The sequence below is a fragment of the Pseudanabaena sp. lw0831 genome (assembly GCF_016584665.1).
Lineage (GTDB): Bacteria > Cyanobacteriota > Cyanobacteriia > Pseudanabaenales > Pseudanabaenaceae > Pseudanabaena.
Map to the genome: position 1 here is coordinate 1 of NZ_BBJB01000056.1, position 57671 is coordinate 57671.

Consider the following 57671-nt stretch of genomic DNA (forward strand, 5'->3'; position numbering starts at 1 on the left):
CCCCCTTTTTACTTTCTAAGCATTTTATAGACGACTGTAGCAGTCGCAGTTGGTATTTCTGATTGTTTAAGATTACTGTTGATCTTGCCTAAGCCATCCTCAGTGCCAACCCAGATCTGTTGATTGTGAACAAGTAAATTGATGACTGAACTACTGGGCAAATTATAGATTGATGATGTAATTGCGCCATTGTAGGTATTAGCCAGTACTAAACCATCTCTCATCCCGATCCACAACTCGCCATTTTTATCACTCGCCAGAGCCACAATATCGCGCCCAGTCACAGAATTAATCCGCGCGATCGCTTTATTGGTATTCGGATTAATTTCAATTACATTACGGGGCGTGCCTGCCCAAATCTTGCCCGATGGCTCCACCGCGATCGCTTGGACAATTTGACCTGATACATAGGGAATCCTTGCGGTGATTTTGGCTGTCCCCGGATTAATCTTAAACAAGCCATTTAATGTACCAACCCAAATATTGCCAGCATTATCAATCTGCATCACATTCGCGGCTGTGCCAGGAATATCTGGAAGTCTGGCATATGTCTCAGCATTGTAGGGACTAATTCGAGTAATACCTTGATCAGTGCCTACCCAAATAAAGCCAGCCCGATCCATAGCTAAACTCAGAATCCGACTTGAAGATAATTGGATTGCGATATTTTCAATTTTGCCTGAGTCAGGATCGATTTGGTACAATCCCGAAGTTGTGCCAACCCAAAAATAACCGCGACGATCTTCTAATAAGGCGGTGACAGTAGAATTTGGTAAAGATATGGAGGCGATCGCTTTTCCAGACCTTTGATCGATTTGCATTAAACCTTGCCAAGTTCCGATCCATAGCCGGCCCTGTTCATCTACGAGGGTTGAGCTAATTCGACTATCTAGGCTTGATGATGGATTACGGGCAAGACGAATATTTTTTGGTGTGACAAGGTTGTGGCTGTCAGGACTAATCGCAGATGCGTTATTAATGACTCCATAGTTCACGGCGCATAGACTAGCTAAGTTAACTGTTATTGCTAATAGTGCTTTTGGGAAAATTTTAGAGAAAGCTTTAGAGAAATTTTTCGAGATCGCCTCAGATATATTTTGCGTTGTCAACATCTTAATGTCCTCTTTTAAGGGTCAGATGTTAACACAAGAGATTGCGATCGCCACATCAATTTTAGACTTATACCAAAACACAAAATGGTGTAGCCATTTTGTGTTTTTAAAACCCTTACTGGATTTGATTTTCAATCCCCAAAAGTAGCGACACTTTCGAGGATTGGTATTACAGCTCTTTGCGCTGCATATAGCAATACAGATTTGTCTAGACTATAAAACCCAAAATAGAAAGACGGCGCTTCACGCCGTCTTTCTATTTTGGGTTTTATAAGCGGCGCAACGCGCCGCCCTTAGTTTATGGTTTTGGTGATGGAGCTACGGGGACAGGGGCAGGTATTTCAGGTTGAACTGGCTGCGGTGGTGGCTCTAGAGGAATAGGCTGTGATGGAGGAGGCTCTATCGGTGTTGCCACGGTATTGGTGGTTACAGGAGTAGGAGTAGGCTCATTTGTCCTGACTGGCTCTGTCGGATTGTTAGTAGGAGATGTAGTGGTTGGTTTTACTTCTGGAGTGGCTGGAGGCTCATTCTTAGCGGCTGTTTGGTCTCTTTGCTTATTATCAGGCGGATCATCTCGTCGATCATTGCGATCGCTATTTGCTGTGCCTGAAGTATAAGTAACTTTATTCCGATTATTGTTTTCAGCAGTCTTTGGCAAGTCAGAACGGCGAAACTCGATTGTCTTCGCTTCTTTAAACGATCCTGTTACCCCAAATTCAGAGTTGATTTGAGGCAAGCTTGCTAACTGAGAGCTAAATCCAAAAATTAGTGTGTTATTGGCAATTCGCTTATCAATACTTTCTTTGTCAAGGCGTTTTGGCGCAGAAGCTTTGCCATCAGCTTTGATTCTAATTTCTTCCCCTTTGCCAATGGTGACGATCTCTGATGTGCTTTTTAGCAAAACCGTAACTGTGCCATCGAGAGCAATCACTCGACGCTCTTCGGAAGCCTTTTCGGGAATTTCTAGATATACAGTGCCATCATTACTCGAAATTTCGCCAAAGGGTGTTTTGACTTGGGCTGGAGATTTGAGATCTTTAGCAGCCCAAGCTACTAAGCGTCCAGAAGTAAATTCAACTTGGTTTTGCGGCTTAAGGGTTAAGGTTGATTTTCCACCAATTCTGATAATCGCACCACTGCGTAATGTCACTTGAGCAGTTGAGGAGTCCTCGGTGCTAACACTTTCATTGACTTTAAGTGGTACACCAATGGTCGCAGGTCTGGCGGATGTGGCATTGATATACTTAACACGCACAGGATAGCTGCGGATTTCACTAATTTCGGCGATCGCTTCTGTTGGTAAAGCCTCAGAACTAAACGGTTTAGGAGGCTGATTACCTGTACAACTAGGCAGCCCTATGGCTGCTAGAGATAGGAACAGAAGTGGCAAAATTTGCCCAGAGATTTTAGATAACTGCCAACGCTGCATCGTAAATTTTTTGTAGAGTCTACAAAGCCAGTTTTTTCGCTATACTAGAAAGTCTGGTTAAAACCGTAAATTCTAATGTATCTATATTAGTTCTAACTTCGTTGTTTGACCATAGCTATCAGTAATTCTAATTAATATCTACGTAAACTGTTCTGTAAGCGCAGTTTACGTAGATCTATCTTTAAAACGAGTAAGAGTCAAAAGCACATGGCAAAGAGTAATTTGCAGGTCATGCTGACCAAAAATGTTACAAAATTAGGTAAACTCGGCGACTTAGTATCTGTAGCGCCTGGTTATGCCCAAAATTTCCTCATACCTCAAGGTATGGCTATTCGGGCCACCACAGGTGTTGTTAGAGAAGTTGAAAGACGCAAAGAAGTTGAGCGTCAACGTTTGATTGCGATTCGCCAAGAAGCAGAAAGCCGTAAGACTGCACTCTCGACCATTGGCGGCTTTATTATCAAGAAAAAAGTTGGCGAAGGTAATGCAATTTTCGGTACTGTGACCGATCGCGAAGTTGCTCAGTTGATTACAGCGAAGTCGATGTTAGAAATCGATCACCGCGACATCACGATTCCTGAAATTAATCAAACAGGTACTTTTGATGTTTCGATCAAGCTTCATGCTGAAGTCACCGCAACCATCAAAATCCAAGTTGTTGCTGAATAATCACAAAAAAATAGGCGGCGCAATGCGCTGCCTATTTTTTTGATCGTACGTAATGGCAATTCATGAATTGCCATTACGTATTTTTGTCAGTTCAACTGCTAAGGCGATCGCCTCAATCATGCTGGCAGGATCGGCAATACCCTTTCCTGCAATATCAAAGGCAGTACCGTGATCGGGCGATGTCCTCACGAATGGCAATCCAATCGTCGTATTCACAGCACGATCAAAAGCTAAAAGCTTGACGGGAATTAAACCTTGATCGTGATACATGGCAAGATAAGCATCATGTCCAAGCTGAACCCGATCGCGATCGCTCCAAGCTCTTGCAGGATTGATCCACATGGTGTCAGGTGGAATCGGATTCGTGAGTTTCACGTTGGGATGCTGCTGACGATAACGCTCAATTAAAGGCTGTAACCAGTCACGCTCTTCACGCCCCAATTGCCCCTGTTCGCCACTATGGGGATTGATTCCCGATATGGCAATACGCGGATTTATAATTCCAAAATCTTGTAACAGTGATCGGCATAACAACTCTAATTTTTGCTCGATCAACTCTGGTGTAAGTTGCGTTGTCACTTCGCTCAAAGGAATATGCACCGTCGCTAGCAAAGTCCGTAAGACCCAGTCTGTATGAGGCGATTTGCCCACAAATAACATGCCAAAATCATCAACTTGGCTACGCTCGGCAAGTAACTCAGTTTGTCCTGCGTAGTCATGTCCCGCTTGTTTCCATGCTGACTTTGCGATCGGGGCGGTGACGATCGCATCAAATTCTCCTGATAGAGTTGCGGCGATCGCGGCTTCTAGATAAGCGAAACTAGCTGCCCCACTAGCCCGATTGCCGATCCCCAATGAAATCTCATCATCGGTGCGGATATCAACAATCTCTAGGCGATCGGGATCGGTAATCAGTAGGTTGCCATGATTTCTTAACAAATCATAGGTGTCTCTGAGATAGCGATGATCTCCAAACACGGTAACCTCAGCATCTAGAGCTAGTAAGGTGCGATCGGCAAGAGATTTTAAAATAATTTCTGTACCAATTCCTGCTGGATCGCCTATAGTGAGAGCTATTCGCGCTCTAGAGTTTGACTGAGATTTTGAGTTAGAGCTTGTGTGGGGATGCCGCAGAATATTCATTAAGTTAGTTGAGTAGATGTACATAATTAATTGCAAACCCAAAATCATAAATTCGCGCCCCCGCAGGGGCGCAAATTTATGATTTTGGGTTTGTCAAGTTGCGCTCCTGCTGGGCGCAACTTGATGGGTTGGGGTAATTTATTTTGCACAAGTACTTAAGTAATTCTCCAAAATTTTAATACACGCGATAAGATCGTGATTCGCTGTTAGCCCTCTTGACTAAAACCAACGATGTCTGTTGATATTTCCTTAGAAACTCTCTGGAATCAAGTTCTCGAACTGCTTGAAAGCCAACTTAGCCGTCCAACCTATGAAGGATGGATTAAAACAGTTGTGGCTGATGAGCTTACGGCTGATCGCTTGACTATTCGCACGCCCTCAATTTTTGCAAAAAATTGGCTGCATAAATATTATGTTCAAAATATTACAGATGCTGTAACGGAGATCCTCGGTTATCCCGTGGAAATTCATATTGAGGCGGCTCCAAGTAGTGAACCTCCCACTGGTCAACCTGAACTAAATCTAAATCTCGACGGTGTTGAGATTAGTCAAGATGGGATGCTAGAAACAGCGATCGCGGCAGAAGCAGTACATGCCATGGCAGCAGCCATTCCCACCACGCTCAACAATGCTCCCAGCAATCCCCAGTCCGAAACCCATAGCAATGCGCCCCGTCCTAGTAATCTCAATTCTAAGTACAATTTCAATCGTTTTGTAGTTGGCTCTACCAATCGCATGGCTCATGCGGCGGCGCTGGCGGTGTCCGAGTCGCCTGGACGCGAGTTTAACCCTTTGTTTTTATGCGGTGGTGTGGGCTTAGGCAAAACTCATCTGATGCAAGCGATCGCCCATTACCGTCTAGAAATCGAACCGAAAGCTAGAATTGCCTATGTATCGACAGAGCAGTTCACCAACGATCTGATCACGGCAATTCGTAAAGATAGTATGCAGAGATTTCGGGAGCTATATCGCGAGATCGATATGCTGATTGTCGATGATATTCAATTTATCGAGGGGAAGGAATACACTCAAGAAGAATTTTTCCATACCTTTAATACGCTCTACGAAACTGGTAAACAAATCGTAATTGCAAGCGATCGCCCACCTGCTCAGATTCCTCGTTTACAAGAGCGGCTTTGTTCGAGGTTCTCCATGGGATTGATTGCGGATATCCAAGTTCCCGATCTAGAGACGCGCATGGCAATCTTGCAAAAGAAAGCGGAATACGACAATCTCAAAATCCCCCCCGATGTCCTCCATTACATCGCTGCGAGTTACACTTCTAACATTCGCGAATTGGAAGGAGCGTTAGTACGAACTGTTGCCTATATTTCCATTTCAGGACTACCGATGACGGTAGAAAATGTTGCACCCGTTCTCAATCCTCCTAAAGAACCTGTGGAAGTATCCGCTGAGATGGTTTTGAGCGTAGTTACGGAAATGCTAAATATCGATCTAGCAGATCTATTAGGAAATTCGCGGCGGCGAGAAATCAGCCAAGCCCGTCAGTATGTGATGTATCTTATGCGTCAACATACAAATCTCAGCTTGCCTAAAATCGGTGAAGCCGTTGGCGGTAAAGACCATACAACCGTGATGTATAGCTGTGAGAAAGTGGCGCAACTACAATCAACTGATGGTGATATCGCGCAGTTATTGAGGCAGCTAAGCGATCGCATCTATCTCGTCGCTCAAACTAAAAACTAACAAAATAGGTAAGGGTGGGCGGCGCACCGCCCACCCTTACCACATCTAAAAAACTATGCATATGATTGATTTTGCTGTTAATGGGACTTTAATGCGAGGGCTAGAGTTAAATGACAACTTGCAGAAAGTTGGGGCAATCTTTGTGAGAGAAGATGTAACTGCGCCAATTTATCGGCTTTGGACGATCAGCGATCGCCATCCTGCAATGTTACGAGTTAGCGAAAATGGACAAGCGATCGCCCTAGAAATTTGGTCAGTTACTTTTGATGCTCTAGGGAAAATTTTATTGTCTGAGCCTGCTGGTCTATGTATTGGCAAAATTGTTTTGTCCGATGGACAAGAAGTTTTAGGCGTTCTAGGTGAACTATTTTTATGTGAAGGTCAAAAAGAAATTACATCCTATGGTGGCTGGCGAGCATACACCGCAAAGCGCTAAAAAACCCAAAAAATGTAGGAGCAATTCATGAATTGCTCCTACATTTTTATTTGATTGGTAATTGTAAATGGGAAGGATACTCAGCACCATAAAAAATTTGTTGTGTGGCTTCCACCAAATCACTGACCGTAGCCTCTGATGGAGATTTCTGCGTATTAGAATGTCGATCGATCGCAGGAAAAGCTGAACTAGCGATCGCTACACCAATCCGATGACCTTGGGCAAAATTTTGACAGGTTGGACGTAATTTAATGCGATATTCATTCACCACATCAGATTCAATCCATTCAGGCTCGGTCCATGATTTACGGAACTTAGCTCGTAAAACACCCATCGACACCAGCATTTGCTTACCATCAGGATAAATATCTAAGAGCTTAATTACCCAATCAGTATCAGGAGCCGTGGTAGCAGCATAGAGAATAAATTCGGGAATACCTGCGATCGCAAGATCTTCATCCAGTTTGGCACTCTCATAAATCAATACATCCCAACGATGATGCACATTACACTGGTCGTAGAATCCGTAGGGTGTAGCAGAGTTAGGATTACGGGGATCGTAGACGTAGATATCGGGTAATTGGTGATTGATGATTGGTGATTGGTCGCTTAGTTGTTTTTGAGTAGAGAGATAGAGTTTTTTTGTATGAGTATCTTTTGGGAATTCTGGCAAATATAGCCAGTGATTTTTGCCCATCAAGAACATCTGCACAGGAGCGCGATCGCAGATTCCGTTCTCAATTCCTTTTAACCAAAAATCAAACCAATCAACTTGCAATTGATCGATATGAGAAACAGCAGCTTCGCCAAAATCAATCTCGCCTACTTTCGGTAGCCAAGGCAGATGCTGCCATGGGGCAACCACTAAATGCTGTGGCTTCTGCGTTGCGGCTTTGGCTTGATGATAAGTGTTAATCGTCGCCTCAATAAAAATATCTGCCCATCCAGCAATATGCAATGCAGGTAAATCATAGCGATCGAAATAACTCAGAGGATTTAGCTTTTGCCAATATTCATCATCAGCTTGCTGATTCCCAATCCAATCAAAAAAGAATTCACCAAAATCACCAAAAGATTCATTCTTAAATATTTCTATTTCACTTAGTGGCGTAGTAGCTAACCATTTAGACATCTGCTTTTGGGCATCAAAAAGGTTCGTGGCTTGAGGCTCTTGTTTTAAATACCATGCTCGGTTTTGCGCCAATTGCAAAGCCCAACCCAAGTCAAAATCCAGACAAAGTGCACCACCAAAATAAAACCAACCGTGATATAAATCCGCCGTTGCCATACTTGGACAGATTGTAACTAGCCCTTGAGGCTGTTGCACAGCAGCTTGGAATTGGGTCACCCCTTGATAGGAAAATCCATACATTCCCACATTGCCGCTACTGCTTTCTAGTTCTTTTGCACACCATTCCACTGTGTCGAAGCCATCATCATATTCATTGCGAAATGGATAGAAATCACCTTCAGAAGTACCACAACCGCGTACATCTTGGATCACCACAATATAGCCTTGGCTGGCATACCAACTCGGATGAGCGTAGGTACAGGTAGATGAGATCGCCCTACCATAGGGTAAGCGCATCAATAGTACTGGCAAGGGCGTAGCAACATTTTTGGGTCGATAAATATCAGCGGTCAAATTAATGCGATCGCGCATGGGGATTTTGACTTGGCGCTGGACATTAACTTGAGAATGGAATGCAGTTATTTTAGGAGGCATCAAGATATTCTAGGAGTAATTTAGTAGCGCGGCTTCGCCGCGCTACTAAATATTATTAATTCTGCTGCCAATCAGGGAAGATTTTTCTGATTTCAATCAGCAGATCGTCAAGTTCTTCTAGGGCTTGGATTACATCTATGCTCAAGCTCCCCAAATTATCTTTGAGAGACAATTGCACCAATAATTCACGCTTGCTAGCGATCGCCACAAATCTTTCTTTTAGAGCTTCAGGAGTAGACATATCTCAGGTTTTGTAAGTTATTTATGTATAGCTATAGCAAATCAAGTCAGGTCATCAAACCCAAAAGAGAGTTGCGGCGCGGAGCGCCGCAACTCTCTTTTGGGTTTTGGCTTGGGATCAAGAGACACAAAGTGTTGCTTTTTCTAAATAGCTATTTTAACTCAAAAGCTATGAATTACTGATTCAGAGAGTTTAATTCCATCAATTCAAATTATGAAACCAATCTTGGGTTTTCACCACCTGTGGTGGTGAAAACCCAAGATTGATTTTGATGAAAGTCAGCCTTTGGCGGACTTTCATCAAAATCAATTTATTTACATAATGAGAATTCACGATAAACTTTACCTAAAAGAAATTTTAAAAGGCTTATGCACGGCAAATTCACATTGCATCCCCCTATACGCTTTGGGACTGACGGTTGGAGAGGCATCATTGCCGATGACTTTACATTTGATCGCTTAGCAGCAGTTGCACCGATCGCAGCACATATACTTCGCGAAACCTTTGGTGAATCAGGCAGCAACACAATTATTGTTGGATACGATCGCCGTTTCATGTCCGAGGCTTTCGCCAAACGCACCGCAGAAGCCGTAGCCGCGATCGGATTTGATGTCTTACTTGCTGAAGACTTTGCGCCAACACCCGCTTTTAGCTGGGCAGCCTACGATCGCAAAGCTTTGGGCGCATTGGTAATTACCGCTAGCCATAACCCTGCGAACTATTCGGGATTAAAAATTAAGGGTGCATTTGGTGGCTCTGTATCTCCAGATGTGACTGCAAAAGTTGAAGAAATTTTAGAACGTGGTGATTTTGTCTACGAAAGCCTCAAAAAAGGCAAAATCGAAACTTTTGATGCATGGACAAGTTATTGCCAAGCTTTGCGCGGCAAAGTGAATATTGAGGCGATCAAAGAGGCGATCGCGCAGGGAAAGTTAACTATTTTTGCAGACGTGATGCATGGAACCGCAGCAGGAGGTTTGGCGAAAGTTTTAGAATTGCCATCCACAACCCAAGCCAGTCTTATTGAAATCAATAGCGATACCGATCCTCTCTTTGGAGGAGGTGCACCTGAGCCACTACCTCGCTATATCGCCGAGCTATTCCGTCAAGTCAAAACTTATCGTCATGACCATCCTGAAAAAACTCTAGTAGGATTTGTGTTTGATGGTGATGCCGATCGCATTGCATCTGTGGATAGCGAAGGTAATTTCCTGAGTTCCCAAATCCTGATTCCAATCTTGCTAGAACATCTCGCTAAGCATCGCGGATTTAAAGGAGAACTGATTAAAACGATCAGTGGATCTGACTTAATGCCCAAAGTCGCCGCCCTTTTCGATCTTCCTGTTTACGAAACTCCTGTTGGCTACAAGTACATTGCCGAGAGAATGCTCTCTGGGATTCCTTGCCTATTGGGGGGCGAAGAGTCGGGCGGGATCGGCTATGGCAACCATATCCCTGAGCGTGATGCTTTGCTGTCGGCTTTGTATGTACTAGAGGCGATCGCGCAATCAAATAAAGATTTGAGCGTTCTGTACAGCGATTTACAAAAGCAAACTAATTTTGTCTCCCATTACGATCGCATTGATAAAAAGCTATCTGGCATGGCTGCGCGGGAGAAACTAGTCTCTACGCTTCAGCAATTCTCACTGACGGAAATTGCTGGACGGAAAGTAATTGACGCTAAATCTCCTGATGGATTTAAGTTCCGTTTAGCAGATGGAAGTTGGCTCTTAATTCGCTTTAGTGGCACTGAGCCATTGCTACGTCTCTATTGCGAAGCATCAACGCCTGAACTTGTACATAAAACTCTCAACTGGATTTCCAATTGGGCTGAGCAATTCAATTAAAAAGAAGGGGCAATTCATGAATTGCCCCTTCTTTTTTTGTTACACTCAACTGAAAATTGTCATAGCATGGTGAAGTAGAGGCAAATTAAAACCCATACTTTACTTTTGCTATTTTTTGTACTCTACTTAACAATGGATTACTACATTTCTCTACCCGAGGGTTCATTATGCAGATCCAGACTAAGTCACAAGTTATCGTAAAAGCACGGATTGAAACCGTTTTTGATGTGTCAACAGATAGCCAGAATCTGCCAAAGTTCTTCACTGGTTATCAAGGAATTCCTTCAATTGTGAGTGCAAAAAATATAGATGGACTACCCCTTCACGAAGGAAGCATCCGCATTGTTGACAATAGCGATGGCTCATCTATTGAAGAAGTTATTGTCTCGCTAAAACGACCTAAAATGCAGCAATATGAGTTAGTCAAAGGGTTTAAGCCACCATTTTCTTGGTTAGTACGTACTGCTTCTGGACAATGGCTGTATGAAACGATAGATACTGAAACAAAAGTTACTTGGAGTTTTGATTTTGAGATCCCCAATATTTTTGCTTACATGATTTTTCGATTGGCGGTGCGACGTTCATTTCAACAAGCTCAAGATATTTGTCTTAGAAATTTAAAGGAGTATATTGAAAATCGCAGGGAATAACCGTCAATCAAGCGGCAGTGATGATAGTAGTTACAGAATAAAATATTTAACAAGCTTCAGCTTCTAATACACAACGTAAAGTTGATAAGCCTTTTTTGAGTTGGCGAGAAATTGTGACTGCACTTACTCCTAACATTTTGGCGACTTCTCTTTGAGGGAGATCTTCAATAAATACAAACTCAACAATCTCTCTAGTGCGTTGCTCTAAAACTGCTAAAGCCTGTTGCAACCGGAACTTCTCATCCTGCTGTAACTGCATATTGCTTTTAGGGTCAGCAACTAGATCGCCAATGGACGCAGCATCTTCCTCTTCAGCACGAATAGGTGCATCAAGACTTAAAGGAGCGCGATTTTGACAGGCGAGTTTTACTTCTTGCCATTCGATCAGGGTGACTCCTAGAGCATTCGCAACTTCTTGCGCCGAAGGTTCTCTTTGCAAAGTATTGCGTAACTTTTGCATCACCCGCACTGATTGCTGCTGCAAATCCATCCAACGGCGAGGAATGCGGACTGAAGAACTTTTATCGCGTAAATAATGCTGGATTTCACCACGAATATAGCGGACAGCAAAAGAACTAAATGCATAACCACGATTTAGTTCAAAGCGATCGACAGCTCCGATTAAACCAAGCGCCCCCACCTGTAATAAATCGTCATATAGCTCAGAGTGGCGATCAGCCCAAAAATGCACTTCTTTTTTGACGAGTCCGATATTTAAACGAACAAGGCGATCGCGTAGATATGTTGATGGTGCTTTGCGATATTGCTTGAGTAGTTCGAGGGAGGTAGTTTTATCTTCAGCCGAAAACTCACGTACTTTGTGAGTATAGGTGTTGCCAGAGTGCTCAGAAATATTGGAGTTGACGGCGAATGTTGCGATAGTCATAGTTTTGCCCTGAACTAATCAAGCCCATTGATCAAGTCATTTAAGAAAGCTACTTGTTTGATGTACTTAGATTAGTTGTTACAGGGGCGATCAGTCACCTTGCAGACTGTTAGGGATTATTAAGGGCAAAAAATAGCTAACACCTAACAGGTTGTTAGGTGTTACAAATAAAGAGGCTGTCCAGTGCCGATCTGACTGGTTACAATCTTTATTTTCACGATTTAAGCTTCATGGCATCCATAATACGCCCGTACAATATCCTTAATTTTTTGCAAATAAAACCTAATCATATTTAGCTTGCCGTTCAGCCAATCTCCATAGGTTTATAAATATGTTGTTAGAGAGCAGAAAGGCTAGAAAGTGAGATAATAGGAGCGTTGAGATTAAAGTTCAAAATTAACTTTGAGTCTCAATGAACTAATAATGCAAGGTGAATTTGTATGAAGCCCCAGCCATTAGATTTATCGATTAAGCTAGGTGAGTACAGTTATCAAATCATTCAACAAAACTTTCAGAGGATTGTCGAACAAGAAAAAGCCATCTTTGAAGATAAAGATCCTGAACCTTTGCATCAGATGCGAGTTGGGATGCGCCGTTTGAGAACAGCTATTCAAGTATTTGGCTCTGCGATCGCCTTACCAAAAGCAGTGAGCAATCCATCCATCGGAAAAATCGCTAAAAGTTTAGGAGAAACCCGCGATTTAGATGTACTTCAACAAGAACTGATCAGCCGCTACCAGCCTTTGTTGGACAATACAGAACTACTGAAGTTTGAGAAAGTTTTGAAGCGTTTGCAAAAAAAACGCGATCGCAGCTTTCTCGATTTACAGAAGACTCTGAATGGCGATCGCTATTACGACTTAAAGCAGGGTATCCAATCTTGGCTAGATCGACCCAGATATACAATGATCGGCGATTTGTCAGTTCGAGAAGTTTTGCCCGACTTGCTACTTCCATTAATCTGTCAACTTTTTCTCCACCAAGGGTGGCTGGGAGGAACAACTATTCAGTCAGAAAAAGTCACAGTGATTTCCATTGAAAATTCTGAGGAGTTGCATCAACACCTAGAGAAATTCGTCAATGATCTCCATGACCTACGGAAACAAATGAAAGGTATTCGCTACCAAGCAGAGTTCTTTTCAGGCTTTTATGAGGATTCATACCTTGAGAGAATTGAGGAGTTTAAGACGATCCAAGAAATTTTGGGGCAACTTCACGATCGCGAAGTCTTGCGTCAGTTTTTAGAATCGACATTGAATGCAGATTTGGCAAAGGTGCTACCCACTGTAAACCAGACAATGCAGCAGGAACAAATCACATTTTGGCAAAGTTGGCAGCCGATCCAGCAGCATTACCTCTCCTTAAAATTTCGCCAATCATTGCGATCGCTACTCTCAACACCGATAGATATTGCACATGCATAACTAGCGCATCAGAGACATTAAATCATTCGGAACTATCCTGCGAATATATAGATTTAGGAACCTTTGATATATGATTAGCCAAACTTCACCAGTTAGTATCGATCCGCAGTTTTTATCAAGTCCCCATGTCCTGTTATCGACTCTTCAAGCACTACGCCAGAAAGTTGAAAGCGAAGGAGCCATTACCTTTAACAAATGGCAATCGGGCATTCATCGGGCTGAATTTCTTCCAAGTGCCTTGAATCTAGCTCAATACCTTGCATTACGTCAGTATGACCTCCGCGAACTCCAATCCGCATTAATGCCTTGGGGATTGTCTTCGTTAGGAAGGATTGAAGCAAGGGTATTACCCAATCTTGATGCTGTGATTGCGGCGCTAGAAGTAATGTGTGGCAACTACTCTACGGAGAATTTTCACCGCCAACCACTAGAATCCTTTTTTGAAGGCAATCGTTTGCTTCTCCAGCATACCAAGGAATTATTTGGGATAGCCAGTCCCCATCGGCGGGTCAGAATTATGGTTACATTGCCCACGGAAGCTGCTACTGACTATGAGTTAGTACGCGAAATTATCCGACGGGGTGCAAACTCTGTGCGAATTAACTGCGCCCATGACAATCCAGAAATATGGGAATGCATGATCGCTCATGTTCGTCGAGCAGAGCGAGAGAATGGAACCTCTTGTAAAGTGATGATGGATTTAGCTGGTCCCAAGATCCGCACGGGAGAAGTCCTTAAGCCATCCGATAGAAAGCGGGTATTTCGAGGCGATCGCATCTTGCTCTCGCGGTGTGTACCTAAATCTGACAGTAAATTAGAAACAGGCGAGGCGATCGCATCACCTGTGGACAATTTCCAAATTTGCTGTACGGTTCCCGAAATCCTCGATTTATTAGTAGTTGATGCACCCGTATATATTGATGATGGCAAAATTCGTACTCGTGTGGTTGACACTCAATATCGATTGCCAGATGGGCAATTAGGGCTATTGCTTCAAGTAACCCATGCTAGCCCCAAAGGAGTCAAACTTCGTCCCGAAAAAGGATTGAACTTTCCCAAAACCATTTTATCGCTCAGCCCTCTTACGGCAAAAGATTTAAGCGATTTAGACTTTGTCGCCAGTCACGCAGATATTATCGGTTACTCTTTTGTGCAGCAACCTGCTGACATTGATTTACTTCAACAAGAGTTAAGTCTTCGTTTAAATGGAAGATCTAGCCCCGCGATCGTCGCAAAGATTGAAACGGCGATCGCGGTTTCCAATCTTCCAGAATTAATCATCCATGCAGCAAGTAAACAATCATTTGGTGTGATGATCGCTAGAGGCGACTTAGCTGTTGAAATTGGATATCAAAGATTGACGGAGATTCAAGAAGAAATTCTCTGGATTTGTGAAGCAGCTCATGTACCCGTGATCTGGGCTACGCAAGTGTTAGAAAGTTTGGTCAAAGATGGAGCGCCTTCACGCGGAGAGATGACCGACGCGGCTATGGCTGAACGCGCTGAGTGTGTGATGTTAAATAAAGGTCCCTTTATTGCCGAAGCAATCACTATTCTCGATGATGTCCTAACTCGGATGGAAGCCCACCAGTCGAAAAAAACGCCCCAGTTACGAGCATTACATTCTTGGTAAATGACCAGCAATTGCATCGATTTTCTTTAATCCACCTAGCTTTTGAGTAATTTCTTATGACTACAAAATTAATCAATGTCGAAGTCGATCTTCAAAATCACTACACAGTATCATCCCTAAATCAAGCGATTCAGAATGAATTGATTAAGTATGGAAAGCCGCTTAATTGGATTGTGGTTGATGCAGACAAAGAACATCAAAAAGTTCATGTTAAGGCGATTTATCCCACCCATTCGGATAAATAAATCCTAGTAATTGGCTATGGCTATTACAAATGGGGTCTCAAGTTTAAATTGAGACGTAAAATTTTTATGAGATGTTGAGATATAAAAATTTTTATAGGATAATGAAGGAACATGAGTCGGCAATAATGAAATAAACATGAATCTTCTGGCGGCTGATCAACTCTTGCAGTCTAATATAACCCTGTTGATAGTCGATAATTCAAAAAGCGATCGCGCCACTTATTCTCGTTATCTGCAATCAGACTCAGAAAATACCTATCGCATTATCGAATCAGAAACGTTAGAAGAAGGGCTAGAATTGTGGCGATCTCAGCAGCCTGACATTGTGTTGATCGATCTGAATTTGCCCGATTGCTGTCGGTAGCGGCGATACATGGCAAGGAGAAGCGACAATTTCCCAACGACTTAGAGACATGAATTCGCCGATGATCGTATTTCTAGTAGTAGATACTGGCATTGGCATTGCTCTCAATGATTTACAACGACTCTTTCAGCCCTTTGTACAAGTAGATAGCGCACTCAACCGTCAGTACGAAGGCACTGGCTTAGGACTTGCTCTGGTCAAGCAGATTAGATTGTCGAATTGCATGGCGGTCAAGTTACGGCTGAGAGTGAAATTGGCAAAGGCAGCCGCTTCACAGTTACGCTACCCTACGATCTGTCTCAGTCTAGCGCTTCAGAATCTGAACCAACCGTCACAAATTCACTGCAACTAGCTGTAAATCCTGAAAATGCGATCGCGCCACTTATGTTACTCGCCGAAGATAACGAAGCAAATATTCAAACCTTCACCTCCTATCTGATCGCCGTCAATTACCGTATCATCGTCGCCAAAAATGGAGAAGACGCTGTTGCCATGGCGAAAGCAAATTCCCCAGATATCATCCTCATGGATATTCAAATGCCAGGCATGGATGGTATCGAGGCAACTAAGCAAATTCGCCTCGATCTTAACTTGATTAATACTCCCATCATTGCCCTAACTGCTCTAGCGATGGAAGGCGATCGTGAAAGATGTCTAGCGGCAGGAGCCAATTCATATGTGGCTAAACCTGTCAAGCTTCGACAACTTAACCTGTTAATTCAGCAATTTTTAGGTTCCGTAAATTGAATTATCTCGCTGCAAGCGGATGGGAAACTCCAACCTAATGAGTCGGTAATTATCGATAATGCTACCTTTCATCATGGTGGAAGAATTCGTGAATTAATTGAATCGGCTGGATGTAAATTAGTCTATCTCCCTGCTTATTCCCCTGAACTCAAGCGCATTGAAAAATGTTGGGCTTGGTTAAAGTCTCGAATTCGCAAACTTTTACACATTTCTGATAATTTACGTGATGCGATGGAGTCTGTTCTTTCGGCTTCTGCGTCCTAATACACTTGGCGGCAGCTATAAGCAACGTAACATATTTATTTTATTTTAAAAAATTGATATCTGCCTTTTAGGTGTATGCTCATATTTTAATCACAGATTTATCTATTAAAATTTAGAAAAATCAGCTATACTATATAAATGTTTTTACTCAATATTTGGGGGAAGATATGGAAAAGCAGTTAATTAGCCAGATTTTAGATACATACTGTACCCAAAGTCATCAAGGTCTATTTTTGCTCAGTATGCCTACGGGGTTTGGCAAAACCCATAGTGTTTTAGACTTTATCTATAAGAATTACCGTGATTTTGCTAGACAAGGCAGAAAAATTTTCTTTGTTACTAATCTCAAGAAAAACTTGCCTTGGAGAGATTTGCAAAAGCGTTTTGATGGGGATAATCTTCAAGAAGAGTTTAAAAAGCATGTTTTATTCATCGATAGTAACGTTAACACTATTAAAGCAAATCTATTATCAATAGAGGATGACATCCCAAAGAGGTATACACAAACACCTCAGTATAAAGAGCTAGTTAAATGTTTGAAGCTAGCAAAAAATATGGACAAAGAGGTTGTGGATTATGCAAATCTCAAAATAGAGAGCGAGCTAGAACCAGAATTTCGTAGATTGATTGAACAAGAACTAAGAGATAAAAAAAATTTCAAAGATAAACCATCGCGTTTACGAGCTATCAAAGAAGATCGAGAATATCAGTGGATTGGAAAGCTTTATCCAGCCATATTTACTGATGAAAAAACAGTGATATTTCTTAGCATCAACAAATTTATTGTTAAAAATTCGACTTTAATCGAAGCATCTTATTCATTTAAAGAACATCTCAAAAAAGGATCTTTAATCTTTATTGATGAGTTCGATAGCACTAAAGAAACTATTCTACAAAACATTATCGAATCAGGGATTAAGAATCGTATCGATCTTATTGATTTTTTTGTTGATATTCATAACCACTTAACCCAGATACAAGACCCTAAAAATATCACTAAAAAATCTGATTGGTGGATTAAAGAATCCTCTGGTAAAAAATGGATACCACCTGATGAATTACTTCAAACATTGAGAACAAAATCTCAAAATATTTTTAAAAAATATGACCTGCAACACAAATGTAAATCTGATGGAGAAGAGTTCAACAGAAAAAGGAACTTTTTATTTTATGACTATAAATTTTATAGCATCTTAGATGCAAAGAAGAAAATTGTTGTTGTTACAGATACTCAGGGGAATATAAATTGGATTCGTACTTGTGATAATGACATTACGAATTCTGCTGATAATACCTTCATCGATATACGCTCCTTACTTATTGAGCTTAGTAGCTTTTTAACCTATTTTCAAAAAGGGATTAGCTATTTGTCTCAAAATTATAAACATTTAAAAGATGAGGGCAAACTAGATAAAGAGCTTTTTGCATTCGAGTTTGCCGTTAAATCCTTACTTCATCATTTCAATGTTGATGACAAAGACATAGATTTATTGGCTAATAAAATTGTTACTGGAGAGGTCGTATATAAATCACCTCAAAAAGATCTTAAGAAACTATCTCCATTTTATGAGAGTGGATTTTCTTATTTCAGCATTATTGATAAAGAAGATCATGATACTTTATCAAAGATTCAAATGATCGAATTCGATCAAACTCCTGAATCATTTTTAGTTGATATTTGCAAAAAAGCTATGGTTGTAGGTATTTCGGCAACAGCTAATATAAATTCAAATATTGGCAATTATGATATTGAATATTTAAAAAGCTCGTTGAATGAATTATTTTTTGAATTGCAGAATAATGAGATTGCAAGCCTTCAAAAAGCTTATGAAGAAAGTACGAATGGATATAATCGTCTAACTATTAAAGCTGGTTTTATTGGTGGCAAATCCCTTGAAGAATCTAAAGTAAATTTGGAACGAGTTTTTGATGACCAAGCAATAGTTAATGATATATATGGAAAATTAAAATTTGAGATAGGAAATAAGGAAGATGGAGATAATTCCATTGAGTTTGTCTTTGGTCGTTATGCCAAAATTTTGACGGCATGGAAATATTTTTTAGATAATCATGACTGTCATGGATTTTTGTGCTTATTAAATAAATTACCTAAAAGAAAAGATCCACAACTTGATTTGGATAAAATCATCGAATATGCTGAGGATTTACTGGATGATGATGAATCTACAGATATAGTTGATGATATCTCGAACGTAATTGTTATACTCTCAAGTGAGAATTTTGATAGGGAAAAAGAAAAATTATTAAATGACTTAGCTAATGGTAAGCGTCGATTTATTATTTCTACTTATCAAACAGTGGGGTCGGGGCAGAACTTGCAATTTAAAATCCCGCAAAATATTCAACCAATACATACCAATAATCGAGATAAAGATGAGTATATGGATATTAATGCCATATATTTAGATAAGCCCACTCACCTAATGGTTGCTTTAAATTATGGTAGTGTTTCAGAATCTGATCTCATAAAATATATATTTCAATTAGAATTCTTACGAGAAGCAGGAGACATTTCTCCTAAAGAGTTCAAAAGTGAACTTACAAGAGCTTTTAGAATATTTTTAAAAGAACCATCAAATAATTACTCTAAAAGATATTTGTATAAGACCAATGCCTACTCTAGTTTGCTAAATAAATTTATTATTCAGGCGATTGGTAGAATTTGTCGAACCAATATGAAGGCGGATAAAATTCACATTTTGGCTGATATTACGATTAAAGAACATCTTAATAATGTATCTTTGCCAAAAAACATGATCTTAATACATGAATATAATGCTCTTGTCAGCGCAGCATCTTTAAACAGTGATATTCCCGATTCACATAATAACTGGATAGATTTGGAAAACAAAGCTTCGCATGTAAGTTGTAAAACTGCTAGTTACATAAATCAAAGGCTTTTATATGGTTCTTGGTCTGAAGATAGTAAAGAAGAATGGCTAGAAATACGTCAACAAGTTTTAAGGCAGCCAACAGTTATTGATGATTCTCAATTGATTGATCGTTGGAAACCTCTTTATTTACAACTTCCTATACCAAATAATTTCTATTACTTTAATAGACCGAGTGATAGTAATGTGGAAATCTCTTTCTCTAATACAGATTTTACTCTGCTGGATGAGACTACTGTTCGTCTGTCGGAATTAATGAAAATAGATTCCTTCTATAAATTGTTTATTAAGAATGGATGGGCAACATCATTTTTGCCTTCTAAGTATATGCTTACGCCTCCAATGTTCAATGATATTTATAAAGGAGCATTAGGAGAAGTTTGTGGCAAACATGTCTTTGATGAGTTAAATATACCTTTAATTGAGCTAGATGTTAATGAGTTTGAAGTCTTTGACTTTAAAACCGAAAAAAATGTATATATAGATTTTAAGTTTTGGAGTGGGGCATTTATACGAGATGCTGAAGATGAAATAAGTAAGATTCGCAATAAAATGGAGAAGATTAAAGCGAATAAAATTATGATTATTAATATTCTTGCTCCAAAGGATCAACCATTTAAAGTGAAAATCCAAAAGGATATATCAATCATTGAGATCCCGTATTTGTATAGAGATAATAGCATCGACAAAGAAGCAATTAACTTCATTTTAGGAGAAATAAATTAATGATTACTATTACCAACCGTTTGCAAATTCTATTTAACATTGAAGCTATCGAACGCGATTTTATCTTCATCAGACTCAGTAGAAAAACAAAAGAGAATAAGTGGGTAGGAGCTTCACAACTTGACTCTCTTTTTGGAAAAGAATTCATGGCTGTAGCAACTCTATTTATAGATAACAAATATGCCTATGCAATGTTCAAAAAAATTACAAATAAAAAGCCCGTAGATATTTATACATTAATATCAAAGGCTAGAGACTCCAAACTATTTGATGATGATACTGCTATAACAAAAGTAATACCTGTAGACAATAAAGAGCGCACTGATGGTTATATTCGAGGTGCTTGGTTAGTACAGATTTTATTTAACTATCTTGCATCATCTAAATCTCGATACGAAAAGTATCAATTTTGTAATCTTACAGGTTCACTTTTTGTAGTGTTTCAAAGTCCACATAGAAAAGGACATTTAGATATAGCAAAAATAAAAATAGATGCGAAAGATGAAGATTGGTTTCTAAATGTTAGTATTGTGCGATATCGCTTGTTATCAGATATAAAGATTGAGTTGGCAAAGATAAAAGATCCCAAACGAAAAGATCAATTAGAGAAAGCTCTAAAAAAGCCTTATTATAGATTAGAAGGAACTACTTCTACTTCCACTTTCAGAAGACATCTTCCAAGTGATGGCGAACTTGATATTAATTCGACTTATGTTGAGTGTGGCAAAACTAATGAAAAGGCATCATTGCCATTTCTCGAATTTGGTAGTGTCGAGGCTTTTAATAAAAGTCGAGCGGGTATCTTCCATAATATTTTTAATCTAGCCCAAAAAGATTTGTCCGAATATATTTCTATTGACTTGTTAGGACGAGATGCTGTTGATTACTGTGAGCTTAAAAATTCGCTAATCAAAGATCCTACACAGATGAACCTTATATTAGCTGATCAGAAGATTCACATTGTAGACAAGGTTGGTAGTGAGGAATCTAGGGCTATAATTGATAATTCAAAAGAAATTATCATGAAAGAGTATCGTTTACCATCTGAGATAATTACCATTGGGAATGAAGATAAGCCTAACAAACTGAATATAAGAATAATCCATGAAAAGTCTTACTACACAAAGAATAATATGGAAGAAGAGTATAAATACTCAGATCTAGATCTAAGTATTTATAGGCAGAACATTACTATTGAATCTTTAAAACTTCAAAATAAAAATATTAAGAATATTTTAGAAACAAGTGTTAAAGAACTGTTAATTAAAAAAGATATCAGTGACCTTAAATTTAGTTTGTTTAAATGGTCTAATTTAGGTTTATCTGGTACTTGGACTTTTGCGGCTTGGGATGAAGATGAAGAGAATGTTATCTTTATGGAAATTCTTCACGATGGTCAGTTTAGTTTTTCTAGGCGTTCTCAGGATTGCGATCTCTTCAATATTTCTCAATTTGATGCATATTTAGAGTATATGTCTTACAAGAAATCCGATACAAAAGAATCGGCTACTTATGATGAAGATGATGTGAACCAAAAAAGGAAAAAGAAACCTAACTTAGAAGGTTTGGTTATTTCTAACGAAGGGGATATAAACCAAATCTTTTCAACGCAGGAAATTACTTTGCCTGATTTAAAAAAAATACATACTCTTCTTTCAGAGAAAGAGGTGTTATTCCCAGAAGAAATTTCTACAGGATATGTTCTTTCGGAGATAGTTCAACAATTTTTAAAAACATATTCTGTTTCCTCACAGCAAGGTTTTAATAGCTTACTAGATGAACTTAAAGAATTTGGCAGTAATACAGTAGACAAAAATGAGTTTTATAAATTGATTGGTAAACACCTCAGTAAATCTGGAAAAGCAGCAAAGGGTAAAGATCCTGAAAAACTCAGAGATTATTTCTGGGAAATGTATGGAGTTAGATTTATTTTTCCTAAAGACAATCGAAGTAAAGAAGAAATATTTGACGCTACAGTTGATATTAAGTACTTTGGCGAGACTGATAATGAAGCTTATTACTTTGTTGGCTGTAGTAAAGCAAGCATACAATCTTCTCTAAAAGATTCTTGTCACTTACGTAAAATTGTTTCAGTCAATAAAGACTCGAAACTAGTGTTTCAACAGCTACTTCCCACAATGGATGTTGATTTTGTAAGAACTGGTCAAAGTACAGTTATTCCTTTTCCGTTTAAGTACATTAGAGAATATATGGCAATGAACAAACAAAAGAAATAAGTGTTCAGTTTAGTATTTAGGCAAGGGGCTTAAGCCCCTTGCCTGATTGCCTGAATATTACACTTTTGGTAATTGGTACTGGGCGATGATTCGCTTGGCGAATTCGGGAACGTGAGCTTCTAACTTTTTAGGATAGTTGCGGCGCACATATAGAAAATTACGAACAAAATGGGAATCGATGGAAAATCTGCCATATTCCAAACCTTTGGGACCGACTTTATTAACGACAAAACTAATGATCCATGCTAGCCAAATTGGAATTGTCATCGCATTGTCGTAAGCAGAAATACCTTGCTGCACAGCCGCACGGCGATCGCCACTAGAGATAACAGGCTGAGTCTGCAATTGATCCTTGATTAGTTCCAGCATCTCTTTGCCCGTCTCGTTACGCACTACGATCCATTGCCAGCCAAAGGTTGCGCCCATGTAGCCCACCACGATATCAGCGAGAGCATTAGTGTAGTCAAAGCAGGTCATGCAAGAAGGTGCAAACACATCCTTGAGTTCTTTAGTATTTAACCCAAAGAACGGGACTTGCTCGGTAGATCCATCGGAATGCCTAAAATGCACATTAAAGTCCTGCATGAATTCGTAATGCACGACGGTTTCAGGCGATCGGCTAGTGGTGTCGAGAAATTTCTGTAAGCCCGATCGCGTCACATTATCCGTACAAGGTGTACCCAATACATAGAGCTTCTCTAGACCAAGTTCTTTCTCGACCGTGCGTAACGCTTGAATCTGGCAACCCACCCCGATCGCTAATAATCTCTTGATGCCCGACTGCTCGATTTGCTCCAATACGGAAAGGTTCGGCGAAAGAGTGGGTTTATTGACCCGCGCAGCCAAGATTTCCTCGCGAGTACGAGCAATTATCGGCTGGGGCTTGAAGCGATCGTCTTTACTCGATTGCACACAGACTACACCTTCAACTAAGCCACGCTCTAGCATCTCGATCGCTAGCGTTGACACAATCCCTGTCCATTGTGCACCCTCGATCGGTTCAGTTTTACGGGCGGCGATCATTTCTTGATGTACGCCGAAATATAATTCTTGTTCATTATCAAGATCGCGCGATCGACCGTGGGACTGAGTTTCGAGTTCGTCAATATGCTGCGTGATAAATGCACAAGCCTCTTTGACATAATGAATGTAATAGGTATCACAGAGACCGCATTCACTGCACAGTTCTTTGGCAGGGCGACGCTGGACATCTCCAAGAGCTTTTGCCTTGCGATGGGATGGGACAACCGACATTTTGCTATTTCTGACTAGATGGATCTAGCTAGATCATATCTTTTTTGGGCTATTGGCGAACTTAGGAATGCAATGCACAAAGCCCTAAAAACTGTACCGCCCGCGAAGGGGGCGGTACAGTTTCTGGTTCTGTTTTTTAATTGTGCCGACGCATGTAGAGGCAATTCATGAATTGCCTCTACATGCATCGCTTTATTTTAAAGTGGAATTGAAATACAAAGATTTGTACCAATATTTTCTTGGCTTTGAATGTCTATATTGCCGCCATAAAATTCAACTAAAATCTTCGCTAGAGTTAAGCCTAGTCCCATACCCTGTTGTTCATAAAATTGGCGCTCAAATTGCATAAATGCACCGATATCAACGATTTGGGAATCAGTCATGCCGCGCCCGCTATCCTTGATATTAAATATCCATGCACTGTCAGTAACCTGACTACTGAGAACGACCTTACTACCCTTTTGGGAATATTTGAAGGCATTATCAATTAGCTCTCCAGTAATTTTAGTTAAGTCTTCTGACGAAATTGTGAGATCGAATTCCGCAAGATCTAGCTCTAAGTCATCTAGGCGATCGCATGACTTTGCCTTACGCTTGCTCAGAGTAGTTATCATCATTTTGCTATTGCAAGGATATGTCGAGGTAAATCTGGTCATACCTTGCGATCGCATGACTATTAATCGGCTGTAGAGCAAATAGTTTTGGATCAGTCGATAGAGACGATCGGCAGATTGATGAATACCATCAGCATATTCATGAACTTCAGATGGCAGTAGCTCTTCGCTTTGCATCATCATCAACTCTGACAGTCCCATGATTCCTGAAAGTGGAGTCTGCAACTCGTGGGGCAGAGATAGGGTAATGCTAGTCCGCAACGCTTCCATTTTCTCTTCAAAGCGTTTTTCGATAGCTTTTTGTTTACCGAGACGTACAGCGATCGCTTCTAGTAATTCATCTTTGGTGCAAGGCTTTTCTAGATAATCATCAGCACCTAAAGCCATGCCCCTACGGCTACTGCGCCGATCCATCATCGAGGTCAAAAAGAGAAAAGGGACAGTACTTAAGGTTTTATCTTGACGTAATTGCTCGAGGACTTCATAACCGTTGAGGATGGGCATCATTACATCACAAAGAATCAAATCAGGATGTCTTTGGCTTGCCAGACTTACTCCTCTTTCCCCATTTTCGGCAGTAATTACGTCAAACCCCTCCACAGAAAGCAAATCTTCTAAAGAATCGCGAATTAAGTCTTCATCTTCGATGACTAATATGCATGTCATACTTTTTGTTCGTTTTTATTCAGATATTACCCATTTAACATTATGGGCGATCAGCAAAGTAGATATTATAGCGATTGACACTTTATCCAAAAGAGAGTCGCGGCGCGACTCTCTTTTGGATAAAGTGTCGATGTGGGGCATAGCCCCCACACCACTTTTAAACGGGGAAGGAAGTTTGCTCACGCTCTAGCAAAATTGTAAAAACTGCACCTTTTGGCTGATTACTGGTTACTGAGATAGCACCTTTATGAGCTTCAATCATCATTTTACAGAAAGAAAGCCCTAAGCCAATTTGGGAGACCCCCAGCACAATATTGCCAACTTCATACTTTTCAAATATCACCTGTTTTTGCTCAGGGCTTATGCCCACACCACAATCAATTACTTCAATCTTGATTAAATCTTGGCGATCGGGATTTTTTGGCAAACATTCAACCCTGAGAATAATAGAACTCTGCTGTGGAGAAAACTTGATCGCATTATCAAGTAAATTGTCTAACACACGGCGAATTAAGTGCTTATCCCCAAGGGTATAAGCTGGTTCCGTGGCAAATTCACCTAAAAGTTGGATTTGTTTACTGGTGGTGAGAGTCTCAAAATCTGCGATCGCTGATTTTGCTATTTCAGTTATATCGAACTTAGTGCGATTGAGAATCAGTTTATTGGCTTCGATCCTACCGATGGTCAAAATATCATCAATCAGAAAACGCATTTGCTCGATTGTTTTGCCAATTTGGTCAATCCTCTTTTTGGCGCGATCGGGCAGATCTAATACTTTGAGAGAATCACAGCCCAACAAGATCCCAATCAAAGGATTGCGAAGATCGTGGACGATCGTTTGCATCATTTCCTCGCGCAACATCATCGTCTCTTGAATGCGATCGTATTGCGACTTAATTCGCAACATCGATCGCACACGGGCGCGGAGTTCGTGGCTGTTAATTGGCTTACTGATAAAATCATCGGCTCCAGCATCCAGACAACGGGCCAGATCTTCTTTGTCCGATAGGGCGGTGACGATAATTATTGGGATATGCTGCCATTGACGATCATGCTTAAGTTGCTGACACACCTCAATACCATCCATATCTGGCATCATTACATCTAGCAAAATGAGGTCAGGATTAATGGTGGCAAGAGAGGCAATCGCATCCGCCCCGTTGTCTTTATGATGCAGCTCATACCCCTCTTTAAACAGCAAAATTTCGATGACATCAAAATTAGCTGGCTCATCATCTACGACCAAAACTACTTGTTTATTTCCCATACTTTACATATATAAGCTTGGAGCGCCTCATAATATAGACAAGGTTAACTGAATGTACCTTCTATTCTGACAGGTTTTCATTTACCATGACTTAAGTACTTGTACAAAATAATTTACCTAAATTTGTAAGGTTGTGCCCCGCAGGGGCACAACCTTACAAATTTGGGTTTGCAATTAATTTCGCGGAAACAGCTCATGACTTCAGATGTCAAAACCCTAGCAGCGATCGATGTTGGTACAAATTCCATTCATATGGTAATTGTGCAAATTCAGACTTCGATCCCTAGTTTTAGCGTAATTGAGTCGGAAAAGGCAACAGTGAGGCTAGGAGAGCGTTGTGCTCAAACAGGAAATTTGACTGAAGATGCGATGAAGCGATCGCTAGAAGCTCTAAAGCGATGTCAGGAAATCTGCCGCACTTTTAAAGTTGAAGAAATTGTGGCCGTGGCGACAAGTGCGACCCGTGAGGCTCCTAATGGTCAGGATTTTATCCGCCGCATTTATGAAGAATTAGGCTTGCATGTTGAAGTTATCTCAGGGCAAGAAGAAGCCAGACGCATATATTTAGGTGTCATCTCCGCGATGGAACTCAAAGATGAGCCGCATTTGCTTGTTGATATTGGTGGCGGTTCGACAGAGATGATTTTGGGGGATGGTCGCGATCCGTTACATCTTAGTAGTACAAAAATTGGGGCAGTCCGCCTAACTGATTTATTTGTTAAAACTGATCCCATTTCGCAACCAGAATACGATCGCTTATTAGGTTACATTCTTGGCTCGATTGAGCGTCCCACCGATGACTTGAGATCGCTGCTTAAAGATAAACTTGAGGGCAAGACATTAAAGGCGATCGGCACATCAGGTACGATCGAGACTTTGATATCTCTACATGCTAAAGAAAAACTGGGACTAGTTCCTAATCCTCTCCAAGGTTATGAGCTTCCCTTTGCGGATTTAGAAAATATTGTTTGGCGCTTACGCCGTGCAAATTTAGAAGAACGCACAGCCATGGTGCGCCAAAAGCGAGCCGAGATTATCTTAGCGGGAGCAATCGTTCTCTTAGAAACCATGCGTTTATTGGCAGTTCCCAAAATCATGCTTTGTCAGCGAGCCTTGCGCGAAGGCTTGGTGGTTGATTGGATGATCCGTCATGGCTATATCGAAGATGGTTGGCGCTATCAAAGCACAATTCGCGATCGCAGTATTCTCAAGCTTGCCGATAAATATGGCATTGACACTAAATATGCTAAGCAGGTTGCTGAACATGCCCTAAGTCTATTTGATCAAACAAAGGGGATTTCCCATGAATGGGGCGATGATGAAAGACATTTGCTCTGGGCGGCGGCGATGCTGCATAACGCGGGACATCACGTCAGCCACGATTCTCACCACAAGCATTCCTATTATTTAATTCGCAATGGTGAGTTGTTGGGTTATACCGAGTCAGAGATTGAGGTGATCGCCAATCTTGCCCGCTATCACCGCAAGAGTGAGCCGAAGAAAAAACATGATAATTTCCAACGTTTAGATAGTGAGCGTCTGAAAGTATTTGTGCGTCAAGCCAGTACATTTTTGCGGATAGCTACCGCCCTTGATCGTCGCCAAATTGGTGCGATCGCCTCAATTCGGGTGGTTTGTAATCCTCAGACTCGTGCTTGTGGGTTGCAACTAGTACCTAGGCAGCCCAATGATCCTTGCACCTTAGAGCTGTGGAGTCTTGATTATAAGAAACAGCCATTTGAAACTCAGTTTAACTTTACGCTGTCAGTATCCTTAGTGTAGATAGGGTTAGAGCTTATCGCTAGCTCTACCTACTGAGATTTATCGTATGGAAGGCTCTCTCTCTTTACTGATTATTATTGCGATCGTAGCAGGTGTTTTTGCTCGTGCGATCGCGAATTTTTTTCGTGTGCCGAGCATTGTTTTTTTGTTGATTTTTGGCGTAGCTTTGGGGGGGAATGGCTTAAATTTGGTGCAGCCACGTCTATTGGGGGATGGATTAGAGGCGATCGTATCGATTTCTGTTGCCCTGATTTTGTTCGATGGCGGACTGAATCTGCAACTAAAAGAGCTTGGCAAAGTCTCGGCAAGTTTACGCAATTTAATTACGATTGGAACTCTGATCACCTTAATTGGAGGAGGAATTGCCGCCTATTGGTTGAGTGAATTTCCTTGGACGATCGCCTTTTTATATGCGGCTTTAGTGGTGGTGACTGGGCCAACGGTCATTAATCCAATTATCGAAGAGGTCGGACTCGATCGCCGCCTTGCAACAATTCTCGAAGGGGAGGGTGTGTTAATTGATGCGATCGGTTCAGTGCTTGCAGTTGTTGTCCTCGATGTCGCTTTAAATCCGACTTCTGGAGCTTTTGCCGTGGTCAGCGATCTAGGATTGCGGTTAGGTGTTGGTGGTGTGCTGGGTGCGATCGCGGGTTGGCTATTGGGAAAATTTTTACAACGTGCTGCCTTTCTAGCCGAAGACACTAAAAGCGCAGTGGTGGTGGCGGCGGTATTAGGACTATTTGGGACTGCTCAAGAAATTCAAAGCGAATCGGGACTAACGGCGGTTGTCTTAATGGGAATTGTTTTACGTGCTTCCGAAATCCCCAATAGTCGAGCTTTACTCAAATTTAAGAGCCAACTTGTGGCTCTCATGGTTTCAGTTCTGTTTATTTTACTTTCTGCAAATCTTTCCATTCCTAGTATCTTTGCCCTTGGCTGGGGCGGCGTGCAGACAGTGCTTTTTCTGATGTTTATTGTCCGTCCGATCAATGTGATTGTCAGCACATGGAATAGCAGCTTCACATGGCGACAAAAGGCTTTTCTATCATGGTGTGCCCCCAGAGGAATTGTCGCTGCTTCCGTAGCTTCGCTCTTTTCGATTTTATTAACCGAACGAGGAGTCAATGGCGGTGAATCAATTAAGGCTTTGGTCTTCCTCACGATCGCAATGACTGTTTTTTTGCAAGGGTTATCCGCCAAATTTGTGGCAAAACTCCTAGGACTAAATCAACCTGACATTTCGGGATTGGTTGTTGTGGGCAGTAATCCAATCGGGATTTTAGTCGCACGTTTATTTCAAGCAAATGGTCAGCGCGTGGCGCTTATCGATACCAGTGCTGAGCTTTGCAAGCAAGCCGCCGAATACGATATTCCTGCTTTTGTGAGTAATGGCTTAGATGCTAAATCTTTAGCTGAAGCGGGATTGGACTCGGTGGGAACCTTTGTGGCTCTAACTATTAATACCGATGTGAATATCGTAATCGCTCAAATTGCGGCGAAGGAGTTCAATCCGCCGAAAGTATTTGCGGTTTATATTAAAGAGGCTGAAGGCGATCGCAATGGAGCGCCTGAAGTCCAGCAAGCTTTTAGCGCTCGTGTGCCGATTAAAACTTGGAACCAATATATTCTGCAACGGGAAGTGCGAGTTGGTGAATTTCTACTGATTGAAGAAGAACTTGAAGAGCAGTTAAATCGTTTTAATACGATGTTTAATGCAGGGATATTACTGCCATTGCTGTTTGAGCGCAAAGGTCAATTACAAATCGTATCTGCGGATATGTTATGGGAAAAAGGCGATCGCATTTTATATTTGCTATATACCCCCAAAGCCTTGTCGCCTGCTCAAAGCGAAGTTCTGCCTCCTAATACCTTAGACATAACGCCAGTGGTTCTTTCAGATCTCGATATTGCTCAAAAGACTAATGACTCTAATGGGATTGGTTCGCGCAGCAAAAATGATGATATTGCTTCAAGTCCAGATTATTTCTTGAAAATGGCAAAGGATATTCTAAATAGGCGATCGTAATGACTTATCGCAATTTGTCATAAAGCCCAAAAGACGAGTGGCGGCGCTTTGCGCCGTCACTCGTCTTTTGGGCTTTAGTTCCTCAAACTGTCAACTGCAAACGATAAGTAAAAAGCGGCGCAATGCGCCGCTTTTTACTTATCGTTTGTAGAAATTGAAATTACTTAATGAAAAGCATTTCTTGGTATGTAGGCAATGGCCATAGGTCATCGGCAACTTCACCTTCCAAGGCATCGACATAGCCACGGATTCCATCCATTAAAGGACGTACAGTATGCGAGAGATACTGCATATGATCTTCAACAGTAGCAAAATCGTGTTTTGTCAAAGCATCACTGAGCTTGCTAACTCCATCGATCGCAAGCTTAGTTAAAGAAGCAACCTTCTCGATGGTTTCTTTATCAAAGTCAACACCAATCTCTTTCAAGCTGAGAGAAGTATTGCTGAGATCAGCAAGATAGCGGGTTGCCGCAGGATAAATCAAAGTTTTCACCATGCTGATAACAAGCTTAGCTTCAACTTCAATCGACAGAATGTACTGTTCAGCGTAAGTCTCAAAGCGGCTAGCCAACTCAACAGGAGTTAAAACACCCTCTCTACTAAACAACTCTTCGATGTAAGTCTCTTTGAAAACAGGCAATGCGTCAGGGGTAGCACGAAGATTGGCTAATCCGCGTTCGGCTGCGAGCTTATGCCATTCTTCAGAGTAGCCGTTACCATTGAAAACTACTGCGCCGTGTAGTTCCATTACTTCTTTGAGAACTGTAGTAATAGCAGCATTCAAGTCAGCACCCTTAGCCATTGCGCCTTCAAGCTTCTCAGCCATCCAGTCGAGAGACTCAGCAAGGATGGTGTTCATGGCGACAAGTGGACCAGCCACGGATTGATTAGAACCCACAGCGCGGAACTCAAAACGATTGCCAGTGAAAGCAAAGGGAGAAGTACGGTTGCGATCGCCTGGATCTTTTGGCAAGATTGGCAAGGTGTCAACGCCAATATTCATAGAACCTTTGGCGGATGAACTCTTCAGGTCGCCTTTAAGGATTTGCTCGAATACATCCTCAAGTTGCGAACCTAGATACATCGAGATAATCGCAGGAGGAGCTTCGTTTGCACCTAAGCGGTGATCGTTGCCAGCCGTTGCAACTACAGCACGGAGCAGAGATCCATATTTGTGAACCCCACGAATGATCGCACCACAGAAAACTAAGAATTGAGCATTGGAGTGAGGTGTATCACCTGGATCAAGCAAGTTACCTTGGGTAGAGTTGCCGACTGACCAGTTAACGTGCTTACCAGAACCATTAATACCTGCAAATGGCTTTTCATGAAGTAAGCAAACAAACCCATGTTTCTTCGCTGTGAAACGAAGCAGAGTCATGAGCATTTGCTGGTGATCGGTAGCTACGTTAGCAGCTTCAAAAAATGGTGCGATTTCAAATTGACCAGGAGCAACTTCGTTGTGACGAGTTTTGGCAGGAATGCCAAGGCGATACAAGCGCTCTTCCACGTCTTGCATGAAGACTTGCACACGCTCAGGGATTGCACCAAAGTAATGGTCGTCAAACTGTTGTCCCTTAGCCGATGGCTTACCAAATAGGGTGCGACCAGTTAGCAAAATGTCGGGACGAGAGTTAGCAAAATTGGCATCTACCAAGAAATATTCTTGTTCAGCACCACAGCTAGAGTTGAGCGGAGCAACATCCTTCGCACCCATCAGTTTTAAGACTTTGGTGGCTGCTTTATTCATAGCTGCGTTCGATCGCAACAATGGAGTCTTCTTGTCTAGAGCTTCACCAGTCCAAGAAACGAAAACTGTAGGGATACAGAGGGTAGAACCATTGTCTGTTTCCATGATATAAGCAGGGCTAGTGACATCCCATGCTGTATAGCCACGAGCCTCGAAGGTAGAACGGATACCGCCGTTGGGGAATGAAGAACCATCGGGTTCACCTTGTACAAGAACTTTGCCTGCAAATTCGGTAATCACCGAACCATCGCTCTGAACTGAAATAAAGCCATCATGCTTTTCAGCAGTAATGTTAGTCAAAGGATAAAAGACGTGGGCGTAATAAAGTGCACCTTTTGAGATTGCCCAATCTTTCATCGCTAAGGCGATCGCGTCAGCTACTGAGCTATCAAGAGTTTCACCAGTTAGAATCGTTTTCTTGATCGATTTGAAGACTGTCTTAGGAAGACATTCTTGCATCTTGCTCAGAGTAAACACATCGGTCGCCCACATCTCTTCCAAGCGCTTTGGTGCTTTCTTGGGCATTGGCTCGCGATTGGTGATCTGATAAATGGCTTGAATGCGCGACTCGTTTCCGCTCATGATTATTTTAGGGATTAATTATTGTCAGATTTGTCCAATCATACTCAAGATATATTTATCAAATGGCTAAAAAAGATACCGAATCGATTACACATGATTGGTATAGCAACGCACAAAATTTAATGATGTAATGATACTGTTGGCAATATTGCTTGTGATTTACAAAAGATGATGAATGCGATCGCCATTGATTTTGGTAGTAGTAACACTGTGATTGCGCGATGGAATATTGCCACAAATCAGCCTGAAACCATGATTTTTGAGAATCTTAATCGTCCTGCACCTTTGAATGGTCTTGTCCCATCATTGATGTATGTGCAGAATGCCCAAGCAGAAATAGTCGAAATCGGTCAGCGGATCATCGATCAAGGTAAAGATCGCCCCCAACCCAGATTATTTAATCAAATCAAACGGCGGTTAGTGGCAAATGTAAATTATGTTCCTAAACTTGATGGAGTTAAAGTAACACCTGAATGGTTAGGTAATCAGTTTTTGCGCGAACTGTCAAAGGAACTGCGATCGCAACAGATTTTTGCATCGGAAATAATCTTGACGGCTCCTGTCCAATCCTATGAAAAATATTTGCGCTGGCTGGAGGTATCTAGTACTGAAATATTTGCGCCCAATCTGCCGACATTACAAACGCCTCTTATTCGGATTCTTGATGAACCAACGGCTGCGGCTCTCGGCTATGAGGCGATCGCTCCTAGTGCGTTAGTATTAGTAATCGATTTTGGTGGTGGCACATTAGATTTATCACTGGTGCGATTACCAAAGAGTGAAAATATCGCCAAATGGGGAGAACAAATCGGTGTCAATCGCAATGAATGGACAGAGCATAGAGCCGAGGCGATCGCTAAGACTGGATATACAATCGGTGGGGAAGATATCGATCAATGGTTAGTCCAAGATTATTTAGAAAGCCGTGAAGAAATTGCTGGTACAAATGCAGTTACGAATTTAAGTCTTCTTAAGTTCTTGATGGAACGAATTAAAATCACACTTTCAGAAACTGAAACAGCTTCCGAAATCTTTTTTGATCTGACTACGCAATCTGCGATCGAGATTACCTACACTCGTCAACAACTAGAGAAGTTATTAGAACAAAAAGGATTTTATCGGGTTCTGCAATTAGCGATCGATGAATTAATCAATCGCTCATTTAACAAAGGAATTCTCAAAGGGGATATTAAACAGATTCTCTTAGTCGGTGGTTGTACGCTGATTCCATCGGTGTGTTCATTTGTTGAGAACTATTTTAAAACAGGAAAAGTATATAGTCACAGCCCCTTTGAAGCGATCGCCCATGGCGCTTTGATGCTCAGCCAAGGTGTTGGTCTGCAAGATTATCTATTTCATTCCTATGCCATTCGCTATTGGGATCGCAGTGCAGAGCAGTGGAAATATCAGCAGCTATTTCGACGAGGACAAGTCTATCCGACTCGTCGCCCCGTAGAGCTATTACTCAGAGCAACTCAACCAAATCAATCCGAAATTGCGCTCACTATCGGCGAACTAGAAAGTCGCCCCATAGGTGCAGCAGAAATAAGTTTTGATGGCGATCGCATAGTCATGCAATTCGGACAAAAAGCTAAAGAAACTTTTCAACCACTACAAGCTGATGCTAAGGGAGAGGGAATGCCACAGGCGATCGCCCTGCTCGATCCTCTTGGACAACCTGATTGCGATCGGCTCAAAGTTCTATTTAGCATTAGTGACAAGCGAGAATTACTAGTAACAGCGATCGATTTACTGACTCAACGCCAATTGTTAAGCGATTATCCTGTCGCCAAGCTGCACTAAGCGTTCTATCAGAATTGGCGGCGCTCCGCGCCGCCAATTCTGATTTACTAGAGTGCTAGCTCCAATGAAAAGCCCACACGACTGTCATAAATTAAAGGCGATCGCCGCCATTCGATTTTTGTCCCCAATCGGAAATTCTTGGTAATTGCATAACTAGTTGAGAGCGCAGTCGTACTCATCTCCAGATTGCCACTGGGAGAAGTAAAAGTGTGACTCAGCCGCAAATCAGAATTATTGGGTGATAAAACCAAAATCCCCAGCAATCCTACATCTAAGCCTGAAATTTGTGGGCGATCTAGCTGATTAAATTGACGATATCCCACAATCGGCGCAATATTCCAATAGGAACCCAATGGGAGAGCATAGTACCGAATATTCGCCTGAAAATCGCTTTCTCGACCACTAAACTCATTCTGATAGCTACCACTCACCGTCAAAGGTGACTGCCCCACAAATAAATCTTCAACGCCAGCCTCAACCCCAAAAGAATTGTTGCGTGAGGTAAGCCCAACTCTCAGCTTGGTATTAAAACTAGGCGTATGATAAATATCTTCTAAAAGATCGGGTGGTTTCTCTAGCCACCGTTGCAATACAGGACTACTCTCGATCACTTGGCGATCGATTTCTAAATCATTTGCACGTCGTGACATTTTGACATCGCCATAGACTGCGGTGCTAACACTAAAGTAAGAAATTGCAGCTATAGCGATCGCCCAAGTTTTTGTCATAAATTTTGAGTTGACTGTCGTAGTTTAAGTAATGTGGACGCGCACATGAATTAATTATGCACAGATCTTCTCGTATTGAACCTCTAGATTCAACCGCCAAAATACTTTTATAGCGATATCCACCCTTCTTTGCTATATAAAAGCGAGAAAGAGAGGGGCGCTTTGCGCCCCTCTCTTTCTCGCTTTTATTATAGTCGCTGCAAAGCTCAGAAGTTTTTGATTATGCTAGTAAATATGCGGGTGCAAAGTCCTTTAGACAATAAACGGAAATAAAAATGCGTAGGTCAGGTTGGTTTGTCGGTTGGATTTTGTTAGGTATGTCTACTAGCCCTGCAATTTGGGCATTAGACAAATCAGTCGATCTCCAAGGCATAGATGCACGCACTTTACAAAAAGCACCCTATAACCTTTCTGGGAAAGACGTTTTTATCGGACAAGTTGAGCTAAGTCGTCCTAGTCGTTTTGCTGTAGATAAAGTCTCTAATAAACTTTTACAACTCGATCGCATCATTGTTCAACCCTACGAAGTCTTTTTTCGTGACGGTAAAGCTATCCCGAATCGCAATGTCGATGATCATTCCGCGCAAGTTGCCGCCGTGATCATTAGCCAACATAAAGTCCGTCGCGGGGTTGCCCCTGAGGCAAAGCTGCTATCTTCAGCTTATTCGCAACGCCGCCAAGATGGACAACCTGAAGCCTGCATCGCCGCTCAGCATGTCGCCCGACAATACAACGGTACGGTTCGTGCTATTAATTTCAGCTTTGGTGAACTCCTCAGCGAAGACCCGCGCCCCAATCCAAAACTTGATGGCGATGCTTTACTAACACTATGCGTTGATTGGATCGCTGCTACTTATAACACTGTACCGATCGTTGCAGGAAACCAAGGCAAAGGCGGTATTCCCATCCCCACCGATCTGTATAACGGATTTACGGTCGGATTTACCCGTGAGGTCGATGGCATTTACCGTCAACTAGATCGCGGCAATTTGATTGATGAGCCATATCTCGATCGCAACAGTAATGGCAAATACGATCAAGGTGAAGTATTTAGCGATATCAATAAAGATGGGAAATGGACATCAGGAGTCGAAAGCCCCATTGATGGTAGACGCTCAATGGCAATACTAGCTCCCGGAAATAACCTTAAACTTCCGACCTTGCAAGGTAAATTCAAAAGTGCTAACGGTTCCAGCTTTGCTACCCCTCACGTTGTCGGGACGATCGCACTCTTACATGAATATGCCAATCGTCAAATCGCCATTGGCAACTGGGGCATTGATGCGCGTCGCCATGAATTGATTAAAGCGGTGCTGATTAACTCTGCTGATAAGCTCAAAGATCGCGGTGATGGCAAAATCCTCGGTATGTCTAAGACTATTCTGGATGCTTTTGGCAAAACATGGATCGACACCGAAGCCTATCCTAGCCGTGAGATCCCCCTCAGTCGTAGTCTTGGGGCAGGACAACTCAATGCCAATCGGGCTTTTCAGCAATATAGAGCAGGGCAGCAATCTCCCATTAATGGATCAACAAATATCTCAGCGATCGGCTGGGATACAAATATTGTCGAAGTTGATAAATATCAAGAATATGTTTTTAGCGATCCCTTAGTTGCTGATAGTTTTATTTCGGTAACGTTAACTTGGGATCGTCAAGTTAAGCTCAACGACAAAAATGGTAATGGACTATTTGATATTGGCGAAGGGTTTAGCGATGAAGGTTTTAATAAAGTTGAGTTGTATTTGATGCGATCGCAAGATACTGATATTTCTCAAAATATCTGGTCATCAGTCAGTCAAATTGACAACTTACAGCATATTTTCATAAAAATTCCCATAACAGGCAAATACAAACTTAGAGTTGTATTTAAGTCTCCCCAAACAAATATAGTCAGCCAGCGTTATGGCTTAGCTTGGTGGGCAAAAAATTCATAAAAAAGTAAAAGCCTCGCGCAGCGAGGCTTTTACTTTTTTGCTGTAAATTAAGCGAGCTTATACTAATTGCCGAAAGTTTGGCGACACTTTCGGCAATTAAAAAACAAACCTAGTGAGGGTTTTGATAGCTCAAAATGGCGTAGCCATTTTGAGCTTTGGTTTTGATGTTATTTAGGAGCCGCAGCATTAGGACGCACAAACTGTGCGTCCACAAAACCTAGCTCAAACAATTGCTGATAAGCTTGTGAACCCAAATCGCGAGTTGGCGCTTGGCTACGAATCAACTGAATTAACAAAGGTACAGCTAATTCAGGCTGATTTTTGGCACGATAGACTACAGCAAGCTGATAGGTTGCCTCATCACGCAACTGAGCTGTTTGTAAAGCCTTGCGGCGATGACTATCAGAAATGCGATTATCAATTCCTGAAAAGCTTGTCGTTAACTCTTGATAAAAATTTGATAGCTGGTTAAACACTTGGCGCGCATCTTGCAACTTAGTGACAGCTTGATCGTAATTTTGCTGACTAATTGCGGTCATCGACTCCGACATCAATCGCTGTCCACCCGAAATACTAAACACACTACTCTCAAGAGAATTGGGCTTAGTAGGCTCTAAAGGCTGAGCTTGGGGAGAAGCGACGGGCTGTGACTGGGCTAGAAGTTGCTGCGCTGAAGCAGCATTTGGCGCGATCGCCCCTAGAGACAGCCAAGCAGCAGAGACAAGAGAAACAACTGCGGCTGGCAAAGCAGACTGAAACGGAAGAGGATTAGCGAAAGATGTGGACATAGGTTGCAAATTCTGGATGCTCACAGAAAGTAATGAATTTTAGGTGGAAACTTGGTTGAATAATTTAAAAAATAAATTTAAAAGCAAATTTAATTTTTTAAATTAATTTCTTAAACATTCGTCTAAAACTTTTTGCTATGGTAACACCCCAACATAGACTAAATACCTATTATAAAGTATCCGCCAAAAAGTATAGGCAATGGTTTTGTGCCGTCGCATAGTTATTTGTTGAAGTGTTGTAAAGCAAATGTGACATCTTGCGTGATATTCTTAGTAACGTTGTAGGCAGCTACATCCAAGTCTTTGGACACCCAATTTCGTTTGAGTAATATCTCAAATAACAGTTCTTCACTCAAATAATCAGCAATTTTCGCTAAAAGCCAACAGTGAAGATTATTCCCGCAAAAAACAGTACAGCTTCGCAGGCGATTGTAGACAGCTCGTCTCCATCAGAATCTGATGGAATGGATGAATACAACCGTCTTAAATTCAAGCTGCTAATGCTAACCATCATCTCTGGACTAGCTATTGGTCTAGTTGTGTTGTGCGTGTATGGATGGAACATTGCACTCAGCTATTTTGTCGGTGCAGTGGTCGGTGCTATCTATCTTAGGATGCTTTCCAAAGGAGTAGATCGTTTGGGCAAACAGTCCAAGCGGCTCGGTTATGCTCGCTTTGGCGTATTTGTAGTTCTAATAGCGATCGCCGCCAAGTCAGAACAATTGCAGGTTTTGCCAGCATTTTTTGGCTTTATGACCTACAAACTTGCTGTTTTAGCGATTCTTGCTCAAGATTTGACAGGTGTGTCTCATTCTCGCTGATTTGACCTCTTACAGGTTGTAACATATCGAACATGATCGATCCAGTAATTTTTAGCCATCAAAACAGTTTTGCCGCACTAGAAGTGGGTAAACACTTTTATTGGCAGTTCGGTAACCTAGCGGTACATGGTCAAGTATTAATCGTTAGCTGGATTGTAATGGGCGTAGTACTTGTTGCTGCAATCATCGGATCTAGCACTGCCAAAGCTGACCAACATGTTCCCGCAGGTTTTCAAAATTTCATGGAATATGCTCTGGAATACGTTCAGAGCATTGCCAAAGACCAAATTGGCGAGAAGCATTATAGAGAATGGGTACCATTTGTTGGTAGTCTATTCTTGTTTATCTTCGTATCAAATTGGGCTGGAGCACTAGTTCCTTGGAAACTAATTAAACTACCTGAAGGCGAACTTGGTGCACCTACTGGTGACATTAATACCACTGTCGCTTTGGCTTTGTTAGTCTCTCTAGCCTATTTCTATGGGGGATTGAAGAAGCGTGGACTGGAATTTTTTACCAGATACGTTCAAGCTTCACCGTTTCTCCTTCCTTTATGGGTTCTAGAAGACTTTACGAAACCACTCTCCCTGAGCTTCCGTCTTTTCGGAAACATTCTCGCGGATGAGCTAGTAGTTGGTGTTATGGTTCTCCTAGTGCCTTTGTTTGTTCCTTTGCCATTAATGGTTTTGGGACTATTTACCAGCGCAATCCAAGCCCTGATTTTCTCAACACTTGCCGCGTCTTACATTGGTGAAGCAATGGAAGGTCATGGAGATGAAAGTCACGAGCATTAGATGGCATTTGACTTTTCATTTCTATAATTTCACAATTGCATTTTTATATTGTATTTCGCTCTTGTATTCTGTAAATCCTTCTCTCCAGCAAATTAACTAAAAAAGTAAGAAAAAATGATTGATCCATTAGTAGCCTCAGCTTCCGTAATCGCCGCTAGTATCGCTGTTGGTCTTGGTGCAGTTGGGCCTGGTATCGGACAAGGTACTGCTGCTAGCCGCGCCGTTGAAGGTATTGCCCGTCAGCCTGAAGCAGAAGGCAAAATCCGTGGCACACTTCTTTTGAGCTTTGCATTTATGGAAGCTCTAACGATTTATGGACTGGTTATTGCTCTGATCCTATTATTTGCCAATCCTTTTGCTTAAGAGTTAATTAAAAAGAAGCTATGAGTGTTTGCTCTTAGCTTCTTCGTGACTCTAGCAACTGAATTTTTTGGCAAAATAACTATGATACTTTTAAACCTTGTCTCAACTGTTCTGCTTGCTGCGGAAGCTGTCGAGCAGAAGGGTGGATTATTTGATGTTAATGCCACTCTCCCCATTATGGCGGTGCAATTCATTGTTTTTGTGGCACTTCTCAACGTTATTTTCTTCAAGCCTCTAAGTAAAGCGATCGATGATCGTGACGATTATGTTAGAGAGCAGATTATTGGAGCGAAGGAACGTCTAGAGAAAGCTGAGTTAGTTGTAAAGCAATATGAGCAAGAGCTTGCTACTGCTCGTAAAGCCACTCAAAACGTTTTAGCTACCGCTCAAGCGGGCGCAAATAAGATTCGTAACGAACGTATTGATGCAGCTATGGCAGAAGCAAAAGCAAAAGTTGCAACTGCTAAGGCTGAAATCGAAAAACAAAAGCAAGATGCCACAGCATCTTTGGATACAGAAGTGGAGTCACTCAGTCGCCAAGTTCTAGAAAAGCTTTTGGGTAACTTAGTAAGATCCTAGTCTTCATAATCCTAGATAGCTTCTGTCTGGCTTCTGGCTGATATTGAGTAATAGAAATAACGTTTATGATTAGCAATTTCGTTTTACTTGCTAGCGAAGCAGGCGAGTCTTCAGGAATTGGGTTTAATACCGATATTCTTGAAACTAATGTAATTAACTTAGTAATTGTCGTAGCTTTTCTGGTATATGCAGGTCGCGGGTTTCTTGGCAAAATCCTCTCAACTCGCTTGGAGTCGATCCAGTCAGCGATTAGTGATGCAGAGAAACGTCAAAAAGAAGCAACAGATAAGCTAGTAGTGCAGCAAGGAAAATTGGCTCAGGCAAAAACTGAAGCCGAGAACTTGCGTAAACAAGCTGAAAATGACGCCAAGAACGCGGCTGATTTAATTTTGGCAACGGTAGATGCAGATATCGCTCGTTTGCGTGAATCTGCGGATCAAGAGATTGCAACGGAACAGGAACGAGTAATCGTGCAATTGCGTCAGCAAGTTGCCGATAAAGCTCTTGCTAGTGTGCAGTCATACTTTGATCGCGGTTTGAGTGAATCTACTCAAATTGAACTAATCGACCGTAGCATTGCCCTTTTGAGTTCTGACTAGGAGAAAACATGAAATCTAGTTCTGTTAGTCAAGCAGTCGTTGCTCCCTATGCTGAGGCTTTGATGTCCTTAGCCCAAGAGCAAAATCATTTAGATGCGATCGCCAAAGATGTACGTTTAATTAGCGAAACTCTTGCTGATTCAGTTGAATTAACTCAACTTTTCGCAAGTCCTCTAGTTGGTGCAAATGTCAAAAAAGGTGTAATTGAAAGTGCATTTGGTTCTTCGGTTAACGTTTTGACCAAAAGCTTTCTACTTCTATTAGTGGATCGCAAACGCATTGCCTTCTTGAGCGAAATCATCAGCCAGTTTCAAGCTTTATTGCGTGTTATTGATGGCGTAGCTCTTGCAGAAATCACATCTGCTCTGAAATTGAGCAGATCTCAAGAGGATAGCCTTCGCGATCGCGTCAAAGCGATGACTAAATCTAAGAGCGTCCAGCTTGACATAACCATCAATCCTGATTTGATCGGTGGCGTAATCATCAAAGTTGGCTCTCAGGTAGTAGATGCCAGTATTCGCGGGCAGCTACGTCGTCTTAAGACAAGCCTAACCGCAGGCGTTTAGAAGGTAAGAGTAATTACGAATTACGAATTACGATCCAATCATCAAAAAGCTAATAGCTAAATGCTAATAGCCAAATCCCACAAACATTAAAAACAAATCGATCGCTGATAATTGGTAAAACACAACTATGGTTAGCATCAGACCTGACGAAATAAGCAATATTATCAAGCAGCAAATTGCTAATTATAACCAAGAGCTGCAAGTTTCTAACGTTGGTACTGTCCTGCAAGTCGGTGACGGTATCGCTCGTGTCTATGGCTTGGAACAGTGCATGGCTGGCGAGTTGCTAGAATTTGAAGATGGTACTGTCGGCATTGCGCTGAACCTTGAAGAAGACAACGTTGGTGTTGTGTTAATGGGTGAAGGTCGCAAAATCGCTGAAGGTAGCTCGGTTAAAGCAACTGGACGTATTGCTCAAGTTCCCGTAGGCGAAGGATTTATTGGTCGCGTTGTTGATGGTTTGGCTCAACCCATCGATGGTAAAGGCGAAATCAAAGCATCTGAATTTCGCTTGATCGAATCTCCCGCACCCGGAATTATTGCTCGTAAATCCGTATTTGAACCTCTGCAAACTGGCATCACTGCAATTGATGCGATGATTCCTGTTGGTCGTGGTCAGCGCGAATTGATCATTGGCGATCGCCAAACTGGTAAGACCTCAGTTGCAATCGACACAATCATCAACCAAAAAGGTTTGGATTGTATCTGCGTATATGTTGCTATCGGACAAAAAGCTTCGACCGTTGCGAACGTAGTTAACAAACTTCGTGAAAGCGGCGCAATGGAATACACGATCGTCGTTATGGCAAGTGCCAACGATCCTGCCACCTTGCAATACCTCGCTCCTTACACAGGCGCAGCATTGGCTGAGTACTTCATGTACAAAGGTCAAGGTACTTTGATCGTATATGATGACTTGTCCAAACAAGCCCAAGCTTATCGCCAAATGGCTCTCTTGCTTCGTCGTCCACCAGGTCGTGAAGCATATCCTGGAGACGTATTCTACTTACACTCTCGCTTGCTCGAACGTGCAGCGAAGTTGAGTGATGAACTTGGCGGCGGATCAATGACCGCATTGCCGATCATCGAAACCCAAGCGGGTGACGTATCGGCTTACATTCCTACCAACGTAATTTCGATTACTGATGGTCAAATCTTCTTGTCCTCTGACTTGTTCAACGCTGGTATTCGTCCTGCGATCAACCCTGGTATCTCCGTATCCCGTGTTGGTTCCGCCGCGCAAATCAAGGCGATGAAACAGGTTGCAGGTAAGATCAAGCTGGAATTGGCTCAGTACGATGACCTCGTAGCTTTCGCTCAGTTTGCATCTGATTTGGATAAAACCACTCAAGCGCAACTAGCTCGCGGTCAACGTCTCCGTGAGATTCTCAAGCAGCCACAATACTCTCCATTGCCTGTAGGCGATCAAGTTGCGATTATCTATACCGCAATTAATGGCTATCTTGATGAATTGGAAGTCGATCAAGTTGGCGCATTCAACAAGGGTCTGCGTAACTACTTGGCAACTAGCAAGCCTAAGTATGGCGAAATCATTAAAGATGAGAAGAAGCTCTCTCCTGAAGCTGAAACCATCTTGAAGGAAGCTCTTGTTGAATATAAGAAGACCTTCTTGGCTTCTGTGTAATTTCATAAAACTAGCAATAAAAAAGAGGGCATATGCCCTCTTTTTTATTGCTAGTTTTATGAATTAGAAATTTAGGATTGCTATCTATAATATAGGAATTAAGAAGTGAAGCATAAAATTATTGCCATTGTTGTAATCAGTTCTATTATTCTGTTTTTATCTAGTAGTTTAAGACATATATTTTTTCATTCAACTGCCAATGATTTAGGGATTTTCGATCAGTCAGTTTATTTGATCAGTCAAGGGGAAAAGCCTATTTCTTCACTTCTTGGATTCCATATCTTAGCTGATCATGCTGCATTTATTTGGTATCCAATAAGTCTTTTTTATAGGATTTATCCAAGTGTATATTGGCTTTTTGCAATTCAATCTATTGCATTATCTTTAGGAGCATATTTTGTTTATCAACTTTCATTACAACAAGGATTAAAAGAAAAACAGTCTCTAGCAATAGCAATAATTTATTTACTTTACCCAACTATAATTAGTGCTAATCTTTTCGACTTTCACCCCGATACAATAGCTCTACCCAGCTGTTTTTGGTTGGTTCTTATAGCGCGCCAAGCAAATCAAAGTAATTATAAGACTTCATTAATTAAGTTTTTTACGGCAATTTTAATTATTGTTAGTTGTAAAGCTGTTTTAAGTCTGACAGTATTAATGACGGGAATATGGCTTGTATTTTTTGAAAAAAAAAGAATCTATGGCTTAATTGCTATAATACTAGGTTTAAGTTGGTTTATTATTTCAACTCAATTTATAATTCCATATTTCGGGTCAAATGCTGCGTCAATTAGCCGTCATCTAACTCATTACAGTTATATTGGCAACTCATTTATTGAAATTGTAACTAATACTTTCTTTAAGCCACAAATTTTAATTAATCATGTTATTTCTTTCTCAATTTTATTTTACTTACTAAGTTTAATCCTTCCTGTTATTTGGGGATTATCTCTCAAATATTTGAATCCAATAATATGTGGATCACCTCAATTATTAATGTGCATCTTGTCATCTAATAAAAGTTTCTATACAGTTGGATATCAATACACATTGCCTATAGTAACATTTTTATTTTTGGCTGTAATTTCTAATATTAAAACTCAAAGCTATTGCTTAAAAAACAAAAATATAATTTTAATTTTAGTGGTTTTAGGATTTCTCATCTCGTTTAATCCTCATATTGATATAGGTAGTAATATAGGTCGAGACTTTTCATCTTTGACATACAGTTTACAAGCGAGTGATAAGGCAGTCAAAATTATTAATGAATTGGATAACTTACGAAAAGATGGATATAAAGGTAGTGTGTTAACTACTGCAAAGATAATTCCACATTTATCTCATAGATTTATTATTAAGCTGGCAGATGAGAATATATCCAAAGATGAAATTGGAACATTTGATTACGTTTTACTCAATACTCATTATCCAATTTTGACAAGTAGCAGAGAATTTGCAAAAAGCTTATCTGAGGAATTAAAAATTGATATCAGATATCAGATGTTTTTCCATGAGAATGGCATTTTATTATTTGTTAAAGAGATATAGATCTATTATTTGGTGAGGCGATAGCATCGCTCTAATTTTTGATGAATAGGCGATCACTATTTGGAGATTTGAATGATGGGCGATCGTATTTGCTCAAGTTAGCTATTGGTTGCTGATACGACCATAGATATAGAAGTCTTTTTAATAACGCATATTGCTCTCCCTTAGGACAAAATTTCTTGCAGATTCACAACAACCCAATCTTGGTCTTTCTCTGTCAATCCATAATATAAAGGGATACTAATTGCACTTTTATAATACATTTCTGATTTCGGGAAATCACCTTGACGAAAACCTAGATTTTGATAATAGGGATGGGTATGTACGGGAATATAATGCAGATTTACCCCAATTCCTACTTGGCGAAGATGCTCGAATACCTGACGATGAGTTTTGCTGATTTTGTCAAGATTTAAACGAATTACATACAGATGCCAACTAGATTCGGTATCAAAATGCTGGTATGGCAAAGTAAGCGGTAAATCTTGCAATAAATGATTATAACGTTGGGCTAAAAATCGCCGCCTAGTTATAAATTTATCCAATCTTTGGATCTGACTTGCCCCCAATGCTGCTTGAATATCGGTCATGCGGTAATTAAAACCTAGCTCTAATTGCTGGTAATACCAACCACCATGAACTTCACCTTGCATTAAATCTGGATTGCGCGTAATGCCATGCGATCGCAAACGGAGCAATTTTTCATACAAATCTTTGCGATTAGTTAACACCATTCCGCCTTCTCCAGTAGTGATAATCTTGACTGGATGAAAGCTAAACACAGCTAAGTCAGAAAACTCACAACTGCCGATCGCTTTGTTCTGATATTTACCACCGATCGCATGGGAAGCATCTTCTATTACCTTAAAGCCATACTGTTGAGATAGAATCGAAATTTTCTTCATATCGCAGGATTGACCTGCAAAATGTACGGGTACTAAAACTTTGGGTAAACATCCTAACTGAGCCACTTTAGCTAACTTTTGCTCTAATAGATCGATACTCAGGTTATAGGTATCTAGATCAATGTCCACAAAATCAACTTTAGCGCCGCAATACAATCCACAATTTGCCGAAGCGACAAAGGTATTTGGTGAAGTCCAGAGATAATCCTGCTCACCTAAGTCAATTGCTAAACAAGCAATATGCAAGGCAGCCGTAGCACTAGAAACAGCGATCGCATACTTAACATCGCAGTAATCAGCTACAGCTTGCTCAAAGCGATTAACTGCCGAACCTTGAATTAGCCAGTCTGACTGCAAAACTTCAATCACACTTTGAATGTCGGCTGCATTAATGTCTTGTCGTCCGTAGGGAATATAAGCTGTCATACTGAAAAACTCGGATCAACATGAGCCTGAATTAATATCCTCATCTCATCAACAGTCAAAAAATATTTATTTTGACCAGAATTATAACTAAAGCCAGTCTCTACCATTTTCGCTCCCATCTCAAGATATCGCTCTATATAATCACCATGAACTGGCAAGATCGCATAATATTCGCCACAATCAACCGTAGTGAAAGCATCTGAAGTCGTAATCATTTCTTCATGCACTTTATTCCCCTGCCCGAATCCCCACAATGCGCTGTTCGCATTCAGGTGCGATCGCTGTGGCAACATCAGTAATACGATAGGACGGAATCCGAGGCACAAAAATCTCACCTCCGAGAGCATTCTCGATCGACCACATCACCATTTTTACGCCTTCTTCTAAAGTGATATTAAAGCGAGTCATTTGCGGATCGGTAATTGGTAAAACACCTTCGTGACGCTTCTGCAAGAAAAAAGGAATCACTGACCCTCGTGAACCCATGACATTGCCATAACGCACCACACTAAAACGCAAATCTCGAGATCCTTTGATGTTATTAGCCGCGACAAATAACTTGTCAGCACATAGTTTCGTCGCACCATACAAATTAATGGGAGCCGCCGCCTTATCAGTAGATAGGGCAACAACCCTCTTTACGCCACTATCTAAAGCCGCTTCAATGACATTCTCCGATCCCAAAACATTGGTACGAATGAACTCAATGGGATTGTACTCAGCGGCAGGAACTTGCTTTAAAGCTGCGGCATGAACCACAATATCAATGCCTTCACATGCACGAGTTAGTCGTCGCACATCGCGAATATCACCAATGAAATAGCGTAATCCAGGATATTGGCGATCGGAAAACTGCTACGCCATTTCAAACTGTTTTAATTCATCGCGTGAATAAATTACTAGTCTATGGACATTCGGAAACCTTTGTAGTACTAGTTCAACAAATTTTTTGCCGAAAGAACCAGTACCACCGGTCACTAGGATTGAGCTTTTTTCATTAATTCGCATAGGGATTATTCTTTGTGAAAGCCATTCTTCACCAATAGTTTTGCAAATAGTTATTTATTAAAACTCTAACCCATACGCTCAAGCGTTAAGATATTGATTGGTTCGTAGATGCGGTTTCGGGGTATCCCAAATCAATGGCTGTTAAACTTGCGCTGGATGATAAACAAGAAATACTTCGCCTCTATCGTGAGTCTGATGCGACCACGACTCAGTTGGCGAAGCAGTTTGGCATTAGTACGAGTACAGTCCTGCGACTGCTACAAGAGCTAATTCCTACTGAGGAGTATCGACAATTGGTAGGTCAAAAAAAGGCTGACGGGAAAAGAGGATCGCGGATAAATTACGATATTGGTGGTTTTCAAGTAAATCAGCTTGCGTTAATTCCTGACGATTTGTCACTGGCTCCCGATCCCAGCAACTATATTTATGATCAAGATGATGAAACTGATCAAGATGATGAAACTGATCAAGATGATGAAACGGCGATCTCGATGGATGACATAGATGAAACGCTAAATATGGCAGATGGTGAAATCGACGAAGATGAAGATGACGAAGATGAAGATGATTTGGTTGATGAGGATAATCTTGATCTTGATGAAGATGAGCTAGACGATGAAGATGCTAATGAATCTGGCTTATCGATGTTTGAAGATCTACGAGGTAGTCATAGCAACAGCGATCGCCTTGAAATTTTGCCACTAGACAGAGCTGAATTGCCGCAAATTTGCTATATTGTCGTCGATCGCATTGCGGAGATTATTACTCGACCACTCAAAGACTTTAAAGATCTTGGGGAAATTCCTGCCGAAGAGTCACTGTCAAAAACAATTCCAATTTTTGATAATCATCGTGTTGCAAGGCGTTTCTCTCATCATAATCAGCGTGTGATTAAGTTTCCTAGCGATTTGATTCATATTACTCGTCCCAAACTTGTCCAAAAGGGCATTACCCGTATTTTGTTTAGTGGGCAGGTATATACATTAAATTAAAAAAAAGATGTAATGATGCACCGCGCAAAGCGCGGTGCATCATTACCAATTGAGTAAAAGGCAAAAATAAAAAGGCAAATATTGTGTTAACGCTTTCCCCAGCGCGGCAAAAGTTTTGGCAAATTGCTCATATGCCAGACCATGACATGTCCATTGACCATCTGCTCGAAGGGGCTTTGGCGATCGCATGGGAAGAATATCCGCGCATGGATCTTGGGCATTATCGAGCGATCTTTGATCGCATGGCTGAGGATTTACAGCCAAGGCTAGCCAAGATTCATTACCCACTCAAAGTAGTAAAAGAGATTAATCACTACCTGTTTGTCGAGCAAGGTTTTTGCGGGAATGATCACGATTATTACGACCCACTTAATAGCTTCATCACTGATGTGCTAGAACGGCGATTGGGCATTCCCCTATCGCTATCACTGGTTTATATGGTGATTAGCGATCGCCTTGGGTTTCCGATGGATGGGATTAGTTTCCCAGCGCATTTTATTATTCGTCCTCGCCATCCCGATCTAGAGATTTTCATTGATCCCTATAATAAAGGTGAAATTTTATTTCCCGAAGATTGCGCGGCGAAGTTGACGCAGCTATATGGCTATGACATCCCCCTTCAGCCCGAATATCTCGAACCCGTTAGCATTCGCCGCATCTTAGATCGATTGCTCAATAATCTCAAGCTAATCTATCTGCGTCGCCGTGAGCCTACTAAAGCATTGGCTGCAATCGAGCGATCGCTAATGCTCAATCCCGATGTGCCAACCCAATGGCGCGATCGCGGTTTGATTTGTTATCAACTTGATCGCCATACCGAAGCAAGAATCGATCTAGAGAATTATTTACAACAGGTTCCCTATGCAGAGGATGGTCGCATAATTTTGCAATTAATCGAAGAAATTAAAAGCTAGGAAAATTCCTCGTAAAGAATCTCCCATCGTCTAGACATAAGTCGGGCTTACCCCCTTTAATTCCCCCTTGCAAAGGGGGAAAACGAGAAATCTGGTTCCCTCTCCTTTGCAAGGGGAGGGTTAGGGTGGGGTAAATTTACAGAGAGAAATCACCTAGTATAATTCTTTGAGCATCATCGCTAATTTACCTTTGTCTTGCCAACCCGTATAGGCACTATAAACGCAGCGATCGCAGACACTTACAAACACATGGTTAACTTGCAAGGCATTTGTCCAAACCCAGAGCTTTGTGTCATCTGAACCAGTGTGGATTAATTTAGCTTTTTCAAAATTTTGATGATCGGTTTCAGTAAGATCAAGCGATCGCAATTTTGTAATTAGCAGCGATGCAGAATCATTCTGAATCGGCGCAATTACAGGGTTTCCCCAAAACTCACGCACAGTGACCGCAACTCTAGGATGATTTTTGAGAGGGGCATGGCGGATACCATCTAGGCGAACAAAAGTGGCTTGGGCAAACTGCGAACATCCAACAGGCACAGTGCCATCAGTATTGTTGCCAATATCACCAACGACGGTAAGTACTGGGATTTTTGAGGCGATCGCTTCGGCAATAGAGCGGCGATTTTTGCCTAAGTCACGAGCCATCAAGGGGAACCATCGAAATGGATCGAATAGTCTTCCCAAGTCAGAACCACCAACAGGTGAAGCAACTAAAGCAAAGCTATGAATTTTAGGTAGCCATTCTGGATGACGATCTAAAACTTCTAACCAGATTAAAGCCCCCATTGAATGAGCGACAATTCGCCATGGTAACTCTGGGTGTTTGGCGATCGCCTCGGTTGCAATGTTTTCGACTTTAATTATTAATGGGGCGATCTCTAGCCATGTATTCACCCAGCCTAGATCTGGTGTATAGATGATCGTGTTTGAGTAGGCTAGCGATTTGGCTAATTGAGCAATATCGTGGAAAGTATCCGCCCAGCCATGCTGTGCAAACAATACAAAGGCTTGTTCTTCTTGCGGTATGAACTGATTGGACATTTTTTAGAGCTATAGCGATCTCTACTCAAGTTATAGCAAGAAAAAAGACGGTGCGACGCACCGTCTTTTTTCTTGCAGTAATTGTCATTAAAGAATTAGGCAATAATTTCAGCACTTTGTGCTGAAATTATTGCCTAATTCTTACACCTCTATACATAACGACCTCACCACCGTCAGGTTTTTGACTGGGTTTAGAGTTGTTTTTTGTTTCAGATTTTGAATTTGCTTTAGGTTCACTGAAATCCGATGTAGTTATTAATTCACTTTGTCTAACTTGGCTAGCCCCAGCGCCTGCACCAAAACTTCTAGCTATTTTTTCCAACGGTTGCGAAATTAATGAACAACCAATTAACGCTGTAACTCTGGCAACTTCAGCCATTAAATTTTCGGGTGATAAGCGTGGGAGTACATCAGATGCCCCGCGCCGAATCGCCCAACTATGTTCAATATCTTTGATTTTTTCCTGTCTGGGATTAAACAATACAACTTTTGTGGGAGCCTTTTGCTTGGTTAGCCATTGACAAACCGATGATGACTGCAATGTCTCTGAGCTGGGACTTTTGATCGCCATATCCATGATTAACAGATCTGGTAGCTCGTGCCGATCGCATTTTTCTAGATACTGCACTAAATCCAAGGAAATATTTTCCCAAATCACATCCAATTGCTGAGTTGCCAAAGCTGTCTGCCACAATTCACCTTGTGCTTTGTCTGTGTGCATCATTAAAACAGCTTTTTTTGTTTCAGCCATTGCTTTATCTAGTTCCCCCATCAAGATGAGTCGTCTAACGTTAAGTTTTGATTATGGCAATAGATTAACCGATCTTACTGTTTCATTTTGTACCCTAATTAACTAAATTTCAAACAGATGATACAAACGGCGGAGGCTCTCATTTTAAAAAGTGGTTTTGTGATAAGCATTGCTGCACAAGTTGATAGATCTTTTTATATGGGCACTAAGTCACTAGGCAAAAAATATAACCCAAAATGCAAATCGCTCGCTAGGCGGGAGATTTGCATTTTGGGTTATATTTTGATAGTCGCCATACCTTGTTGCCAATCCGCAGGACAAACTTCATTCTCATGAATCTGGGTATGTTGAATTGCTTTAAGAGTGCGAAGAGTCTCGTCAATGCTTCTACCAAAGGCAAGATTATTAATAGTGGCATGTTGAACAATACCTTCTTTATCAATAATAAATAAACCACGCAAGGCGATACCTAACAAGGGATCAAGAACATTAAAAGCTGTGGCGATCGCTTTAGTCAGATCGGAAACAAGTGGACATTTAATATCGCCACCTAGTCCTCCATCAGCAAGCGATGTTTGAATCCAAGCTAGATGAGCGTACTGACTATCTACAGAAATACCAATGACTTCAGTATTTAATTTGGCAAATTCGGCATAGCGATCGCTGAAAGCAATCACTTCAGTAGGGCAGACAAAAGTAAAGTCGAGCGGATAAAAAAATAGGACAACATATTTATTTTTTTGGTAGCTAGAAAGCTTGATTTTTGTAAATTCCTGATCAACTACAGCATCAGCTTCAAAGTCTGGAGCAGGATTGCCAACCCTTAAAAATTCCGCCATAGCAAGTTCAACCAAATTAAAGTTATTGAGGGCGCTGTGCGCCCTCAATAACTTTACCAAAAAAGCGTGATGCGGCACAAAGTGCCGCATCACGCTTTTTTGGTTTTAGATTTTAAGATGCTATTCTAAGAATCAATCAGCTTTCTAAATTGCAGTTATGTCACCAGTAAAAGAAGCTCCTTCAGCATTAGCTAGCATTGCAAATCTCAGTGGAGAATCATTAAATACTCATGGGCCAACTGTAGAACGGCCTTGGGGATCATTCACTACTCTTGAAGAAGGGCGAGGCTACAAAATCAAGCGCATTGAAGTCAAATCAGGACATCGCCTCAGTCTGCAAATGCACCACCACCGCAGCGAACATTGGATTGTGGTTTCGGGGACTGCCAAGGTGACCTGCGGTGATAAAGAAACAATGATCAGTACCAATCAATCCACTTATGTACCTAAATGTACAGCGCACCGATTAGAAAATCCTGGGATAATCCCGTTGATCTTAATCGAGGTGCAGAACGGCGAGTATTTGGGCGAAGATGACATTATTCGCTTTCAAGACGACTATGCGCGTCACGAAAAGAAATAACATCAAAACACACAAAATGGCGTAGCCATTTTGTGTGTTTAAAACCCTTACTGGGTTTGGTTTTTAATTTCCAAAAGTGTGCAGACACTTTTGGAAATTAATATAATTACAGAGCTGTGATCTCAAACCCGAACCACAAAATTTTTAAAAAGTATTGCAAAGCAACACTTTTTAAAAATTTTGTATGGTTCATTTGCTCGGAAATTACTTTAAAACAAGGGGCGCGATGCGCCCTTCGTTTTTTTTGATAACAAGCAATGGCGATCGCGTTTAAAATAGTTGAGGCAATCTAAAATCGTTTCAACGTGAATAAAATTCCTCCCTTTGATGCATCGCAGCAATATCAACAAATTGGCGATCGCCTCAATAAAGCTGCATTAGACGTACTAGCATCGGGGCAATACATTGGTGGACAGACCGTAAGTCAGTTTGAGACTGAGTTTGCTAATTATATTGGCTCAGCTACTGGATCTAATTATGGTATTGCTTGCAACTCAGGTACTGATGCTTTGTATTTAGCTATGCGAGCTTTGGATATTGGGGAGGGTGATGAAGTCATTACTTCACCATTTACATTTTTTGCTAGTGCGGAAACGATTAGCATGACGGGGGCAAAACCAGTATTTGTCGATATTGAAGCGCATAGCTTCAATATGAATACCCAACTAATCGAAGCTGCCATCACCAGTCGGACTAAGGCGATCATGCCAGTACATTTGTTTGGACGATCCACTGATATGAATGGTTTGATGGCGATCGCACAAAAGCATAATCTCTATGTGATCGAAGACTGCGCTCAGGCGACAGGTGCAATTTTTGATGGGCAGAAGGTGGGAAATATTGGCGATGTGGGCTGTTTTAGCTTTTATCCAACCAAAAATCTGGGCGGCTGTGGCGATGGTGGGATGATGACCACCAAAAATGCTGAAGTTGCTGATAAGTTACGGATTTTGCGTGAACATGGAAGCCCCAAGCGCTATTACCACGAATATATCGGTATGAATTCGCGTCTTGATGCGTTGCAAGCAGCTTTATTACAAGTGAAATTGCCCTACCTCGACAAATGGAATGCTCAACGACGCGAAATTAGCGATCGCTACACGGATCTTCTGAAGGAGGCACATATTCCTCATCTTGTATCACCTCACCATTGTTCTGGTAGTGTCTGGAATCAGTACACAGTATGTATCGGTGATGGCAAACGCGATTATGTGCAAGCTCAATTGCGCGAGCAAAATATTATTACGATGATTTACTATCCTTTGCCCTTGCATTTGCAATCGGTATATAGCAACCTTGACTATAAAAAGGGCGATTTCCCTGTTACTGAGAATATTTGCGATCGCGTTTTATCTTTGCCAATGTTTCCAGAACTCAGCGAAGATCAGCAAGATCGAGTCGTCAATACTTTAAAAAATATTCTCAAATAGTATTTGCGCTTGTTTACCCGCCTTCGGCGGGTAAACAAGCCACTCCAAAGCGGCGCATCGCATCGCTTTTTATTGTCCAAATGCTAAAACTTGCTCAACTGTCAGGGCAAAGCCATCTACTACCGTCGATAAAATTGGCATATCGCCTGTATAGATCTTGTCCTCATACTGCCCATCCACCCATAGACATATGGTTATTTGCCGCATTTCTGGATCAATAATCCAATATTCATTAATTCCTCTGGCTGCATACTCTGTACGTTTATAGCGATAGTCGCGATCGCGATTTTCTTGCCCAGGGGAAACTACCTCAACGACCAAAACAGGTGCTGGCATGATCATTGAAACAAAATTACGGGACGATGCTTGTAAATATGCTGCTGAATCTTCAGTAATTATCATTAGATCAGGAATACGACAAGTTGATCTTTTTCCTGAAACTGCAATTTCAGTGTTGTAAAGAATTAATGCAAAGGGAATATACTTAGCAAACTCGAACAGCAAAAACTTAGCAATACTAATATTCCCGAATGATTTGGTCGGAACTTTGACTAATTCTCCGTTTACAAGCTCATAGCGATCGTCTGTACCATCGTCATAACTGAAATACTCTTCTATTGTCATCAGTTTAGAGGGGCTAGCAATAGCTAAAGTCATAATTCAGATCCTCTATTACGCATAACAGGATTGTATCAAATCCAATTTAGTAAATATTGCGTCCTGCTTTCGGCGGGACACAATATTTACTAAATTGCCCATTTTTAACTGTTGTATGCGGTCGCTAGAAAGTAAAGGCGATGCAAAGCGTCGCCTTTACTTATAATAATCACATCTGCATTCGGGAAAGTCATGGGCATTCTTAACTCAATGTTTGCCAAGCGCTATCTATACCTGTGTTCCTAAGTCCCAAAATTAAACTATGACCAAATTTGACTTTCTATCAGACACTCAAAAAACTTGGCACTACATGGATGTAGATCAAGTATTGGCGGCTTTAGAGTCTTCGATAGAAGGTTTATCCTATGTGAATGCACGTCAAAGATTGCGACATTTTGGAGCTAATAAACTACCGCGATCGCGTCCAATCAGCAAAGTTCTCATACAACCTCTAATTAATCCTTTAACTTATCTACTATTAGGATCAGCAATTTATCTGCAATGGAATGGAGCAGAAGGATGGGCTTTGATTTCTGTGGGCGTATTGCATAGCGGGGTTGGTATTTGTCTTGCATTATGGTCAATTAAAACTAAGGAGAAAGTCAGTCGAGATCGCCCTCAGCGTCGCCAAAATGAACCTTCTAATTCGGTAATGGTATTACGCGATCGCGAAGAAATGGAAGTGCCATCGCGTGACTTGGTACTGGGTGATGTGATGGTACTAAGAGAAGGCGATCGCCCTAATGTCGATCTGCGATTACTGGAGACTTCAGAAGATTTACGGGTAAATCAAACCAACTTGGGCGGCGAGGCAATTTGTTCTAAGCGACCTGATCTTACATTTGAGGAGAAAACACCACCACTTGAATGCAGCAACATGATCTATGCAGGAACAGAAATTTCCGCAGGAAGTGCTAAGGGTATCGTGATTGCCACCAGTCGTTTTACCCAAGAACAGGCGGCTCTAGTGAAAGAAAAGCCATTCTCAGTGATCCATTCTGAATTGCGTCAATTGCGTCAGGTCTGGATCGGGCTGCTGCTATTAGTGACGACTACGGCGATCGGCTTTGCGTGGCAACGCGGAATAACGATCAATGCGATGACCGCTGCCGCCTTGATTGTTAGCACCTATCCTCAAAATTTGTTGCGAATTGCTACTCAGGTACAATTATTTGGGATGCGCGATCTTGCTAAACAGCGAATATGGGCAAGATTTCCTTCTATATTAGATACGATCGCTAGAGTGACAACGATTGTGCCGATTGTCGAGTCGGATGTGGTACTGAGCTTTGATGATTTGAGTCGTGCTGGTATTGAATGGCAAGGATTAATCAGAGCTTCAGAAGATGATTCTGTTGCCTTTAGCGAAGTAATTGGAATTAAAACCCATAGTTACTTTGATGCTCCTCAAGAGAAAATTCGTCAATGGCAAGACAGCCGCCAAAAATCTCGCCAAAAACCTTTAAATGTAGTTGCTGTAATTGGAAATGATATTGAAGATATTCCTCTACTGAGAGCCGCCGATGTGGGCATATGCGATCGAACCTGTCGCAAAGAATTGCAAGATAGTTCAGGCATAATTTTACCAAAAGAAGACTTCCATTATTTACCGACCGCTATTCTCGAAGGAAGAGCCACATTTGATCGGTTGCAACGTACTGCATTGCTCACCGCTACTAGTTCCTTCACTTTAGCAGTGCTAACCCTGATGGATACTGCCGCAGGATTCTCAATGCCGCCATTGCAGATAATCTGGGTCGGGGCGATCGCTACACCAATTGTTGCTTTCCCACTGGTGCTAGAACCTACGCATGAGAGCCTTTTAACTCAACCAGCACACCGTTTTCAAACCATGTTGCGCCCTAGTAATTACCTTCGCATTTTGCTAGCTGTTACTGCGACGATCACTGCTATTTCCGTAGTTTTCTGGCTAAAATATCAAGGGCAAGCCGCGATGTTTTCCCAAGCGCGATCGATGGCATTTGTGACCCTTGGTTTTAGTCAGATTTTCCATGCCTGTGCGATCGCGCGTCGTAGCATAGTCAGTAACTTACCGCTGGTATTCGGCATAACTTTTATCGCTATCTGTCAAATAGCCTTTGTACAAGTCCCTTGGTTTGGGGATCTGATGGCAACAGTTCCTTTAAGCGGGGTTGAATGGGCGATCTCAATTCTCAGTGCCACGGCTGTATTTTGGGTGCAAGAGCTAATCAAAACTAGTTAGCTCTTGCTATATAATACTTTCAGCACAATTACCTAGGTTTTCGACGCGCATGGACAATACCCTCGATACTCAAGCTATGCGGAGGGCTTTGCACAAGTCCCCTAATTATTTTCGTCAAAGCTTTGGACATGGAGAAGAAGCCGAATCAACTATGCGATCGCAATATCATAGTGACTTGATCCAAACGATTCGAGAGCATGACTATGTGTATACGCAAGGTGATGTAACGATTTATTTGGCGAAATCCTTTGGTTTTTGTTGGGGTGTCGAAAGAGCGGTGGCGATGGCTTATGAAACACGCACGCAGTTTCCGAATGAGAAAATTTGGATTACTAACGAAATTATTCATAACCCTTCGGTTAACGCTAAGCTGAAGGAGATGGAAGTTCAATTTGTACCTGTTGCCGAAGATGGAACTAAAGATTTTTCAGAAATTGGAAAGGGCGATGTGGTGATTTTGCCCGCTTTTGGCGCAAGTGTTCAGGAAACTCAGTTGTTTGATCGCCTCGGCAGCAAAATTGTAGATACGACATGTCCATGGGTGTCGAAAGTATGGAATCGGGTTGAGAAGCATAAAAAAGCAGACTTTACTTCCATTGTTCATGGCAAGTACAACCATGAAGAGACGATCGCTACCAGTTCCTATGCCAAGCGATATCTAGTCGTATTGAACATTAAAGAAGCTGAGTATGTGTCTAATTACATGCTCAATGGTGGCGACCGCCTAGAATTTCTCGCAAAATTTAGCAGAGCCATTTCAGAAGGTTTCGATCCAGATTGCGATTTGGTAAGAGTCGGTGTTGCCAATCAAACCACTATGCTTAAGGGAGAAACCGAAGCGATTGGTAAATTGTTTGAAAAGACGATGATGCAAAAATATGGCGTGGAAAATCTCAATGAGCATTTTCTTGCTTTTAATACAATTTGCGATGCGACTCAAGAACGCCAAGATGCGATGTTTGAGATTGTAGAAGAAGATCTCGATTTGATGATCGTCATTGGTGGTTACAATTCATCGAATACAACCCATTTGCAAGAAATTGCAATAGATCGCAATCTTCCTTCCTATCACATTGATGATGTGCATCGGATTCTTTCGGCTGAGGCGATCGATCATAAGCCTTTGGGTAAAGCGATCGAGCAAGCCACAAATTGGCTACCCACAGGCAAGATCAAAGTTGGCGTAACTTCAGGTGCATCAACCCCCGATCGCGTTGTCGAAGATGTCATCAACAGGATTTTTACTTTAAAAGGCTAATCTCAAATCTTGACAGACAAGGCGTTTAGGCGCTTGATTCTCTATTTAAAATTGAACAATATCAGAACATAAAATGGCAACGCCATTTTATGTTCTTAAAACCCTTACTGGGTTTGCTTTTCAATCC

46 protein-coding genes and 3 pseudogenes are annotated in these 57671 nt (G+C 41.4%); 31 read left to right on the plus strand and 18 right to left on the minus strand.

All coding sequences use genetic code 11. The features are described 5' to 3' along the window. Positions 1–8: 8 nt before the first annotated feature. Together APA_RS10265 and APA_RS10270 are read right to left on the minus strand one after the other, a co-directional pair. Positions 9–1112, minus strand: a complete 1104-nt coding sequence (locus APA_RS10265; protein WP_201322190.1) for a two-component regulator propeller domain-containing protein — start codon at positions 1110–1112, stop codon at positions 9–11. A gap of 298 nt (positions 1113–1410) precedes the next feature. Continuing rightward, positions 1411–2541, minus strand: coding sequence for a FecR family protein (locus APA_RS10270; protein ID WP_201322191.1), 1131 nt, complete (start codon positions 2539–2541; stop codon positions 1411–1413). A 207-nt stretch (positions 2542–2748) separates the two neighbouring features. On the opposite strand from APA_RS10270, the gene rplI reads away from it, so the two are divergent. Further along, positions 2749–3210, plus strand: a complete 462-nt coding sequence (gene rplI, locus APA_RS10275) for a 50S ribosomal protein L9 (protein ID WP_201322192.1) — start codon at positions 2749–2751, stop codon at positions 3208–3210. A gap of 60 nt (positions 3211–3270) precedes the next feature. Here the strand turns inward: rplI and pdxA are convergent, their stop codons facing one another. Beyond that, entirely contained in the window at positions 3271–4353 is a 1083-nt protein-coding gene (pdxA, locus tag APA_RS10280; protein WP_201322286.1) for a 4-hydroxythreonine-4-phosphate dehydrogenase PdxA, read from the minus strand. Positions 4354–4584: 231 nt separating this feature from the next. On the opposite strand from pdxA, the gene dnaA reads away from it, so the two are divergent. Continuing rightward, entirely contained in the window at positions 4585–6060 is a 1476-nt protein-coding gene (gene dnaA, locus APA_RS10285; RefSeq protein WP_201322193.1) for a chromosomal replication initiator protein DnaA, read from the plus strand. 61 nt (positions 6061–6121) lie between these two features. Next, positions 6122–6496: a glutamyl-tRNA amidotransferase gene (locus tag APA_RS10290; protein ID WP_201322287.1), complete on the plus strand. Its 375-nt coding sequence runs from the start codon at positions 6122–6124 to the stop codon at positions 6494–6496. A 46-nt stretch (positions 6497–6542) separates the two neighbouring features. Here APA_RS10290 and APA_RS10295 read toward each other — a convergent pair whose 3' ends face one another. Together APA_RS10295 and APA_RS10300 are read right to left on the minus strand one after the other, a co-directional pair. After that, entirely contained in the window at positions 6543–8222 is a 1680-nt protein-coding gene (locus APA_RS10295; protein ID WP_201322194.1) for a CocE/NonD family hydrolase, read from the minus strand. Positions 8223–8277: 55 nt separating this feature from the next. Then, complete coding sequence (locus APA_RS10300) at positions 8278–8463, minus strand: hypothetical protein (RefSeq protein ID WP_201322195.1); 186 nt, start codon at positions 8461–8463, stop codon at positions 8278–8280. A gap of 368 nt (positions 8464–8831) precedes the next feature. On the opposite strand from APA_RS10300, the gene APA_RS10305 reads away from it, so the two are divergent. Together APA_RS10305 and APA_RS10310 are read left to right on the plus strand one after the other, a co-directional pair. Then, a complete protein-coding gene (locus tag APA_RS10305) occupies positions 8832–10310 on the plus strand; it encodes a phosphoglucomutase/phosphomannomutase family protein (protein WP_201322196.1) in 1479 nt (492 codons plus the stop codon). A 167-nt stretch (positions 10311–10477) separates the two neighbouring features. Further along, on the plus strand, positions 10478–10960 hold the full coding sequence (locus APA_RS10310) for an SRPBCC family protein (RefSeq protein WP_201322197.1): 483 nt from the start codon (positions 10478–10480) through the stop codon (positions 10958–10960). Between the two features lie 46 nt (positions 10961–11006). On the opposite strand, the gene APA_RS10315 is transcribed toward APA_RS10310, so the two are convergent. Next, positions 11007–11846 carry a sigma-70 family RNA polymerase sigma factor gene (locus tag APA_RS10315; RefSeq protein WP_201322198.1) on the minus strand — a complete coding sequence of 280 codons (840 nt, stop codon included), beginning with the start codon at positions 11844–11846 and terminating at the stop codon, positions 11007–11009. A gap of 440 nt (positions 11847–12286) precedes the next feature. Between APA_RS10315 and APA_RS10320 the strand changes: the two genes are divergently transcribed. From APA_RS10320 to APA_RS10355, 8 genes and pseudogenes are all read left to right on the plus strand, one after another. Next, positions 12287–13270: a CHAD domain-containing protein gene (locus APA_RS10320; protein ID WP_201322199.1), complete on the plus strand. Its 984-nt coding sequence runs from the start codon at positions 12287–12289 to the stop codon at positions 13268–13270. 70 nt (positions 13271–13340) lie between these two features. Then, positions 13341–14903 carry a pyruvate kinase gene (locus APA_RS10325; protein WP_201322200.1) on the plus strand — a complete coding sequence of 521 codons (1563 nt, stop codon included), beginning with the start codon at positions 13341–13343 and terminating at the stop codon, positions 14901–14903. 56 nt (positions 14904–14959) lie between these two features. After that, entirely contained in the window at positions 14960–15148 is a 189-nt protein-coding gene (locus APA_RS10330) for a hypothetical protein (RefSeq protein WP_201322201.1), read from the plus strand. 136 nt (positions 15149–15284) lie between these two features. After that, complete coding sequence (locus tag APA_RS10335; protein WP_201322202.1) at positions 15285–15512, plus strand: response regulator; 228 nt, start codon at positions 15285–15287, stop codon at positions 15510–15512. 70 nt (positions 15513–15582) lie between these two features. Further along, positions 15583–16259 (plus strand): annotated as a pseudogene (locus APA_RS10340) (response regulator); the annotation flags it as partial. Between the two features lie 27 nt (positions 16260–16286). Then, a pseudogene (locus tag APA_RS25770) lies at positions 16287–16523 on the plus strand (transposase); the annotation flags it as partial. Between the two features lie 167 nt (positions 16524–16690). Next, complete coding sequence (locus APA_RS10350; RefSeq protein ID WP_201322203.1) at positions 16691–20161, plus strand: hypothetical protein; 3471 nt, start codon at positions 16691–16693, stop codon at positions 20159–20161. Continuing rightward, a complete protein-coding gene (locus tag APA_RS10355; RefSeq protein ID WP_201322204.1) occupies positions 20161–22398 on the plus strand; it encodes a hypothetical protein in 2238 nt (745 codons plus the stop codon). Before APA_RS10350 ends, APA_RS10355 begins: the two co-directional genes overlap by 1 nt. A 57-nt stretch (positions 22399–22455) precedes the next feature. Here APA_RS10355 and APA_RS10360 read toward each other — a convergent pair whose 3' ends face one another. The 3 genes from APA_RS10360 to APA_RS10370 all read right to left on the minus strand — a co-directional run bounded on the left by APA_RS10360 (position 22456) and on the right by APA_RS10370 (position 26199). Then, positions 22456–23652 (minus strand): Coenzyme F420 hydrogenase/dehydrogenase, beta subunit C-terminal domain, encoded by a 1197-nt coding sequence (locus tag APA_RS10360; RefSeq protein ID WP_103667651.1) that lies wholly within the window; start codon positions 23650–23652, stop codon positions 22456–22458. A gap of 197 nt (positions 23653–23849) precedes the next feature. Continuing rightward, complete coding sequence (locus APA_RS10365; protein ID WP_201322205.1) at positions 23850–24932, minus strand: response regulator; 1083 nt, start codon at positions 24930–24932, stop codon at positions 23850–23852. Between the two features lie 157 nt (positions 24933–25089). Beyond that, positions 25090–26199, minus strand: coding sequence for a hybrid sensor histidine kinase/response regulator (locus tag APA_RS10370; RefSeq protein WP_201322206.1), 1110 nt, complete (start codon positions 26197–26199; stop codon positions 25090–25092). Positions 26200–26394: 195 nt separating this feature from the next. On the opposite strand from APA_RS10370, the gene APA_RS10375 reads away from it, so the two are divergent. Next, complete coding sequence (locus APA_RS10375; protein WP_201322207.1) at positions 26395–27981, plus strand: Ppx/GppA phosphatase family protein; 1587 nt, start codon at positions 26395–26397, stop codon at positions 27979–27981. A gap of 46 nt (positions 27982–28027) precedes the next feature. Beyond that, on the plus strand, positions 28028–30007 hold the full coding sequence (locus tag APA_RS10380) for a sodium:proton antiporter (RefSeq protein ID WP_201322208.1): 1980 nt from the start codon (positions 28028–28030) through the stop codon (positions 30005–30007). A gap of 160 nt (positions 30008–30167) precedes the next feature. Here the strand turns inward: APA_RS10380 and APA_RS10385 are convergent, their stop codons facing one another. Further along, positions 30168–32339 carry a glutamine synthetase III gene (locus tag APA_RS10385; protein ID WP_201322209.1) on the minus strand — a complete coding sequence of 724 codons (2172 nt, stop codon included), beginning with the start codon at positions 32337–32339 and terminating at the stop codon, positions 30168–30170. A 168-nt stretch (positions 32340–32507) separates the two neighbouring features. Here APA_RS10385 and APA_RS10390 point away from each other — a divergent pair, with 168 nt between their 5' ends. Next, entirely contained in the window at positions 32508–34142 is a 1635-nt protein-coding gene (locus APA_RS10390; RefSeq protein WP_236579496.1) for an Hsp70 family protein, read from the plus strand. Between the two features lie 47 nt (positions 34143–34189). On the opposite strand, the gene APA_RS10395 is transcribed toward APA_RS10390, so the two are convergent. Continuing rightward, positions 34190–34870 carry a hypothetical protein gene (locus APA_RS10395; RefSeq protein WP_201322210.1) on the minus strand — a complete coding sequence of 227 codons (681 nt, stop codon included), beginning with the start codon at positions 34868–34870 and terminating at the stop codon, positions 34190–34192. A gap of 275 nt (positions 34871–35145) precedes the next feature. Between APA_RS10395 and APA_RS10400 the strand changes: the two genes are divergently transcribed. Further along, on the plus strand, positions 35146–36807 hold the full coding sequence (locus tag APA_RS10400) for a S8 family serine peptidase (RefSeq protein WP_201322211.1): 1662 nt from the start codon (positions 35146–35148) through the stop codon (positions 36805–36807). 167 nt (positions 36808–36974) lie between these two features. On the opposite strand, the gene APA_RS10405 is transcribed toward APA_RS10400, so the two are convergent. Beyond that, positions 36975–37595, minus strand: a complete 621-nt coding sequence (locus tag APA_RS10405) for a hypothetical protein (protein WP_201322212.1) — start codon at positions 37593–37595, stop codon at positions 36975–36977. A 386-nt stretch (positions 37596–37981) separates the two neighbouring features. Between APA_RS10405 and APA_RS10410 the strand changes: the two genes are divergently transcribed. The 8 genes from APA_RS10410 to APA_RS10445 all read left to right on the plus strand — a co-directional run bounded on the left by APA_RS10410 (position 37982) and on the right by APA_RS10445 (position 44513). Further along, on the plus strand, positions 37982–38416 hold the full coding sequence (locus tag APA_RS10410; RefSeq protein ID WP_201322213.1) for an ATP synthase subunit I: 435 nt from the start codon (positions 37982–37984) through the stop codon (positions 38414–38416). 32 nt (positions 38417–38448) lie between these two features. Next, positions 38449–39210 (plus strand): F0F1 ATP synthase subunit A, encoded by a 762-nt coding sequence (gene atpB, locus APA_RS10415; protein ID WP_201322214.1) that lies wholly within the window; start codon positions 38449–38451, stop codon positions 39208–39210. 117 nt (positions 39211–39327) lie between these two features. Next, positions 39328–39573, plus strand: coding sequence for an ATP synthase F0 subunit C (gene atpE / locus APA_RS10420; protein ID WP_103670523.1), 246 nt, complete (start codon positions 39328–39330; stop codon positions 39571–39573). A gap of 81 nt (positions 39574–39654) precedes the next feature. After that, positions 39655–40152, plus strand: coding sequence for a F0F1 ATP synthase subunit B' (locus APA_RS10425; protein WP_201322215.1), 498 nt, complete (start codon positions 39655–39657; stop codon positions 40150–40152). Positions 40153–40217: 65 nt separating this feature from the next. Then, positions 40218–40751 (plus strand): F0F1 ATP synthase subunit B, encoded by a 534-nt coding sequence (locus tag APA_RS10430; protein ID WP_201322216.1) that lies wholly within the window; start codon positions 40218–40220, stop codon positions 40749–40751. Between the two features lie 8 nt (positions 40752–40759). Continuing rightward, positions 40760–41317 (plus strand): ATP synthase F1 subunit delta, encoded by a 558-nt coding sequence (atpH, locus tag APA_RS10435; RefSeq protein ID WP_201322217.1) that lies wholly within the window; start codon positions 40760–40762, stop codon positions 41315–41317. Between the two features lie 127 nt (positions 41318–41444). Beyond that, positions 41445–42962: a F0F1 ATP synthase subunit alpha gene (gene atpA, locus APA_RS10440; RefSeq protein WP_201322218.1), complete on the plus strand. Its 1518-nt coding sequence runs from the start codon at positions 41445–41447 to the stop codon at positions 42960–42962. A gap of 105 nt (positions 42963–43067) precedes the next feature. Continuing rightward, complete coding sequence (locus tag APA_RS10445; protein WP_201322219.1) at positions 43068–44513, plus strand: DUF2079 domain-containing protein; 1446 nt, start codon at positions 43068–43070, stop codon at positions 44511–44513. A gap of 164 nt (positions 44514–44677) precedes the next feature. On the opposite strand, the gene pseC is transcribed toward APA_RS10445, so the two are convergent. Further along, positions 44678–45844 (minus strand): UDP-4-amino-4,6-dideoxy-N-acetyl-beta-L-altrosamine transaminase, encoded by a 1167-nt coding sequence (pseC, locus tag APA_RS10450; RefSeq protein ID WP_201322220.1) that lies wholly within the window; start codon positions 45842–45844, stop codon positions 44678–44680. After that, positions 45841–46852, minus strand: a pseudogene (gene pseB / locus APA_RS10455) (UDP-N-acetylglucosamine 4,6-dehydratase (inverting)). The gene pseC and the pseudogene pseB overlap by 4 nt, the downstream one beginning before the upstream one ends. 134 nt (positions 46853–46986) lie before the next feature. Between pseB and APA_RS10460 the strand changes: the two are divergent. After that, positions 46987–47844: a helix-turn-helix domain-containing protein gene (locus APA_RS10460; RefSeq protein WP_201322221.1), complete on the plus strand. Its 858-nt coding sequence runs from the start codon at positions 46987–46989 to the stop codon at positions 47842–47844. A gap of 83 nt (positions 47845–47927) precedes the next feature. Then, positions 47928–48758, plus strand: a complete 831-nt coding sequence (locus APA_RS10465) for a SirB1 family protein (RefSeq protein WP_236579498.1) — start codon at positions 47928–47930, stop codon at positions 48756–48758. Between the two features lie 153 nt (positions 48759–48911). Here APA_RS10465 and APA_RS10470 read toward each other — a convergent pair whose 3' ends face one another. The 3 genes from APA_RS10470 to APA_RS10480 form a co-directional block, all read right to left on the minus strand. After that, entirely contained in the window at positions 48912–49802 is an 891-nt protein-coding gene (locus APA_RS10470) for an alpha/beta hydrolase (protein WP_201322222.1), read from the minus strand. Positions 49803–49929: 127 nt separating this feature from the next. Then, entirely contained in the window at positions 49930–50553 is a 624-nt protein-coding gene (locus APA_RS10475; protein WP_201322223.1) for a response regulator, read from the minus strand. Between the two features lie 275 nt (positions 50554–50828). Next, complete coding sequence (locus tag APA_RS10480; RefSeq protein ID WP_201322224.1) at positions 50829–51392, minus strand: peroxiredoxin; 564 nt, start codon at positions 51390–51392, stop codon at positions 50829–50831. A 157-nt stretch (positions 51393–51549) separates the two neighbouring features. Here APA_RS10480 and APA_RS10485 point away from each other — a divergent pair, with 157 nt between their 5' ends. Continuing rightward, positions 51550–51975 (plus strand): phosphomannose isomerase type II C-terminal cupin domain, encoded by a 426-nt coding sequence (locus APA_RS10485; protein ID WP_236579499.1) that lies wholly within the window; start codon positions 51550–51552, stop codon positions 51973–51975. Between the two features lie 305 nt (positions 51976–52280). Beyond that, a complete protein-coding gene (locus APA_RS10490) occupies positions 52281–53405 on the plus strand; it encodes a DegT/DnrJ/EryC1/StrS aminotransferase family protein (protein ID WP_201322225.1) in 1125 nt (374 codons plus the stop codon). A gap of 69 nt (positions 53406–53474) precedes the next feature. Here the strand turns inward: APA_RS10490 and APA_RS10495 are convergent, their stop codons facing one another. Then, positions 53475–54062 carry a Uma2 family endonuclease gene (locus APA_RS10495; RefSeq protein WP_201322226.1) on the minus strand — a complete coding sequence of 196 codons (588 nt, stop codon included), beginning with the start codon at positions 54060–54062 and terminating at the stop codon, positions 53475–53477. Between the two features lie 262 nt (positions 54063–54324). Between APA_RS10495 and APA_RS10500 the strand changes: the two genes are divergently transcribed. Together APA_RS10500 and APA_RS10505 are read left to right on the plus strand one after the other, a co-directional pair. After that, positions 54325–56286 carry a cation transporting ATPase C-terminal domain-containing protein gene (locus APA_RS10500; RefSeq protein WP_201322227.1) on the plus strand — a complete coding sequence of 654 codons (1962 nt, stop codon included), beginning with the start codon at positions 54325–54327 and terminating at the stop codon, positions 56284–56286. Positions 56287–56335: 49 nt separating this feature from the next. Further along, positions 56336–57544: a 4-hydroxy-3-methylbut-2-enyl diphosphate reductase gene (locus APA_RS10505; RefSeq protein ID WP_201322228.1), complete on the plus strand. Its 1209-nt coding sequence runs from the start codon at positions 56336–56338 to the stop codon at positions 57542–57544. Positions 57545–57671 lie beyond the last annotated feature (127 nt).

Bases quoted from the DNA above. Each gene is read 5' to 3' on its own strand.
- APA_RS10265 (WP_201322190.1), bottom strand. From the start codon at position 1,112: ATGTTGACAACGCAAAATATATCTGAGGCGATCTCGAAAAATTTCTCT.
- APA_RS10270 (WP_201322191.1), bottom strand. From the start codon at position 2,541: ATGCAGCGTTGGCAGTTATCTAAAATCTCTGGGCAAATTTTGCCACTT.
- rplI (WP_201322192.1), top strand. From the start codon at position 2,749: ATGGCAAAGAGTAATTTGCAGGTCATGCTGACCAAAAATGTTACAAAA.
- pdxA (WP_201322286.1), bottom strand. From the start codon at position 4,353: ATGAATATTCTGCGGCATCCCCACACAAGCTCTAACTCAAAATCTCAG.
- dnaA (WP_201322193.1), top strand. From the start codon at position 4,585: ATGTCTGTTGATATTTCCTTAGAAACTCTCTGGAATCAAGTTCTCGAA.
- APA_RS10290 (WP_201322287.1), top strand. From the start codon at position 6,122: ATGATTGATTTTGCTGTTAATGGGACTTTAATGCGAGGGCTAGAGTTA.
- APA_RS10295 (WP_201322194.1), bottom strand. From the start codon at position 8,222: ATGCCTCCTAAAATAACTGCATTCCATTCTCAAGTTAATGTCCAGCGC.
- APA_RS10300 (WP_201322195.1), bottom strand. From the start codon at position 8,463: ATGTCTACTCCTGAAGCTCTAAAAGAAAGATTTGTGGCGATCGCTAGC.
- APA_RS10305 (WP_201322196.1), top strand. From the start codon at position 8,832: ATGCACGGCAAATTCACATTGCATCCCCCTATACGCTTTGGGACTGAC.
- APA_RS10310 (WP_201322197.1), top strand. From the start codon at position 10,478: ATGCAGATCCAGACTAAGTCACAAGTTATCGTAAAAGCACGGATTGAA.
- APA_RS10315 (WP_201322198.1), bottom strand. From the start codon at position 11,846: ATGACTATCGCAACATTCGCCGTCAACTCCAATATTTCTGAGCACTCT.
- APA_RS10320 (WP_201322199.1), top strand. From the start codon at position 12,287: ATGAAGCCCCAGCCATTAGATTTATCGATTAAGCTAGGTGAGTACAGT.
- APA_RS10325 (WP_201322200.1), top strand. From the start codon at position 13,341: ATGATTAGCCAAACTTCACCAGTTAGTATCGATCCGCAGTTTTTATCA.
- APA_RS10330 (WP_201322201.1), top strand. From the start codon at position 14,960: ATGACTACAAAATTAATCAATGTCGAAGTCGATCTTCAAAATCACTAC.
- APA_RS10335 (WP_201322202.1), top strand. From the start codon at position 15,285: ATGAATCTTCTGGCGGCTGATCAACTCTTGCAGTCTAATATAACCCTG.
- APA_RS10350 (WP_201322203.1), top strand. From the start codon at position 16,691: ATGGAAAAGCAGTTAATTAGCCAGATTTTAGATACATACTGTACCCAA.
- APA_RS10355 (WP_201322204.1), top strand. From the start codon at position 20,161: ATGATTACTATTACCAACCGTTTGCAAATTCTATTTAACATTGAAGCT.
- APA_RS10360 (WP_103667651.1), bottom strand. From the start codon at position 23,652: ATGTCGGTTGTCCCATCCCATCGCAAGGCAAAAGCTCTTGGAGATGTC.
- APA_RS10365 (WP_201322205.1), bottom strand. From the start codon at position 24,932: ATGACATGCATATTAGTCATCGAAGATGAAGACTTAATTCGCGATTCT.
- APA_RS10370 (WP_201322206.1), bottom strand. From the start codon at position 26,199: ATGGGAAATAAACAAGTAGTTTTGGTCGTAGATGATGAGCCAGCTAAT.
- APA_RS10375 (WP_201322207.1), top strand. From the start codon at position 26,395: ATGACTTCAGATGTCAAAACCCTAGCAGCGATCGATGTTGGTACAAAT.
- APA_RS10380 (WP_201322208.1), top strand. From the start codon at position 28,028: ATGGAAGGCTCTCTCTCTTTACTGATTATTATTGCGATCGTAGCAGGT.
- APA_RS10385 (WP_201322209.1), bottom strand. From the start codon at position 32,339: ATGAGCGGAAACGAGTCGCGCATTCAAGCCATTTATCAGATCACCAAT.
- APA_RS10390 (WP_236579496.1), top strand. From the start codon at position 32,508: ATGATGAATGCGATCGCCATTGATTTTGGTAGTAGTAACACTGTGATT.
- APA_RS10395 (WP_201322210.1), bottom strand. From the start codon at position 34,870: ATGACAAAAACTTGGGCGATCGCTATAGCTGCAATTTCTTACTTTAGT.
- APA_RS10400 (WP_201322211.1), top strand. From the start codon at position 35,146: ATGCGTAGGTCAGGTTGGTTTGTCGGTTGGATTTTGTTAGGTATGTCT.
- APA_RS10405 (WP_201322212.1), bottom strand. From the start codon at position 37,595: ATGTCCACATCTTTCGCTAATCCTCTTCCGTTTCAGTCTGCTTTGCCA.
- atpB (WP_201322214.1), top strand. From the start codon at position 38,449: ATGATCGATCCAGTAATTTTTAGCCATCAAAACAGTTTTGCCGCACTA.
- APA_RS10425 (WP_201322215.1), top strand. From the start codon at position 39,655: ATGATACTTTTAAACCTTGTCTCAACTGTTCTGCTTGCTGCGGAAGCT.
- APA_RS10430 (WP_201322216.1), top strand. From the start codon at position 40,218: ATGATTAGCAATTTCGTTTTACTTGCTAGCGAAGCAGGCGAGTCTTCA.
- atpH (WP_201322217.1), top strand. From the start codon at position 40,760: ATGAAATCTAGTTCTGTTAGTCAAGCAGTCGTTGCTCCCTATGCTGAG.
- atpA (WP_201322218.1), top strand. From the start codon at position 41,445: ATGGTTAGCATCAGACCTGACGAAATAAGCAATATTATCAAGCAGCAA.
- pseC (WP_201322220.1), bottom strand. From the start codon at position 45,844: ATGACAGCTTATATTCCCTACGGACGACAAGACATTAATGCAGCCGAC.
- APA_RS10460 (WP_201322221.1), top strand. From the start codon at position 46,987: ATGGCTGTTAAACTTGCGCTGGATGATAAACAAGAAATACTTCGCCTC.
- APA_RS10470 (WP_201322222.1), bottom strand. From the start codon at position 49,802: ATGTCCAATCAGTTCATACCGCAAGAAGAACAAGCCTTTGTATTGTTT.
- APA_RS10475 (WP_201322223.1), bottom strand. From the start codon at position 50,553: ATGGCTGAAACAAAAAAAGCTGTTTTAATGATGCACACAGACAAAGCA.
- APA_RS10480 (WP_201322224.1), bottom strand. From the start codon at position 51,392: ATGGCGGAATTTTTAAGGGTTGGCAATCCTGCTCCAGACTTTGAAGCT.
- APA_RS10485 (WP_236579499.1), top strand. From the start codon at position 51,550: ATGTCACCAGTAAAAGAAGCTCCTTCAGCATTAGCTAGCATTGCAAAT.
- APA_RS10495 (WP_201322226.1), bottom strand. From the start codon at position 54,062: ATGACTTTAGCTATTGCTAGCCCCTCTAAACTGATGACAATAGAAGAG.
- APA_RS10500 (WP_201322227.1), top strand. From the start codon at position 54,325: ATGACCAAATTTGACTTTCTATCAGACACTCAAAAAACTTGGCACTAC.
- APA_RS10505 (WP_201322228.1), top strand. From the start codon at position 56,336: ATGGACAATACCCTCGATACTCAAGCTATGCGGAGGGCTTTGCACAAG.